Here is a 56,253-nt window from a genome sequence, read left to right as displayed (position 1 = left end):
ATTAGTCGGCACCATCATTTTAGTGGCCATTGGCGTGATTGTATTGCCCGATGTGCTGGATGGTAAGAAGCTCCACTATAAAGAAGAGTTTGCAAGCATTCCGATTAAGCCTGAGCTTGATAGTAATGTTGAAGTGTTTGAAGTGCTCGATCCTGTTGAAGATCAGATTGCACTGCCGGACTCTCCGGTTGAGCAAGTGGTTGACAGTGGTCGTACTGATAAGTCAAATACGCAAACTGCGTCGGCTTCCAGTAACAAAGAAGCGGATAAAGTGGCGGTGGTGGTTAAGCCGGTATCTGAAAAAAATGAATACCAAGACAGTGCTTGGATTATTCAATTGATGGCTTTGAAGAATGCTGACAACGCAAAAAACGTTGTTAAGGATTTACAGAAGCGTGGTTATCAGGCTCATACCAAGCAAGAAAAAACATTTACGCGAGTAATTATTGGCCCGGATGTTTCTAAATCCAAACTTGAGCGACAAATTAAGGAATTAGAAAAAATTACGGGTTCAAAAGGCCAATTGCTCAAATTTAAACCGTTAAATCCATAAGAAAACGTTTGCGTCAGCATTTTTTCTGTTAAAATGCGCGCCAACTTAAGATGAAGAATTCATGAATTGGTTAGATTTTGTCATTTTAGGCGTGATCGGCTTCTCTGCCGTGATCAGTTTAGTTCGCGGTTTCGCTAAAGAAGCGTTGTCACTTGTTATTTGGTTTGGAGCATTTTTTATTGCTAGCCAGTACTACGCTAAATTAGCAATGTACTTCACCAATATTGAAGATGAGATGTTTCGAAACGGAACTGCGATAGCAGCATTGTTTGTTGCAACGTTAGTTGTTGGTGCCTTAGTTAACTATGTCATCGGGCAACTAGTTCAGAAAACAGGCCTGTCGGGTACAGACAGAATCCTCGGTGTCGTCTTTGGTGGCTTACGTGGTGTTTTGATTGTTTCTGCAGTGTTGTTTTTCATGGATGCGTTTACTGCATTCCCAAGTTCTGAGTGGTGGAAGAATTCGCAATTGGTTCCGGAGTTTAGCCGAATCATTGCGCCGTTCTTCGAGCATTTACAAGCAACATCTAGTTTCTTATCTGGCGCGCTCTAGCGCCAGTTAATGTCGAAAATCGAGGATTAGGACATGTGTGGTATTGTTGGAATCGTGGGTTCAACACCTGTAAACCAGTCTATTTATGACGCTTTAACGGTATTGCAGCATCGTGGCCAAGATGCCGCAGGTATTTGTACCATAGAAAGCAATCGTTTTCGTCTGCGTAAGGCGAACGGTTTAGTTAAAGATGTTTTTGAAGCAAAACACATGCAGCGCCTCCAAGGTAACGTGGGTATTGGTCATGTTCGTTATCCTACAGCGGGAAGTTCGAGTGCTTCTGAAGCTCAACCTTTCTACGTAAACTCTCCATTTGGCATCACGCTGGCGCACAACGGTAACCTAACGAATGCAAGCGAAGTTCGTGAGAAGTTGTTCGAAAAAGACCGCCGTCATGTCAACACAACCTCTGACTCTGAAGTTCTACTAAACGTATTGGCTCATGAGATCGATACCGTAAAAGGTAACGTGACTTCAGACGACGTTTTCCGCGCAGTTGCAAACGTGCACCGCACTATTCGTGGTGCTTACGCAGTGACAGCGATGATCATCGGACACGGCATGATCGCATTCCGTGACCCACATGGTATTCGTCCACTGTGTCTTGGTAAGCGTGAAATTAACGGTAAAACAGAGTACATGGTTGCGTCTGAGTCAGTAGCGTTAGACGCTGTTGGTTTTGATTTTATGCGCGATGTTGCTCCTGGTGAAGCTATCTATGCAACATTCGATGGTAAGCTTTTCACTAAACAATGCGCAGACAACCCACAACTAAACCCATGTATTTTCGAGTTTGTTTATTTTGCTCGTCCTGATTCATTCATCGATAAAATTTCGGTTTACAGCGCACGGGTTGAGATGGGTGAGATGTTAGGTAAGCGTATTAAAGAAGAGTACGCAGACCTAGACATTGACGTGGTTATTCCAATTCCTGAAACATCAAATGATATTGCTCTACGAATTGCTCAAGCGATTGATAAGCCATATCGTCAAGGTTTCGTGAAAAACCGTTACGTTGGCCGCACGTTTATCATGCCTGGTCAGCAACAACGTAAGAAGTCGGTTCGCCGTAAACTCAACGCGATTCGTTCTGAGTTTAAAGGTAAGAACGTTCTACTGGTTGATGACTCGATTGTTCGTGGTACAACATCAGAGCAGATCATTGAGATGGCTCGTGATTCTGGTGCAAACAAAGTCTTCATGGTTTCTGCCGCTCCGGAGGTTCGCTTCCCGAACGTTTACGGCATTGATATGCCGAGCGCGACTGAGTTAATTGCTCATGGTCGTGATAACGAAACGATTTGTAAGCAGATTGGTGCAGATGCTTTGATTTTCCAAACGTTACCAGACTTAATCTCTGCAGTTGGTATGGGTAATCAAGACATCTCTCGTTTTGATACATCCGTATTCAACGGTGAGTATGTAACGGGCGATATCGACCAAGCGTACCTAGATTTCCTAGACTCTTTACGTAATGACGATTCAAAGGTTGAGCGTGAAATCCAACAAGATCTCGCGAACCTAGAGCTACATAACGAAGGCGCTTAGCGTACTCATAAAAATGAGTAATAAAAAACCAGAGCATCGACTCTGGTTTTTTTGTTTGCTGGGAAGGGGATTGAATCTTAGTGAATGTGGTATGCGATCACAAAATCGATAAACAATCTAACCTTCTCTGGCAGGTGGTCTTTGTGGTTGTAAAGCATGTAAATATCACGAGGGTTAGCGCTCCAGTCCTCTAAGACTTGCACTAAGCTGCCATCTTCAATGTATTCGCGGATCATAACGTCGGGCATTAGGGTGATACCAAGGCCTTCTGAACATGCTTGTCTCACGACATTGAGCGCATTCGCGTTGAAACGGCCTTTCTCGCTATTCACCACAGTCTCTTCATTTGAATTACTCAGCTGCCACTTAATCAGCGGATAGCCTTTAAGTAGCGAATGATTCGCGAGCTCTTCTGCATGACTTGGTGCCGGGTTCTTCGCTAGGTAGTCAGGACTTGCGATAAGAATATCTTTTACTTCACTGATTTTTCGAGCGATTAGGCTTGAATCACGTTGTGGACCTACTCTGAAAATCACGTCCCACTCGGTTGGATCAAGCTGATCGGCTTGGTTGTTCATCATCAGCTCAATATTAATATCAGGATATTGAGTCATGAATTCACTGAACATCGGCATCATCATGCGCTTGGTCAGGTTTGAGGGTGCCGTAATGCGAATCTTACCGGAAGCTCCTTTACAAACGTCAGTCAGTTCTTCTGCAGTAGAAGATAGACGTTGCAGTAACGGAGAGCATTCGTTGAAGAAACGTTCGCCTGCCTCTGTTAAAGAGAGTTTACGCGCGTGTCTATTGAGAAGTCTTAGGTTTAGTGAATCTTCTAAGGCTTGGATGCGTCGTGTAATGGTCGCAACCGGAATCATAGTCTTGCGTGATGTTGCGGTGTAGCTCCCATTTTCAACGACAAGTCGAAAGAGGTTTAAATCATCTAATTTCATAAATCCAGACACATTTGTTTACAATCTCATCTAATTTATACGTAATAGTGAGATCAATGTTTGCGTTACGTCAATTCGTTGCACTATTTACCAGTATTCCAACCCTTGTCACGAATTTCCAGTAAAGAGTACGTATTTGTGTATTTAGCAATTTGTTACTAAGTTTTATATTAGTTCTTGGAACAGATAACAATAATAATTCGACTTAGTTTTGTGAGGTTAGAGATTATGTACAAAACTCACAGTCAGCCAGTTATGACCTCGGCTCAGGAAGCTCTCAATCAAAAATGCGTTATGTTGGTTGATGATGATCCTATTTTTCGCCGGATAACCAGCGCGTATTTAGACAAGATTGGTTATAAAGTGGTTGAGGCTGAAAATGGGCTGGACGCTCTGCAAAAGCTTAGAGACTCAGCGCCAGATTTAATTGTGTGTGACTTATCAATGCCAATTCTGGATGGCATTGAGCTTGTAGAAGAGCTCAGTTTAGAGTATCCGTCACTGCCTATGATCGTTGTGTCTGGCACCGATGATATGTCTGATGTGGCGAAAGCATTACGATTTGGTATCAAAGACTTTTTAGTCAAACCTCTGGAGGATCACGGTCATTTAGGCAGTGCGATTGCGAATACATTAACAGATTCGTTCGATAACATTTCAGACCAACGAGATTTTTCAAGCCAATGGTTTTGCGTTGATGACGGCGGAGAGATCCCTGAAGACCAAGAGCTGCATTGGCACCTAAATCACTTGCAAGATAACCCTAGTGCGGCAAGAGACTTATTGCACGCGCTGCTTCCTGACAAAGACACACGACAAGGCTCATGGCGTTGCAGTTACCGCCTACTACAATCAACAGAGATGATGCCACTTGTGTTCGACTATGCGTGGATGATGAACGGGCAGTTTGCTTTCTACCTTGTCGATTCGTCATCTTCTGATAACGGCGGCTCAGCGGCCACATTGTTGGTGAGAGCGTTATTCCACGATTACATCAGAAATAGAAAAGATTTTAACGTTGATCTCAAAGATATCGCGGAGATTTTGGAGAAGGGGATTCGTTGCTCTAAATGTTCAACCCCGGTGAATGCTTTGTTTGGTGTTGCTGACCTTGCTGTGGGAACTATCTCTATTTTACCTGCGGGTTTAGATGGACAATGGTCAAATGGCGAATTGAATCAACATATTGCGGCGGGCGAGCGCTTGGGTGAGAACTGTAAGAAGAACTTCATTACACGGGATCTTCCGATTGAACAGGGCTGCCAGCTATCATTGAGCCTACTTGGATCGGCCAGTTTTAGTTTAGACATACACCAAGGGTCTACCGATTAACCCTATATTTCCTCGGTTTTTGTGAATAATTGATTAAGGTATAGTTGCGCAAATGGTGTGGCTATGCCTTTTTTGTTAAATGTCGATTTAGCAAAGCGGGTTTGGTTCGCCAGATACTTACCTTTACTAACAAAAACAAGAAGCAATCATGGCAGATAACAAAGACTTTCAAGACCCGTTTAATGTATTCTACTTTTTAGGATTTTTAGCCGCATTTTTAGCGATTCCATTATTACCAGCAACACTTACGTTGATCCGTGTATTCAATGGTTACGCAACATTCTAGTTAAGTTATCGTCGCCGATTGGTGATAGCTAACTCAAGGAGGCCACAATTAGCGTTCGAGTTTTAAGCCTCAATATTGCTGGTGGCCTTTGCATCTTTCTCGCAGTTTTAGGGATAGCTTTACCCGTACTGCCAACCACGCCTTTCCTCCTTCTTGCCAGTGCATGTTTCATGCGAAGCAACCCCAAAGTTCACAAATGGATGCATGAGCATAAAACGCTGGGTCCCTTGTTGAACAATTGGTATCAACACGGTGCTGTTACCAAGCAAGTAAAAACGCGTGGCGTGTTCTTTATCTTGTTAAGTTTTGCGTTATCGATCTACTTTGCCCCGATCATTTGGGTCAAGGCTTTCCTAATTTGTGTACTTGTTATTCTTCTCACATGGTTTATGCGACTTCCAACCCATGAGTTGGTTGCTGACAGCAAAGAAAATCACTACCATTAAGCCAGTGTGCCTGCTTGTATAGCGGGCGTTTATTATTTCAGCAATTTGAGTTATGACTCTCGTTGCAATGAAGTCCAATCGTACCTTTCCTTAATTCCGAGCGTTGATGTTTGATTCGTTAACGAGAGTTTGGAAAGCGGCCTAATGAAGTGCATAAGATTATGAACACAGAAAAAATCTCTCTGATCAAAGCAAGCATCAAAAGCATTCCTGATTACCCTAAAGCGGGTATTTTGTTCCGTGACGTAACAAGCTTGATGGAAGATCCTGCCGCGTACAAAGCGACAATAGACCTGTTAGTGGACACATACAAGGGCATGGGCTTTACTAAGATCGTTGGTACTGAAGCTCGTGGTTTCCTATTTGGTGCGCCTCTTGCTCTTGAGTTAGGTGTCGGCTTTATCCCTGTTCGTAAGCCGGGCAAGTTGCCTCGTCAAACTGTGGCACAATCTTATGAGCTTGAGTACGGCACTGATACGCTAGAAATTCATACCGATGCTATCGTTGAAGGCGATAAAGTGCTGATGGTTGATGACTTGTTAGCAACAGGCGGTACGATTGAAGCGACAACGAAGCTTATTCGTCAGCTTGGTGGTGTGGTAGAACACGCTGCATTTGTTATTAACCTTCCAGAAATCGGTGGTGATAAGCGCTTACAAGGCTTAGGTCTAGAAGTGTTTAGCATCTGCGAATTCGACGGTCACTAATCCTTTTCGGAATTATTCATGAGCTATCTTGCGTTAGCGCGAAAATGGCGACCAACCAAATTCAAAGAAGTGGTTGGTCAAGCCCATGTTTTAACAGCATTAGAGAATGCCCTTAGCCAAAATAGGTTGCATCACGCTTACCTATTCAGCGGTACACGAGGTGTCGGTAAAACGACCATCGGCCGTTTGTTTGCGAAGGGACTCAACTGTGAAACAGGCATTACTTCAACCCCTTGTGGTGAGTGTGCAACCTGTAAAGAGATCGATGAAGGTCGTTTTGTTGACCTGCTCGAGATCGATGCTGCCTCACGTACTAAGGTAGAAGATACCCGCGAGCTTCTGGACAATGTTCAGTACAAGCCTGCACGTGGTCGCTTCAAGGTTTACCTAATCGATGAAGTACACATGCTGTCTAGGCACAGTTTTAACGCGCTTCTAAAGACCTTAGAAGAGCCGCCTGAGTATGTGAAGTTCTTGCTCGCAACGACCGATCCACAAAAGCTTCCGGTTACGATTCTTTCACGTTGTTTGCAGTTCCATCTTAAGCCGATCAGTGTCGATAATATCCACGAGCAGCTCGATCATATTCTTGAACAAGAAAATGTGACATCTGAACCTCGTGCGCTTGGGATGATTGCTCATGCTGCTGATGGCAGTATGCGTGATGCGCTAAGCCTGAGTGACCAAGCTATCGCATTGGGTAACGGTAATGTCGTAACAGACACTGTTGCTCATATGCTTGGAACGCTGGATACAGACCAAGCGATTCACCTACTTGAAGCGATTAGCAGTAAACAGCCTCAGCAGGCGATGGCTTGTATTCAAGCTCTTGCTGAAAATGGTGTTGAGTGGGATGGATTGCTGAGTCAACTTGCGACTCAATTACACCGTTTGGCGATGTATCAAGCTCTGCCGTCTACTTTAGACAAGGCCCAGCCTGATGCTGAAAGGCTGGAACTGCTGAGCAAAACGTTAAGCCCTCAAGACATCCAACTCTACTACCAGATAGTGTTAAAAGGTCGTCAAGACTTGCCATTATCGCCAACCGCTCGTGTTGGTATTGAGATGGTGGTTCTGCGTATGTTGGCATTTAGGCCTGCTGAGCAAACTGTTGCTACGGCAATCTCGACTCAGTCGACAAGCCCAGCGCCAGCTCCTGCAGCTCAGAATCCGGTTCAGAACCAGGTTCAGAGTGTTGCTCAGCCAATGAGTCAGCCGGTGCCAGAGCCGAGACAGCCAGTTCAGTCTCCAGCGGTTTCACAGCCTCAAGTGCAACAACAGGCGCTTCAGCAGCAAGCTATACCGCAACAGTCGGCACAACAGCAACCGCAGCAGAATCAGAGCCAATATTCAGATTCGCAAGGTTACGTTGATCACTCAGGCAACCAAGGTTATCCAGAACAGGATTATCCACACAGCCAGTATGATGTACCACCTGCTTATGATGAGCGTCCAAGTTACGGTGCAGATCAGCCTCAGCTGCAACAAACGAATTATCAGGGCCAAAGTCCGGTTCAACAGCCAAGCGCTGCGCCTTCTTCTCCTCCTGTTTCGCAAGAGCAACCCGCGCGTGCAACTTCACCGGTGAGTGGTTTACGCCACCAATTGCGTTCTCAACGTAGAGGTGGTGCAGCAACAGAAAACAAAGGTTCGGCGCCAAAAAAGGCTAAAGCGACACCAGCTAAAACTTCAGTTCTTGACCGAGTTGCTCAGCAACACGGTGGTTCTGAGCGGGTGTCGCCAGCTTCTTTAACCGCCTCTTCGACAGAAAATGTGACCAACGATAATGAACCTTATCGCTGGAAACCGTCTAAACCTGTAGTGAAAGAGGTGAGCAAAGAGCTTACACCTACTCAGATCAAGCGTGCGTTAGAGCATATTAAGACACCAGAAATGGTCGATAAATTGCTTCAAGAGTCGATTGCTCAAGATGAATGGTCCGCCACGATTCAAAAGCTAGAGACAGCCAAGCTTGTTGAACAGTTAGCATTGAACTCAGTGTTTGCTAAAAACGACACATCAATCACTTTAACGTTAAGAGCGAGCCAAGCTCACTTGAATACGGATCGCGCACAGAGCGAACTATTACAGTCGCTCAATACCGTGTTAGGAGAAGAGTGTCATTTGAGTGTTGAAATCGGCGAAGGTGGAGAAACGCCACTAGAACTACGAGAAAGATTGTATCAAGGTAAGTTGAAAGACGCGTTTACCGCTTTGGAAAACGATGCCAACGTACAGTTTATTGAAAGACGTTTTGCTGCAGAACTCGACAGAGACAGCGTTCGTCCTATTTAGAACTTTTTCACGTTTAGTGACCGGCGTATCATCCCAGATAAGCAAATCTGAGAACTGAACACCGAGGGGTTGAATCACACTGTTTTAACCCCCATTTAGGCACGTATAGCTTAATTAATTTTAATAAACCAATTAGACCAGAGAGTATTAACATGTTTGGTAAAGGCGGTATGGGCAACATGATGAAGCAAGCCCAGCAAATGCAAGAGCGCATGCAAAAGCTTCAAGAAGAAATCGCAAATATGGAAGTTACAGGTGAGTCAGGTGCTGGCCTTGTAAAAGTAACGATCACTGGTAGCCACAGCGTTCGCCGTGTTGATATCGATGAAAGCCTAATGGAAGACGATAAAGAGATGCTTGAAGATCTTATCGCTGCTGCTTTCAACGATGCCGCTCGTCGCGTTGAAGAAACTCAAAAAGAGAAAATGGCTGGCGTAACTGGCGGAATGCAACTTCCACCAGGTATGAAGATGCCTTTCTAAGTAACTCATTCTTAAAGGTTAATTCTCGTAGTGGTTTGTGTTGAACTGGCCATTACTTGAAAATCAGAACGGTTATATATGCGTACCAGTCATATGCTGGAGCATTTGATGGAGGCCTTACGTTGTCTACCTGGGGTTGGCCCCAAGTCGGCGCAGCGTATGGCCTTTCATTTGTTACAGCGCGATAGAAAAGGCGGCCTGCAGTTGGCTGAAGCTCTTAGCCAAGCAATGACAGAAATTGGTCATTGTAATGAGTGCCGTACTTTTACCGAAGAAGAGACCTGCCACATTTGTACCAATCCTAAACGTCAGGATAACGGTCAAATTTGTGTAGTAGAGAGCCCTGCAGACATCGCAGCCATTGAAGCAACGGGTCAATATTCCGGTCGTTACTTTGTGCTTATGGGGCATCTTTCACCACTTGATGGTATTGGTCCAAGTGACATCGGTCTCGATGTCTTGGATTACCGCTTACGTCGTGGTGATATCACTGAAGTTATTTTAGCGACTAACCCGACAGTAGAAGGGGAGGCGACAGCACATTACATTGCTGAGCTATGTAATGCCCATGAAGTGAACGCTAGCCGTATCGCCCATGGTGTTCCTGTTGGTGGTGAGCTCGAGCTAGTGGATGGCACCACGCTTTCACACTCGTTACTCGGTCGTCATAAAATCTAAAAAGCCGCTTGGTGAACCATCACCAAGCGGCTTTTTCTTTTATGGTTCTCAAAGGTTTCTATTCCAAAACACTTCTCTGAGCTTAATCTGAACCTCTCACCGCTTTGTATATCATTGCGCCAATCACGGCACCAATAATCGGTGCAATCCAGAATAGCCATAACTGAGAAACAGCCCAATCACCAACAAATACAGCCACGCCGGTACTTCGAGCGGGGTTAACAGAGGTGTTCGTTACAGGGATACTGATAAGGTGGATTAAGGTTAAACAGAGACCAATTGCGATAGGAGCAAATCCAGCAGGTGCTTTCGAATCTGTCGCGCCCATGATCACGAATAGGAACACCATGGTCATGACCACTTCACAAACGAGTGCAGCGGTAAGTGAGTAACCGCCCGGTGAGTGTTCACCATAACCATTGGAAGCAAAGCCAGAGGCAGCTGCATCAAAGCCAGCTTGGCCTGAAGCAATCACAAATAACACGCCACCTGCGATAATACCGCCAATCACTTGGGCAATAATATAAGGTGCGACATCTTTGGCATCAAAGCGACCACCGCTCCACAGTCCAATAGTAACAGCAGGGTTGAGATGACAGCCGGATATATGGCCAATAGCAAAAGCCATGGTGAGAACGGTTAAACCAAAAGCGAGGGAAACTCCGAGTAGACCAATTCCCACATCAGGGAAAGCCGCGGCTAAGACGGCACTACCACAACCGCCTAACACCAACCAAAACGTACCAAACATTTCTGCAATATACCTATTCATAACGATCCTTATTAATCTGTACCAGTATCAACAAGATAGTTTAGATTTAGCAAGTTTGTGAAATCTTGGGCATATAAGCGACAGAAAGGGAGTGTTTTGGGTAGCAAATAGCCGACAGAGATTGCAGTGATTTTTAAACGAAATGCCATAACTGTTTAACGACAAGCTCCAGAAACTGACTAAAGTGCGATCTATTGTGTTGTTCAATAAATAAAACTGGTTGAAGATATTATTAATTCTTATTGGAGCCTGCGATTCATGAAAAAGTTAGCGATTTTAGTAGTAACGACATTATTACTCACTGCATGCGGAGGTGGTGACAGCGGTGGCGGTAGCGCTGCCACTAGTGGTGGTTCTAGCGCTCAGAAACTGAATACGGACATAGGCGTAAGTGATGCCGATATTCAAACATTGAAAGGCTACAAATTCCTATCCGTTGATGGTAAAGGATTTGAGTCTCCAAGCAATTTTAAAGCGAAGTAGTAGGAGTCAAGTTTTGAAGAAATTATCTATAGGTATTATCCTTGCCACTCTTGGTACTTCTGTTTATGCGTCGCCAAATCTAGAAGGTTATTTTCAAGCTCGTGAATTGGTAAATTATGCGGCAGGAAGTTTACAAAAAGCAAAAGTAGACTTTATAGCTCTAGATTATGCTGTAGCTAAATTACCTGCAGCTTCACAAGCTCAACTGGTTCCTTTTAATACTGTATTGGGGGAATTCTCGACAAACAGTTCCGTAAGCAGTAGTGACGCGACTGCTTTGCTCAGCCGAGTTAACTCTAAAGCCTTATCTGGTCAATATGTTTGCCGCATCAATAGCAATGGTACTGTTCTGGCATATAGTGCGGAAAACGGAGAACAGTGTGCAGCGGACAAGTATGAAAAGGCTGCATTAGCACTAGCGAAGAAAGGCGATGAACTGCGATTCTTCCGTTCATACAGTCAAGGTTATTTTCAAACCTTAACTTATAAGGTTGATGCAAGCTCTAGTGATGAAACAGTTCGTTTAGGCTACTTTAATAAACATGGTGGAAAATGGATTGGTGAAGCGGTTAAGGTAGTAAAAGGTAAGGCGCAAATCAATAGTACGGATGTTGATACTTACGATGTCATCGCTTACCGAGATTACAATATCTCATCATCGAAAGGTGTTTCTCCGAACACATCAATTAGCTTTACTGAACAACCGTTTTTTATCACAGATGAAGTCACAGATCTCGACTCTACCGGTAAATCTGTCCATATAACGAAGACTAAATTTTCAAGTCTTCACCAGTTTGATGGCCCTTACCGTGGAAGGCATATTGATTCGAAAGGTTGGTTTAATTGGTTTAACCAAGATTACGTGGGTCAATACGAAATTGGAGGTAAAAAAGTTTACGCCGTTTCGGACACACAAAATTTAGTCGTCAAAAAAGACTTTAGTGGTGCGGTAGATAGCTGGACTCGCATTGATGTCGACAAAGCTGATCAAGGTAGTGGTGCAGGTGACTGGACTATGTACATGTTTAACAATACAAACAATTTGATAGGTGAAAGCCCAACTTATTGTCAAATCAAAGCGATAGCAGAAGGTAAGCCTGTAGTTCAACTTTTATCATCAACAGGCGTTATGACGCACCCACCAATTACAAACTGTGACCAAGTTGATCCTGGCCATACAAAGAAAGTGATTGCATCATTTAAAGACGGGAATAACAAAACAGTTTCTGTTACTTCTCCTAAGCTAAAAGCAAGCGCTCAACATATTATGGCGCTTGGGCCTATTGTTGATCAAGGACAGAAGGCTAAATTCACAGTGCAAGATGCTAGAGATTTATTGTCATCGACTCGCTATAAAGCGGCTTTAGCAGAAATGACACCGCAATTTTTGTCTTCAAAGCCACATGATATTTTAAAGTAGATTCTGTCTTTGATGAATTGGAAGCACCTTTTATAAGGTGCTTTTTTTGTACATATTAAATAACTTCACTTGGCTAATTTCATTTTTAGGATAGAATCGCCCACCTTCTTTCCTTTGATTCTATTTAAGGTCCAATTATGGAATGCCGTCTTCATTGTGGTGCTTGCTGTACAGCGCCTAGTATTACATCTTCATTCCCCCTTCATCCTCATGGAAAGAAGTCTGGTGAGCGTTGTAAGCAGCTTACTGTTGATAACCTATGTAAACTATTTGGTAAAAAAGAGAGGCCTCAGGTCTGTTTTGACTTTAAAGCTGAAAGCTGGGTATGTGGGGCTACGACAAGCGAAGCTATTCAAATACTCACGGATTTAGAAAGTTCTACCGCATAGCGAAAGAGCGTTAGCTGATTTTATTCTTGAACTTATATTCGGCTAGCGGTATAACACGCACCCCAGTAAAAGAGTAAGAAGTAATCCTATGACGATTCCATTTTGGCAAGAAAAGACACTAGAGCAAATGACCGAGAACGAGTGGGAATCACTGTGTGACGGTTGTGGTAAGTGTTGCCTACATAAACTAATGGATGAAGATAGCGATGAAGTTTACTACACTAATGTGGCGTGTAGCTGGTTAAACGACAAAACATGTTCGTGTAAAGATTACCCGAACCGATTCACTTCAGGTGAAGAGTGTTTGAAGTTGACTCGTGACAAAATCGATGAGTTTCACTGGCTACCAGATACTTGTGCTTACCGTCTTCTATCTGAATCTAAGCCGATTCCTGAGTGGCACCCATTGATTACAGGTTCTAAATCAGAGATGCATGCTGCAGGTGAAAGTGTTCGTAACAAAGTGGTATACGAAATCGATGTTGTCGATTGGGAAGACCACATTCTGAATCACCCCAATAGGGGCTAGGCTCTATAAGGCTTTTCAATAGGTTAAGTGTCTACGCTTAACCTATATACCTCTAAAAACCTCTATACCATGAATCTCTGTAGTCACTATGTGGACATTTATTTACAAGGCCTAACCCTTTCTCAAAGCTGTATTTGCATTTGGGTTTTTAAACGTTGAGCTGTAGTCAGCAAGTGCTTTGTCATGGCGTTGAGGGCGGTGTTGATACATCGTCACTATGCTATAGAAATGGGTGTTGGTTGCGCGATCTTGCTGGCGCTCTAAAACGATGAGGCAGTGAGGCGTTAGATTGACATAAAGGTTGTGCCGTTTTTTTTTGCCTTTGAAAAATTTACCGCCCTGTAGACTAAGTTTTTCCCAAACCAACTCGCTTGCCGAACGCTTGATTTTAGTTAACCAATCCGCGTGACCATGATAAATGTGTTTTTCGCCAAAATCTTGATCGCCTACACGTAAGCGAATAGGCATATCTACTTTTTGCCCCGGCAGTGTATGTGCTGGAATTATAGCCCAATCGATTTCACCATCTACTTCGATGTAATCATTTTTATGTGTACCTTGAGGGGTGAAAATGGGAGCTGGCATGTTATAGTTATAGTGTTGAATTTGAAGGTAGAATATTAACCTCAAACAGGTTACATGTCTAAGTAAACAACGCTTTGTGGTCGTTATTGAAGTACATTGACTTGACATAATGTCCAGAATCGGTAATATTTACATTGTCTGGTGAAGAAGATGAGGTGGGATTTGAGCACGTTGAGTCAAGGCTCCCCACGTGTGCGGTTGTGTTACCAACATCTGAAAAGATTCACAACGAGAACCGGGTGAATAAAAGGTAATTCTTTTGTTCTACTTGATTAGGTGTCATAGACATTTAATAAGTCATACGGGGTTCACACTAGACAATGCATTTTGAAAAGGCTACCTTCGGGTAGCTTTTTTTGTTTCTAGTATTAGTTTTTTGTACCTAGATTAGCCAAAGGGTTTTTCATTAGCACATCTTCTAGATGATCGGGCGCTAAATGCGCGTAGCGCATAGTCTGTTTTATATCACTGTGGCCTAAGATTCTTTGCAGCACAATAATGTTACCGCCGTTCATCATGTAATAAGACGCAAAAGTGTGACGAAGTACATGAGCCGCTTGTTGGGTAAGTCTTGGTACATGCTTCACGATGAAGCGGTAAACCGTTGAGTAACTAATGCTGAATAGTGGGCCCGAACCTTCCTTATAAATCACATCATAGAGTTCTGGGCTAATGGGAACTGAACGGTTCTTTTTACCTTTGGTCTGTGTGAATGTAACTTTGTATTTAGTCAGCTGTGCCCCAGTTAAAGTTGCTGATTCTCTAAATCGCCCACCAGTAGCCAAACATAGCTTAATTACTTTGTGTAAATCGTCATGGTGCGGATGAGCTTCTGCTGCTTCGATTAGATACTGCATCTCTTCAACAGTAAGAAACTCCATTTCAGCTTCATGCAGCTTGAATTGACGAACGGCATTAAGCGGATTGTCGCCTTTCCATTCGTCCATTCTTTGAAGTTCTACAATCATCGCATTCAAGAGATCTTGTTCATTGTTGCAAGTGCGAAACGTCACTTTGAGTTTCTTGCCGTTTAGGTCGGCGATTTCGCCAGCTAATCTCGCAGTGCGGTATTCAGCGAACATCTTGGCCGTGAAATTATGGTAAAGCGGGTCGCCCATACCAAGCGCCATCACTTTGAGTTTATTGTAGGTGTATTTAGAGTGAGTGAGTGACTGGCCGTGGCGTGCTTGCCATAGTTCAAGCATATCAATAAGACTGCGACGTTGAGGTTTTTCACCAAGCCAAGGCTTATTGTCTACTTCCTGTAGCGTGTACTTTTCAAATGCAAGCGCTTCACCCTTGGTGGCGAAGCGCTTACGAACACGTTTGCCATTACGGCCTTGCGGGTAGAGGTCGCAAAGCCATGGTTTTTTGTTGCCGTCTTTTAAATTACGGACCGTCATTATATTTGTATGGCAACTTATTTACAGCGAATAATTGGAAATGCCCTTGCTTGAGGTAATCCAGGGTACTCAGAGAAGCACACTCGCTCACTATGGGAAGCCTGAAGTCCAAAAACTTCTTCAGTATGATAAAATGTATCGTTAGGGCCTATGTTTTTAATGAAGCCCCAACCATGTGTGCCTCGTCGATACTTGATATGTCCATATTTTCTTTCTTGAATAGGGTAACAAAGGGAAGAAAACATTTGAACTAATTGCTCAGAATTTGGACGATTTGAATAGTCGTAATCCAAGCAACTTTTGATAATGCCTAGTAATTGATTGCCTAACGGGTTTAAATGGCGAGATGTATCCATATGAAGGATTGGATCGATAGATTTCTGAGTATGATAGTTAATGACGATTTGGGCAAATTGCGATGTGAAAGGTGTTTTTCCTGTTAGTAGGAAATACATAATTGCACCTATTGACCAAATATCAATATGTTTTCCAGCTTTTGTTTTGTTTAAAACAATTTCTGGGGCCATATAAGGTAGAGCACCAACGAGTGTTTTTGAGCCAGCAATGGAGCTTTCAACATTTTCGGTATCAGAAAAAACCTCGTTGATTTCATCATCAACAAGTTTTGCAATACCAAAGTCAGTGACTTTAATATCTCTAAACTTCTCGCCCCCTACAATCATAATGTTACTTGGTTTGAGATCCCTATGGACGACGTCTGCGCTATGAGATGCAGCTACTGCTTTTGATAGATGATGTCCTATGAAGGCAACGAGACATGGATCTAAATATGAGAAATTATTTCTGAATACAGTGTTTAAATCTTTTCCGTCAATAAGTTCTTCAATTAAGTATTCGCGTTTATCAAAGCCAAAGTAATCTAGAGTTTTCGCCACGTTAGGGTGAATAACACGAGCACTACAAATTGCGGTACTTTTAAATCTCAGGCTAGCCGAATCATTTTTTGGTGTCTTTAAAGCGACTTTTCGTCCAATGTTTTTGTCTATCGCTGAGTAGACTTGTTGCATACCACCTTCGTCGATATAATTTTCGATCACGTATCGATCTGCAATGATGTCGTTAGGTTTGTGAATATGACTCATAATACTATCTCCGGATGAGATGAAGAAAACGAAACAAAGAAACGGTTATTGGCATCTCGAACAAATGTCAGGACGCATGCTCCATAAAGCACCTTACCCACATCTACAATTTCATTATTTATATAAACATGTCCTTCAACTTTAGTAACATAAAAGTCGTATCCGTTGTAATTGATAATAATTGACAAGTCATCAGAAATTTTAATTCTTGTTTTTGGATGAGCTTGGTCAATATTATGGGAGCCTTTCGGTGCAACAAACAAACCAGTATGTTTATTTCGTAGGAGCTCTCTTTGTAATTCAGCAACTAAACTGTTTGCTGAGGGTCTCTCCGTTTTATTTTCTGAAACACATTTATTTAAGAGTGATGTTAGCTTTGAACAAAAGCCAAGCTCAGCAAATCGAGGGCTTTCTGGTTGCGGATTAAGCGTTTTATTGAATTTACATATACCCGAAAATGCAAGTTTGTGTAAGGTCACTCCAAGTGCATAGATATCGACCGCAAATGAAAGTACAACGGAGTCTTGCGTGTATAATCCAAAGGCTTCAGGAGCTAGGTATTCTAATGTACCATGACCATTTACGGTTTGGTGCGGATCACCGATACGAGATACACCAAAATCAAAAATTTTAAGTACACCTTGTTTGTCAAATTTCGCATTATCCAACTTTATATCTCGGTGACATATTCCTGATGAATGTATATCACGTAGTCCAGATGCTAGCTGATAGGCAAGGCTCAAAAATTCTGGGCCATGACACTGACCTACTTTGCTAGCTAGATCTTCCCCATCTAAGTATTCTTGATATATTTCAATGTTAGTTTGGGTTTGAATAACGTCATACAATCCAACAACATGCTTAGACGCAATTGATTTGAGTAGGTTTACTTCCTCAATCGTATTGTTCTTCTTACTAATGGGGATTGTTTTTATTGCGACTTCACGATCAAGGAATATATCTCTATAAAGAGAGACACTACCATAACCGCCATCGTCTATGTGTTTTAGGTATTCATATCTTGTACTAGCCATAATTGTCACCAACGTTTAATTCTATTTATCTAGATTATTTTTATTATCTTCGATTTTGGCTAGGTCAAGTCCTGCACCTTCATCAAATACACTGTTATTATCAGGCGAAATCTCTCCGACATCGTCAGATGAGAATAATGATTTTTGATTTATCTCTAGGTTATAATCGTTGCGAGAGTCTTCTTTATCACTTTTTATTATTTTTTTCGCAGCTGTTTTTTTTCGTACTTTTTTCGTTTTTTCTTTTGGGTGTCTACCTTTCGAAGGTAGTTGTGCTAAGGGAATAATGATGTAACCATGGCAATCCCAAACTTCAAGGCAGTTATGGGTGACTTCGGTAGTTTCTGGGTGATATGTTAGGTTTGCCAAAGAAGCATAGATTGCTGTTGCGTTATCATGACCGCCAAGCCAATTGGACAAATGTATACAACGTTGAACGAATTCACTATCGGTTGTCTTATTTTCATATAGGCCAACTAAGTTAGCTTCTCCAATTTGGCTTATACCATCAGAAATAACTAACAAATCGCAGAGTGCAGAGCATGACTCAACAGTGACCTCTAATTCTCCCTCCATGCCTATATACTTTGTTAGACCATTTCTCTTCGTTATTAGGCTGTTTAGTTCGATTCCGTTGAGTTTTTCGAGGAAGCTTTTTACATCGTCATCTTCAGTGATTTGAAAAATAGAATTGCTTGTTGTGCATTGATAAATTCGACTATCACCAACATTGACGGTAAAGAATTCACCTGGTTCATGGCTGACTATAGCTGATAAAGTTGCTCCACCTTTACCGTTTGTTGATTCGGAAACGATCTGATGAGCAGAAAACACAGACTGTTGTATCGCTTGATCTATTTCAATGCCTGACTCGATAAGAGGTATTATAGAGCTTAAAAACATTGAGACAGTGTGAGTTGCGGCAAGCCCCCCATTAACCATACCTCCCATACCATCACTAAGAATATAAAAGTATATGTAGCGCTCCATTTTTGAACTATAGAAACGAGCAGAAATTGCCCGATCTTCATTTTCAGTTCTGATAAGCCCGACAGTTGTCGCTAACGTCGCTCCGACTTCATGTACAACGGATGACCGGTTCCCATTTACAGGTCTATTTAGCCTTTTTGTTAATATATCTTGCATATTAATCAGCCCTGTTTGTGTGTAATGATTTTAATTCAAATCTAAAATTTTGATTGAGCTCTTGATTAGCGGACTAGCTTTTATGCTGGCACCTGCTTACATAAGACAGAATATAACATAACATTTATTAAGAGCGTCTTCTCATATCAGTTACTAGCATTGACTCAATAAATAATTGATTGCAAATTACTTCTTCTTCATTTCCATAGCCACTCGGCCTAGAACTTTAATGTCTTCTTCTGCAACTTCAATGGTCGATTCACCGAACGCAATAGCCAGCTTCTTACCCGGTAAACGTTGCAGGTAGTTGATCGACAAGCGCCCATCAATATCAATGAGGTAGTCGCCTGTTACAGGGTCGGTTGATTCTTGGTTGACGTAATAGATACCAGCATCATCTTCGACCACTTGGGTCAGTGATGCTTTTAGGCCGAATCGCTCTAAAGTAGAGTGGTCTATCGCCATATTGCCACTTTCTACCAACACTCCATCCAGCAATTTAGATATTTGCATGCTTTCAGTAGATGCAGAATCACTCTTCTTACCTTCGAAAGGTTCACCTTCACCTAGTGCCATGTACTTAACCGATGCACCAGTTGCCAAATGCGCACGAACAATTAACTCAAATGCGGTTCTTTCGTGACTATGCCACGTTTGAATGGTTGATCTTGGGATTCCGAACTTGTCAGCTAACTGGTAATTAGTTGTTGTCTCGGTCACGGTTCTTAGCTTTTCCGTGAAGTTTCTACCAGAAAGATAGTCGTAAACCGGGATTTCGGCTTGTATTGTCGTCATATGCGATCTACCATTGTTGTCATATTGGGTTTTGATGTCTCATGTCTCACCATTTCGCATCAAAATAAACTTATCTAAGTAGGATACCACTTATGGCAAGTCTTCAAATAGCGTTAGACGCCCCTTTTTGCACGAAAAAAGAGTTTCTTAGACGTACTGGCTGGTCTACATCGTCACTCGATAGAGCAATAGCTCGTGGCGAAATTCCCATTCTTCCTAAAAAGGGCGAGAAAGGCTCTGTGCTCATCAACTTAGTGAAAGTGTTCGAGCGTTCTGCGGAGCAAGAAGTATGAGCTTCGCAACGTCACCTAAAACCAAACTCACTCAGCAATACATTACTTTGCTACGCCTATCGAGTGAGTCATGGGAAGACAAGTATCCAAACGAATGTCTGCTATGGCCTAAGTGCGTATTACGTGAACGAAAACAACAAGCTTTTGATGCAGCTTACTGTGATTTTTTGTCAATCATGATGTTGAAGAGACTGCCCGTAAATTAGAACTGAGTGCTTGCTTTTACAGGCCTAGTCTCGGGCGACTACATCATCTTAATACCGTATTAGCCGATTTAGGCGTGGTGGCGGGCAAGGTACCCAGGGAAGAGGAGTCAAAAACGTTCGTTGAACGCATCCTAGAAAATTCGATTCTGTCCGGTGAGCTGTCTAGCGATGCATTGAAGGTGTGCAATGCAGACCGCTTATACAGAAGCGAAAAACGTAAGACGATCGCAAAAGCTCAAGCCGCTATCGGTAATTTGGTTTTGCTTATGTCTGATTTAGAAAACCGCACAAGTGGCACAACCCCTTTGATTAGTATGGGTTTCGAGTTCATTGCCAACGGTGCGCCAATGCCTGGCTTAAGTTAGAGGAATTCGTTATGTCTGTTGTAACAAGAGAACATTTAAAAGTAGATGTCCCACCACTAGAAAACCCATGCCCTGATTTAGTTTGTTGGTCTTTGAATCGCGAGCAAAAAGAACGCGGCCTAGCTCTTTTGCAGCGAACAAGAAAAGAGCTTGGCGAGCGTCAGTTGAGGTCACTCTATCAGACACGAGAAGCTCTACTGAATCAATTTAACTCAAGCGATGACCGCTTAGAGCAAGCTCGCATTGATCGCGAGTTAAAAGCTCTTGATTTCAGCGCAAAGGATATTCAGTCACGCTGGTCATAGTCCAGTGATGCTCAAACGAACATAGCCCTTAGGCATCTTGCCTACACCCTTTATCCCTCTTTGATTTAAAGAGGGAGGGTTTTTTATATCTCAAACCTGAGGAATTGATGATGAATACTATTGAAGAACATCTTTTTAATCAGTCTGTTAACCAAATTACTGTTCGCTTTAATTCAAGTAATCAAGAGCAGCAACACCAAGTCCTGGTCCAGTTAGAGGCTATTGCGAAGAAGCAAGAGCCAATCACAACACATCGACCACAAGAAGAAGTACTGGCCGATCTCAAGCAAGCCATGCAGGGCGATCGCGCTCGTGTGTTTTTTGGTTATTCATTCCCAAGTTGGTATCGCAATGGCTCAATAGCACAGGTTTCACAGCTTCATCATTGGGCGAACTTAGATATGAGTAATCGTCATCTGTTTCTTGAAATGTTAGGGCTACGTGATTCAGGTCATTTTGATGATGAAGCGTTATATGAGTTCGAACAGTTTTGTTTGTCGGCGGTAGGGGGGAGTGAGCATGACATTGCATGAAGTAAACACCAAATCAGAATTTTTTAATGAGGTTCGATTAGGTCGTAAAACGGCTGAGGTTCGAGTCAATGATCGTAAATATCAAGCTAACGACGTGTTGATACAGCATGAAATTGACAAAGATGGGCATAAAACGGGTGCGTCCTTGGTACATGAAATCACTCATGTAGTTCATGGCGGGAAGTTTGGTTTAAGTAAAGAGGTATGTGTTCTTTCTCTTTCTAATTCATCTCATTTAAATAGTGTGATTTTGATGGGGCATTTACGAGATCGTTTAGTTGAAGCTGCAGATTGTATGGAGGCGGGTATTGACGTTGTTCGAGAGGCTGGACTCACTACTACTGATCTAGAAAGGCAGATTCAAGATTCACGCTATTTTGCTACAGAGGCGACGACTCTACTAAAAAAATTAGGGGAGGTGGCAGAGAATGGATGAAATATCACACAATGATCTCTTATACATAGCGGGGAAAGTAATGCCCCTCGACCGAATCAAACGAAATGATGCTAGATACCACGCTGGTTTTTTAGTGCCTAAAATTTACACCAACCAAGAGCAAGCCCTTTTAGACGCTGGTTTTGTTAAAAAAATCCCAATCTACGATCGTGTTTTCAACCAACAATCTAAGCGAGAATTTGAGCTCAAGAGATCGATAGATCTTTTTAAAGCTCTTAATTATCGCACTGAACACGACCGCGAAGCGGCGGCGAGAATCGCCGAAGAGTATAGGCTAGTCAAAGGGCGCAAAAGTCCGACAGAGAAACACCGTCATAGAATTGAGCGAAATCGCCAAACTCTGCAGCTGCTAGATAGGGTTATTAATCCATCGGAAGTCCTACAAAGCCCTGAGGCGTATTTCAATCACGACTTGTTGTATACCTCTACAGAGCGTAATACACCTGCCGTTTTACAAGAGAAAGGTAAAATTAACCGCTGTGAGCCTAAAATCAATCCTACTTCAGTACAATTACAGCAGCGAGAGTGTTTCGACCAGTACAGAATCCAGCACATTACTCAAACACCGACGAGTAAAGCACCAACTGTCAACAGCGGTGAACGGTACACCGACAAGCTGACTAAGCGAGCGGTAACTCAGATTTTTGAAAGTGCGGCTTATGCGGCAGTTCGTAACGATGGTTTCACTACGTTTTTGACCTTAACGTTCACCAGAGAGCAGCGATTGGCCATATTTGGCGGTATGGCTGATGAATCGGAATTGGGTGAACTAGGCGCTAGGCATCCAATTCGTTATCGTCGAAACATGGTGACCTATAGGAGCAACTCGAAAGAGAAGCGAGTGGCTTCGCCTGTTACCGATATTGCTGGACCTTATTCAACAGTCCCATTTAAAAATAGATTGCGAACCAAGTTGATGAATCATAATGGTGAGATAGCAGGTGATTTCTGTCGCTTGGAAGATAAGCCCGCCAAAGAGTTTACGGTAGAAAAAACCATTGAAACCACTATAGGTAAAGAAGTTTCACGCTTACTTGATGCAATGAAAAAAATGTATCAACGCGGTTGGGTGGCTGATCATACTATTCAAACCGATGAAGACAGTGGGCAACCTTACTGCGATTTGAAAGTTGAAAAAGTGCCACCTCATCTAGGTAAGCCAAGTGACGTTGGCCCAACAAATAAACCTCTCGACTTTCACTATATTTGGGTTGCAGAGTGTCCGGCCAATGATGATGGTGAACCTAACCCTCATGTACATATGCTTTTAAAGTGGAATGTTGAACCTAGGTTCTTCCGCGCTTGGGCAAAACGACTGGAGAAAATCTGGGGACATGGTTTTGCAAATCTTGAGCGAATCAGGAAGCCTAAAGCCGCCGGCTCGTACATCATTAAAGCGGTTGGGTATGCCGCCAAAGGTGGAGATTCGGAACAAGGGTTGATAAAAGGGAATCGCTATAACATATCGGCAAGCACTCGAGCACCAAAATGGGAATGTTTGGCTTCGTTTGAGGCTGGAAATATGACGGCGATAATTAAGGAGTTAGGACATAAGCTAGACCAGTGGAAAAAACCGCTGAAAAGAAAGGCATCTAAGTTAGCTGCTGCTAAGGCTCAAACAATCAAGGCGAAGTCGATAGCAGTGCAACAAGGCAAACCGAAAGAGCTCACTGACAAAATGCAGAGTCGTATTATTCGTTTGGAAAAACAGGTGGAGAAGGTGAACAAAGAGATCCGTGAACGTGGCGTATTTGCTTCAAGTGATAATAGGTTCTCGGTAACGTTTGAAGGCGATGATTCAAAGACTAAAGTGGATGAATTCTTATTCTGGGCGGCTGGTGCCCGTGGTTGGTCGATGGAATGTAGAGATCTAGACTTAAATGATATCAAGCAAGAGGCTGACAATTTGTACTCAAATGATTTTATTCGGCATCAAGAGCGGTTAGCTTATTGGAAGTCGGTATTTGAAGATAGCCCACCAATTAGGGAGGTGGAGGAAGGAGAGAAAAGTTATTGGATGGAAGCTCAATTAGAATACGCCACAGAACTGTATATGCCTTGTCGTTCTAAGCGGATTTCTACACCTAACAAATATTGCTATTAAGACATTGTTGGTCAATATTAGAGCGGATAATAGTTGAATGGAGTCAGGTGATGCCAAAAAGTAAGCTAGAACAGTTAATGAACAAACTTCTGAGGCAGTATGGGGGTATGAAAGGTTAGTGGGCCGATTACTTAGAAATCATTGAGTCTGATGATTGGCCGTTGCCGTGAGTCATTTGTCAGAAGTTTGCTGGGGTGTTATTTCATCACATTTTTTCTTGAATCTCTTGGCGGTATTGACGGAATCAGATGCGTTGTCTTTAGTGATGTTTTGCGTTAAATAATAGTCAGCAATAACTCGCTGAGCTTTATACTGCTGAAGCATATAGGATAAAGCCTTCAAAGTGCTAGGCGAATGCACTTCACTTGTTTTTACATCATTAGACTGTAAATAGCTGATTAGTGATGAGTGTACACCTTGACCTCCATATGATGGTGGTTCATGTGCTAAAATCGTTAAAGCTGAATGGTACATAGAATAATAGCTTCTACTTACAATGTTGCGGTATTCAGACTCTGTTGTTGCTTGGCTTAGCTGGTTTTCAGTACATGTCAAAATATCTGATGGTGATACAGCCATTAGAATCCTCCACTTCGCGTTAGTTCGTGGTTATTGTCGGCTACATCAAAGCGTGCAATTACTGGACTCGACATGAGATTAGTCTCTGTAATGAGCAGGCTTAGTTCCCAGTTGAGGTCAAAAATAGCTTCAGGCTCGCAGTTTACCTCAAAAGATAGGCAGATCTTATCGGACTCTGGTAGGGCGTAGATATATGAACTTACAGCATTAATATTAGGTGAGCGCTCAACTAGCTCTAAGGCAAGTAGAGAGAGTTCTAAGAAGTCGTTCTCACTAAAGTTAATTCTCTGTTTAGCCCAGGCTATATTATTCATTTTAGCCTGGAAGTGAGCTAGTTCACTCTTGTATCTAGATGCATCAGGCTGCTCAGATTCAAGCTGTTTAAGTAATCCTTCAGTTAATTCTAGATCATTGAAAAAGTGACTAGCAACCAAGATGTTTTCTAATACTTTACCTGTACAAATTTCAGTAGGTATCTTTTTTATTAGTTCATAAACAGTTTTAGCCGCACCAACAAACGAAAGAGCCCATATGATATTACCAATAATAACTTGGTCATCAGGCGCTAGGCGTATGGCTTCGTGAGCGTGTAATAAAGCTTGTTTTTGTTGATTTAAAGATGTGTAGAGAATAGTCAACGTTAAGTGAGTATGACTTGCTTCAGGGAGCTTTTCCGCCTCTCTTTTATAGTAAGCGATTTCAAACTCACTCAAAACTGTAGAAGAACTAACAGCTTCCATTAGTGAGCTAAGAATTTCATTTACTTTAGATTGGGGTGCTATTTGCAAAGGTTCACCTTATTTATTGATCAGCCATTCTAGTTTAGGTGGAAATTTCTACCTTTCTTCATTGTGTCCAGTTGAAGACTTAGTTCAGCTTTCTAAGTTTTATATACTGTTCCAATATAAAAACAATACCGCTCATAGTACCAAAATCACATTAAATAACCACACTTACCCTTAAATACTGTTAAGCATGGTTAACATTGATTAACTATGGATGCCTAATTAGGAGTATAGATCACATCCATACCTCACATCTGTCCTGGCAAATCTTATTTTATTTAATTTATATCTAATTTATATGTGAGGGTGACGTGAGGTTTTTTTATGGGGAATTTGAATATTTTTAAATCTGTAATTTATTTTAAGTCAATGAATTAAATAGAGTTTAATCATTTTTTGTTAGTTGTTAGGGTGAGCAATAAACTTATGCTCTCAAAGAAGAAATATGACATATGAGTGAAGCTAACTTAAGAATCTAGCTAGAAAGCTGTACAAATATCCAGTAAGTTTCACTATTACCAAGCTGTATAAATACACAGTAAATTCAGTCTTACTGATAAGGGTAATGATATGTCTAAAGAAAAACAGCTATTTCAATCCGGTCTTGAGGTCATTATTGATGGGGTTTCAATGAGTGAAGCTAGTGAAGGGAGCAGACAGGCAGGTGTGTACTTAATGGGTTTGCTGATTGCGGACAATAAGGGTGAACTAGACGCAGATAAAGTAAAGGCTATCCAATCAATCGTTGCAATGGCTGCAGAAGCCAAGTCACCAAAGTTTTCGTTATAGCATTGAAAGTTGCTCTTGGAGTTCTTGTCGTTGTTTTGGCGGTAAGGCCTGCGCTAGGTTGAAGACTAATTGTGATGTAGTTTTAGCGCTAGGGCTTAGAGTATGGCTATAAGATAAATTCATCACGAAGGTATGCCCACACTCAGGATCACTACATGAGCAATACAAATCTGCATGTTTTGTGCTCATTCTATTCGATTTCAGGATCCGGCTTCTTGCACCGCACTCAGGGCAAAACACTCTCATAACGTTGGCCTAACTTAATGGACTGACAGTATGATATTACGCCAGTTGCTGTATTTTTGTACAGTTTTATAAAGCGTCGCCCGTAGTAACATCAAATTTCAGGTGGAGGGTTTTTATGTTTCTAATTTCTGGGTCATTGTTCACTTCATCCATAATCAGTTCACATACGGGTATGATCTCATCTTTGGCGTATTCACTACCAATCTTAATCGGGTCACCTAAGCTGGTCGTTCCTTGTGGGATGATACCTGCCTTACCTACAGGAAAGCGATGACCTACTAAGATGTCTTGAGCTGTAATATTTTTAATGCGTTCGAATTCATCTTTCGTTGCTATGTCTCCCACAGGTATTAGCTGAATACCTTTCTCTGCACCACCAGGAATATTGACAAACATACTGCGGAAATTACCCACACCCTTTGAACTCGCGATCTTATCTTTTAGCATCTTTTCATCATCGTCACTTAAATTTGGGTCATTGGCGTAGAAGATAAAGCCCATGTGAGCACCGTTCTTGTAGTAGCGGCGACGAAAGAGTGTGGCATCTTTGTTTAGTAAGCTGCTTTGCAAACTACCCAAATAATCAGGTAATCCATAAATCTGCTGTTGCAAGTCTTCTTGAGGCAAGAAAATGATGTCATTTGCTTTGTAGACTCGTTGCTTGTTGTCACGCTCAAGTAACACAAAGTCACCATTTTTACGTCTACGTAGGTACATAGTCGGTAGAGGGAACAGGCGCACTGGCCGCTTAAAATGGTCGCGGATTTTTAAGAAGGCGGCATCACCAAAAGTGAAATAGTTATTACAAAACGATTGAAGTTGTCGACGTCTTACCCCTCCGCCCGCGATGAAACGAGCAGCAACATAGTTCGCACGTGCTTTTAATAAAGAGCCATGATAGGCATTAGCTCGTGATGTCTCGGCCAATCCTTGTCGTGAAATGGGCGGTTCCCAATAGTTGTCTGTGTCGTTGTAGAACAGCTCAGAATAAGACGTCATCCAACTGGTCGAGTCGATGGCTTCTGGTGATGAGTCAATGTGATAAACAGACTCGGCTAGTGCTTCTTGCTTAACTAGTTTTGTTTTAGTGTCGGTCATGCTGCAGTGGCCCAAGTTGATTTCGTTGGTGTTTCGTGATCTAACGGTTCGTTGATAATGGCGTGTGAAATTGCCCAAAACGCATCGGCGTGGCCTGTTGTCTCACTTCGAGCGGCTTTAAAGGTCATGGCGTTACCGCTATTGGTCGGAACCCGTTTAATTGCCATGAAGGCCATAGCAATGTCTTTGTGCTCGGCATCAAACTGAAGTCGCTTAGCTTCTATGACGTCGATCATCTTCATTACAAGGCGGTTTTTGTTTTCATTGCTGTAATGTATGGCGTGCGCTTCACGTGGATGCTTTTTCTTTATTAGGTCCCAAACACCACCCCCAATGCCGGTTGTATCTACGCCTATGTAAGTGACCTTATAGCGCTTAAATACCTTTTCGATCTCAGCTACGTGATATTGGAAGTTCAGTCCTTTCCAATAGTGTTTTTCTAACACACGGAATGTTTCACCGGCGACTGCTGGCGGTGCGATGACCACTAAACAAGCATTATCGCGCGTTCGGCTAGGGTCATAACCTAACCAGACTTCACGACCTGCAAAGGGTAATTTGGTTTTCGGCTTGAAATCCTGCCAGTGAGCAGAGTCAACCATGCCTTTCTCAAGATCAGAGAATTTGAAGACAGACAAAGCGCTGTCAACAAAGACACACATAAATAGGTTGTCGAAATCGTCTTTGCTGTATTCGTCTTTCAGATCTTCAATGTCGAATAAGTTACAGCCGCCCGCTGCAGCATCTTCAATGGTAACGACATAACGCCACTGCTTATCAGGGCAAAGTACACCGCCATTTCTATATTCCTCGAACGTAGGAAATTCAATTTTAGTGCGGGAGTCTCGACCTTTTCGCCATTGGTCGCCAGTCCAAAATGGGTATGCCTGGTGCATTTTCGATGATGGAGTCGAAAAGTAGGTCTTACGCCATTTTTTATGGGTAGCCATGGCCGAAGCGAGTTTATTGAGTTCGTTAAACTTAGGTATCCAGAAATACTCATCGATATAAACGTGGCCGTGATAACTCTGGGCGGTTTTACTATTGGTCGACAAAAAACGAAGTTCAGCACCATTAGAGAGAATGATTGGGTTCCCGGTCAGCTCGATGTTTAAGAACTCTTTTGCAATCGCAATGATGTAGCTGCGAAAAACTTCCGCTTGAGCACGTGACGCTGACAAAAAGATTTGGTTGTCACCAGTTAGAATCGCGTCTTCTAACGCTTCACCACTGAAATAATAGGTCGCACCAATCTGGCGGGATTTAAGAATATTTCGAATCCGCTGTTTTATGTTGTTGCGCATTACGTGTTGATAGGCGAACAGGGAATCGTGCCACGTGGCGAAATCTTCTTTGTTCAGTTCGCTGATGTCATTCTTTTTGCCTTTGCGCTTCTTTGGTTTAGAGCGACGGTCAGAACGCTGATCACTAGAGTTGTTTTTGTTGCCAGCGTTTAAAGATTGTTCACTTTGCTGCTTTTCTTGTGCTCTTTGTTTCTTCAAAGATGCGTGATGTTTTATAAGCCTATCCAGCATGTCTAGCTGGTTTTTGCTTGGTTCTTCCAATTCGAGCAGCGTTTGAATACGGTTCGCTATCGCTTCATCAATTGTTTGTTCACGCAACATATCCCGCCAACTGAATTTGTCTGCCCAGTAATAAATGATGCGTTCATTATTCAGGTTCAGTTCGGTAGCGATTTCACTTGGCGTCCAAGCTTTTAAATAGAGTGCTCGGGCGGTTTGTCGTACTTCGGGGGAATAGGCCATAAGCGCATCATACGCCCCGAAATATTGAAAATGATGAATGGAAATTCGGATGAATTCGGATAGAGGCCAAACCCGAATCCCTAGGAATTGAAGTAGCTGATCCCCTCCATTCAAAGGCGTATTGTTTTCTCAAACGGTGTGTGATTGACAAGTTTGAGTACAAAAATGCCAAAGATTAGTGAGTGGAAAATCATAGCGACAGAGGGCCCAACCGTTGACGGGAGAAAAATCACCCGTGATTGGATTGAACAGATGGCCGCGAGTTACTCAATGGATGAATACACCGCACTTATCTGGCCTGAGCATCGCCGCTTCTATGGTTACGGTGAAAACTGGGGACGAGTGGTCGAAGTGAAAGCGGAGCAGTTGAACGGTAAATTACGCCTATTTGCGAAGCTCGAACCTAACGATTATATGCTCGAAGCCAATCGTAGAAAGCAAAAACTGTTCACCTCTATCGAGCCAAACCCCGATTACAAGGGGGAAGGTCGTTGCTATTTAATGGGCTTAGCGGCGACTGACTCACCAGCGTCAACAGGGACATCACGCCTTCAATTTTCTCGCATTAAAGGTGAAACCACCGAAATTCAAGCTAGCCACCTAGAAGAAGTCGATTTTTCAGATTGCTTTACTCATAAAGACCGATTTTTTGCGGCATTCAATGAATTTTTCTCTTCTGGTGATGAAGAGCCAGAAACGCCATCAAAAGTAGAGGACACCGACGTGACCGAAGAGCAACTCAAAGCCGCACTGGAAGAACATTTTTCTGTCTTTAAGGGCGAGTTTAAGAAAGAACTGAAAGAAGCGTTCAATTTGCAAGAAAGTCCAGAGCAGCCAGAAGAGGCCAGCCAAGCCACCGTTGAGCAGTTTTCTGCAACGTTGGAAGAAAAGTTGGCCTCGTTTATTGAGAAAGTGAACGATATCGAAACTAAGTTCGCTGAACTATCACAAGAAGTACCTAATCAAGAGCCGGATCCATCGGGTGCGAGTGAGAAGTTCTCATCTGAGGAGATTATTTAATGCTTAACGCAATATCGACTAAATACCTACAAGAGTTTTGTGCGGCAACATTAGAAGCCGCGAATGCTCCACAAGGGACGCAGTCTTTTAACTTAACGCCTCCAATGGAAACTAAGTTACGCCAAGCGATCATGCAGTCGAATGCGTTTCTAGGCATGGTTTCATTGTTACCTGTTCAGCAAATCAAAGGTCAAGTGATCGATGTTGGTGATGATGGCTTGTCGACGGGTCGCTCCGACACTGGACGTTTTAGCGTTGAAGTGGGACAAAGTGGCAATACTTACGAACTAACCAAAACAGATTCTGGCGCACATATCCTTTGGGAAACCATGACCCAATGGGCTAATTCCGGTTCGAAAGGCCAATGGTTGGTCATGATGAAAAACGCGATTTCTCGTCGTTTTGCGTTAGACATGCTGCGAATTGGTTTTAACGGTACCTCTATTGCGGTCAAAACTAACCCAGTAGCTAATCCTCTTGGCCAAGATGTGAACAAAGGTTGGTTAACAATAGTTAAAGAGAAAAAATCAAGTCAAGTTCTTCCGTCGGCCCTGTTAGATCCTACCGGAGCTGCTGAGGACTCCTACAAGAATTTGGATTCCTTAGCTCAAGACCTAATCAATACCACCATTGCTCCAGAGCATCGCCAAGATCCAGATCTTGTCGTGTTGGTGGGTTCTGACTTGGTGGCGGCTGAGCAGCATCGTTTGCTTGAATCTGCAGATAAACCAACGGAGCACAAGGCGGCACAGAGCCTGGCTAAGACTATCGCGGGTAAAAAGGCCTATACACCACCATTCTTTCCTGCTGATCAGCTATGGGTGACCAATACCAAGAACTTGCAAATTTTAACGCAAGAGGGGACGCAATGGCGTAAACAGAAAAACGATGAAGATGAGCTTCGTTTTAAGCAAAACCATATCCGTATGGAAGGTTACGCTGTGGGTAATTTGAAAAAGTTTGCGGCTATCGAATCAGTCACTGTCGTTGACTCTGATTCAACAGTTTAAGGGGTGAGATATGGTGAGCCCGTTAGCAAGACAGCGCCGACAACTTCTTGAAAAGCATGCTAACCAGTCTGCATCGGAATTGATTTCCGGTGCAGATACCGAAAGCCTGCACATCAAGCTGCTCGGTTTTGAAGACGATCGCAAGTGCCTAAAACAGCTCAATGCCATCGAAGACAGAGTGAAGCATAAACGAGAGGTTTTAGTACCGAAGTACAAACCTTACGTGGAAGCGTATTTGGAAAAAGGTGAAGTCTTCGAAAACCCAATCTTTACCAATATGGTGATTTGGTTATTCGATGTTAACGAGATGGATACCGCTATTGATTGGTGCATGAAAGCCATAGAGATGGACTTGCCGACACCAGAAAACTTTCGTCGTGACTGGCCGACAGTTTGCGCTGATGCCGTTCTTGAGTGGGCAGAGAAAGAATCGGCCCGTGGTCATTCGATTGAACCCTATTTCGGACAGGTGTTTGAAAAGGTCGCTAAAGAATGGCGATTGCATGAAAAAGTTCAATCCAAGTGGTACCGATTTGCAGGCTTGCACTTAATTCTAAATGAACAGGGACAACCGCAGCCCACGGCTATCGGGGACTTAGAAACATTAGAAAAAGCGTTGGTATTACTGCAACACGCTCACGATAAGTACGAGAAAGTGGGGGTGAAAACCAAAATCGGTCAAATCGAGCAACGTATTCGTGCCATTAAAGAAGGTTCGAATCTTTAAAGACTCCTATGCCGCCGAGCCTCGACTGGCGAGGGTGCGATAGCTTTTAGTTCATCGTGACCTATCGACCCAGTGGCTAGAGGCTCACTTATATCAAGGGGATGCAATGTTTAATGGTTCATCAGGAGCAGACTATCAAGATACCAAAATCATCAATGATGGTTTTTGGCCGGATATTAATGCCGGTGATTTTGAGAAACGTCGTGGGGTACCAGCTCATATGGACAAAGAAGCGATTGCATACGCTGTCGCTGCTGCAATTGCACAACTAAACATTGAATTAAACACGACCAAAGAACAATACCAAAAAAGCGGGTTTGCTAAAGCTTCCAGTGTGACAGGGCAACCAAGCATTGGAGAGAAAAACTTATTAGTCATTCTGTATGAAAAGGCGGTTTATGCGAGAGCCAAAGCCGACTTGTTACCTGAGTTCGCCACCCAGCAAACCAAAGAAGCCGGTGATCGAGTCGCTGAAAAAGAGTCTGACACCAAAGAGAGTTTGCTAGCAGAAAGCCAGCAGCATGTTCGAGCGATGAAAGGCAAAGGTCGAGTGGGTGTGGAGCTTATATGAGTTTTGAGCCAAAAGGTCAAAGTGAAATGGGGTATTTACTCCAAACGTTAACAGCTCACTTATTGACAGTCATCCCTAAAAATTGTCATTCGCTGCTTGAGTCGTGGATGGATGGAGCTGAACTGCAACTCACTCCAAAGCACCAAGGGTTGGGCGTCGATTTGGGGATGATGGAATACGAAGCGGTTATCTCGATAGAACGTTTTCCTTTTAGGGAGTTTGAGCCAGCTATTGTCATGGCCTCAGTTATGGCTTGGTTACAAAGTCATGACCCATATCGTGAAACCTATGAATTGGAAGATCCTAGATTCAAAGTTGAGCCCGAAAGTGACAAGACAGCCAACGTAGAGATAGATATTCAGTTTATAGAGCCTGTCACGATAGTCGAAGAGGAAGAAGGGGTGATTCATTGGCATGGTAAACAATACAACTTAGCAGAGTATGAAGTTTGGATTGCTGAACGATTCACTTTGGATCTGAAACGATGATTAAAGTTCAGTGGGATGAAAAAGGTGTGCTCAGAACAGATGAAATTCTAAAAGCTCTGGCTATGCCGGCAACCAAGCGAGAGCGGTTATTACGAAGAGTCGCCAAAGAAGTTCAGAAAATATCGAAACGCAACATTACCAAACAGCAAAGCCCAGATGGGAAAGCGTGGAAAGCTCGGAGAAATAAGCGTAAAGGCAAGAGCAAAAAAATGCTTACAGGGTTTAAGAAGCTGATTTATGTCTCGGGCAACAAAGATGCAGCGAAAGTTTCAGTGGGGAAAGGGAGCTATCGCATCCACGGTGCTTATGTTGCCAATTTTCATCAGCAAGGGCACAGACGTAAAGCAAACAAAGATAACACGCCAACTGGGCGTGAAACGCAGCTCAGTGACACTGAAATGTGTACAAAGGGACAGGCGAAAGCGTTACGAAATATTGGTTATGAAGTGTATGCAAGGCGAATTAACCCGAAAGCGAAAAGAGGTTCCAAGCGAGTCCCAACCATTAAATGGATGACTCAAAACCTAACTCAGTACGAAGTTAAAGGAGCATTTAAGAAACTAAGGGAGCTAGGACTGGTTCGGATAAAAAGCAGTTGGGAGATTGTTGTCCCTCCTCGTAAGTTCCTAGGAGCGACAAGGCAAAGCTTAAGAAAGGCATGGACAAGAGCTTTTCAAGGCATTGACTACGGTTGGAAGGTTCAACCTAAACACCTAAGAAGAGGATAAATACTCATGGCATGGCCTACCGTCATTATTAATATTCTAAACATGATGCGCGGACCAATCCCGGGCGTTGAATTTCATTTTCTGTTTGTTGTGTTTGGCACTGTTTCGGGCATTGAGCGCAACTTGATCATGGTGGACAACACCACGGATTTTGCAGACAGCACGTTTGATAACATCGATCCTGCACACATGATCACATTGAAAGCAGCCCAATTGAATGGGAAGCAGAATTGGACGGCAGGTGTGATGGTTTTAGACCTTGCTGACAGTTGGCAAGCCGCCGTACTTAAAGCCAATGAAACGTCAAGTTTTGAAGCGGTTGTGTTGGATAAAACGGAGACCGGTACATCGATTCTTGAAGAGGTAGTCGCTTTCCGTACTGACCTAAAAGCCAAGTTAGGTCGTGAAGTCTTCATGATTTGCACGTTACCGAGTATCAATAATGATCCGATAACAGGGGAAAGTTGGGCGCAATGGCTTGCGGCAACAGTGGCCATACCAACAAGCATCGCCAGTGAGTACGTCACTGTTGTTCCTCAAGTTCATAAAGATAACTCAACAGTCGGTATCTATGCAGGGCGGCTGGCAAACCAAGAAGTATCTATCGCGGATTCCCCCGCGCGAGTCAAAACAGGCAGTGTTCTAGGGAGCCTAGAACTGGCAAAAGATAAAGACGGCAAGCCTTTGGAGTTAGCAACCCTTAAGGCTTTGGAAGCGTCTCGAATTGCTGTGCCGATGTGGTACCCAGATTATCCGGGGCAGTATTGGACAACGGGCCGCACATTGGATGTGCCGGGGGGCGACTTCCAAGATATTCGCCACATTCGTGTTGCGATGAAAGCGGCGCGTAAAGTTCGTGCTCGTGCCATTGCTCGAATTGCGGACCGTGAATTGAATTCAACACCAGGCAGTGAAGCAAGTGCAAAACTCTATTTTACCCAAGATCTGCGTGAAATGGCGGTTGTGAAGAAAATTGGTGATTACGAGTTCCCTGGCGAAATCAAACCGCCACAAGATGAAGACATCACCATTACTTGGATGAACAGTGAAGAAGTAGAAATTCTGCTGGCGGTGACACCTTATGAATGTCCGGTAAAAATCACAATCGGCATCATGCTTAATCAACGACTAGGAGAGTAATCAATGAATTCTCGTTATACCGGTCGAAGCTTCGACGTAAATATTCTGGGTGTTTTGGTTCATGTGGAATCGGCAACGGCAACCATCAATGATGAATCAGCCGTTGATAAAGAGCGAGGTATTCCAACCGGTTTTACTCACGGTGCGGTGAGTTGTGACGTGGAATATGAGTTGGACTTGAACAATTTCCGAAAGCTGCAGCAGAAAGCGCGTGAAGCGGGAAGCTGGCGTGGCGTTCAACCTCACGATTGCATGTTTTATGCGAATACGGGAGAGGATGAAGACAAAGTGGAGTTGTTCGGTGTGAAGCTTCAACTCTCTGATCTGCTGAGTGTTGATCCTAATAGTAGTGATAAAACCAAGCGCAAACTGAAAGGGTTTGTGACGAGCCCGCACTTTGTCCGCATCAATGGTATTTCGTACCTAAGTTCAGACGATACACGTGGTCTGCTTTAAGTCTAGTGAGAGAGCGAATGCCGGATTTTGTTGATCATGCAAGTAGTAACGAAACCAAATTCACCGAAATGGCGGTGGTCAGTCAACTTAAACGGTCAGTGCAGACGAGCCAACAAGAAAGGGTTCAAAAGTGCGTTGATTGGCGAGAGCAGGGTGTCGGTATTACAAACCTTGCCAAGTAGAGCGGGAGTAACGAAATGAAAGACTGGTACGACAAAATAACCAGTGGAATTGCTTACTTAATGTCATTAATCGGCATGACATTAAGTAATCTGACATTTGAAGAGTGGTACTTCATCTTATCGTTGGTCATTGGTCTGGCAGCTCTCGGGTTGAATTACTGGCATAAACGAGCGATGCAACGTATCGCGAGCGAAAAAAGGTGTGACACCAAGTGAAAATGACGAAACGCATTATTTGCTCTGTCGCGGCAGTGATCGGGCTAGTGACTGGGGGAATGGCATTGCATCGCTCAGAGTTGCCGATTGGCAATGTGACGATCGCAGGTGAACAAATGGGGGCATTAAGAACGAGCGCCATTGGACTGGAGATCATCGGCAATGCGGAAGGGTGCCGCCAAGGCCTTTACACCTGTCCGGCAGGGTTAGCAACGAATGGTATTGGTAATACTCATGATGTGAAAGACCAAGTGGTGTCGTTAGAGCAAATCGCCACAGATTGGGTGAAGAACCTACAACAAGCTGAACAGTGTATCAGTCGGGCAGAAGTCGCTTCTGGCAAACAGATGTCACCAGGTCAGTTCGATGCCTTCACCTCTTTTAGCTTTAATACCGGGTGCACTCGATTTATGCGAAACCGGGATGGCAGTGAAACACAGATTTACCGTTTTATTAAACGGGGTGACTTTATCAAAGCGTGCCATGAGTTACCTAGATGGGTATATGGCGGAGGCGTGAAGTTGAAAGGTTTAATTGACCGCAGGGAAAAAGAACGTGATCGCTGCCTTGCCATTTAAAAGCATTAAATGGGGGAAGTGGCTACTGATTGTCGTTGTGGGGATTGCCATGGGGGCCATGTGGTTGATGTTGAAAGTGAGTCAGTCTGAGTTAGCGGCTTTAAAGACGCGTTTAGAAAGCGCTTTATCAACCAATCAGATCAGCCAAGCAACCATTGAAACCCTAACCCAAGAAAACAGCGAGGCGAATCATTTACTGGTAGAGAGAGCAAGGTTACACAGCACGAGAGAAGGAAAGCTCAATGAAGACATTGAAACGCTGCGACGCCAACTTGTTGATGAAGAGTGTTATCAAAGGTCTTGGCCTAGTGATGTTGTTGACCGGTTGCGCGAACCGTACTGAGTGGGTTGCGACTCAAGTGGTGGTGAAGTTACCGCCTGCGGGGCTGATCGTGTCTTGTCATAAACCGGAAATTCGAGGCACTAGCCCATTAATCACCGCCAGTGAAGATGTACCCAAATTAAAAGCGGCGTTGAGTCAATGTGCTCAGCAAGCTGAAGATTATTTGCAATGGCGTGCTAAGCACGAAAAAACCAAGAGAGATGACAATGACTAAACCTGTTTTTTCCTCAAAACCTGTAGAAGTCACTATCGGTGACACGGACTTCGAATTTACCCCAACGGTGCAAGACGCGAACAACTACACCAATGACATGATGCCAAACAATAAGGTGGCGCCTGCATATACGTATTTAACTCGTACGGTTAAACCGGAACAGAAAGCGGCATTGACCGAGTTGCTGGATAGTGTTCCCGGCCTAACCATTGAGCTGTATGCCACCGTGAGTAATGCCTCTAAAGGTGGCATTGAAATCACACTAAAAAAATAACCGACAGGGCAAAGAGGATTGAAGAGAGCCCACTTGAACAAGCCTTTGCCCTGCGTCGTCACTTTTTACCCAGTGAGCCTGATGACGAACAAAGTTTAAGTCGCGCTATCTGGTTGGATCAACACCAGTTCGAACGTGAAGAAAGAGCAGTAATGAGCGCAATTAGCCGATTGTTTAGTAGGTAGAGGCAACATTACGCATGAGTATGGAAAAGCTTTTAATGCACGTGGCTTTGGTTGACCAAGTAACCAAACCACTGCAAGGCATTACCAAAGAAATGCAATCTTCCATGGAAGTAGGCAAGCAAGGCATGCAAAACATGGCGACAGGTGGTGCGGGTTTGGTCGCGGCTGGCTTTGCTATCCAGAATGCATTGATGCCTGCCATTGAAATGGACAGAAAACTAGGTGAGGTGAAATCACTTGGGGTTGCTGAGGATGCATTAAAGCAATTGCAAGCGACCGCTCTCGACTTTTCTGCCAAGTACGGTAAGTCAGCGACGGAGTTTGTTGGTGCGTCTTATGATATTCAGTCCGCTATTGCGGGGTTAAACGGTGAGGAGCTTTCTCAGTTTACCAAAGCGTCGGGTGTGCTTGCTGCCGCGACTAAAGCTGACACCGCTACTATTACTAATTACATGGGCACCATGTATGGAATATTTAAAAATCAAGCCATAGGAATGGGTAAAAGTGAATGGGTGGACCAGATAGCAGGCATGACCGCCAGTGCGGTGCAAAGGTTCAAAACCACGGGTAGTGAAATGAGTAGCGCTTTCACTAGTGTGGGGGCTAATGCTACATCGGCAGGAATTGCGATGTCGGAACAAATGGCAATATTAGGTACGTTGCAAGCCACAATGAGCGGCAGTGAAGCGGGGACTAAATATAAAGCGTTCCTAGCTGGGGTCGCCAATGCTCAAGACAAACTCAATGTATCTTTTACTGACAGCCAAGGTCAGATGCTGCCTATGCTGGATATTCTCGATAAATTGAAAGGCCAATATGGTGACACCTTGAGTGTGGTAGAAGCGGCCGACTTGAAAAAAGCATTTGGTTCAGAAGAAGCCGTAAGCATGATCAAGCTGCTCATGGCTGATACTGATGGGTTAGCCGTCAGTATTGAACACCTAGGTAAAGTTCAAGGCATGTCAAAAGCCGAAGAAATGGCGAGCACTATGACTGACCAATGGAAGCGATTGGAGTCTGTATGGTTTGCCGTCCGTGCTGCTGTATTTGGTGCTGTGCTTCCGTCTATCAATACTGTTGTTGGTTTGATGGCTGACGGCATGATGGTGCTTGTGGGCTGGACAGACGAATTCCCATGGCTTGCTGAAATTTTGGGCTATGTCTCGATTGCGGGTTTATCCCTTGGTGGTGTGGTAGCAACATTATCGCTTGCGATGGGTATTGGACAAATGATGTCGGCAGGTTGGGCCGTCACCATGACAGGTTTAAATAGCATCATGAAGTTGTTCCGCATTAGTACGATAGCTAGCGCTGCAGCAGCCTGGTTATTTAATGCCGCTTTATGGGCTAACCCAGTCACATGGGTCGTGGCTGGTATGGCACTGCTAATTGGTGGTGTGGCTGCTGCAATCTATTGGTGGGATGACTTAACCGCAGCATTCAAAGACACGGCTTGGTTTGATGTTATTGCAGGAGCGATTGAGGGTATTGTTGATTTGCTTAATATGCTCCCTGGTGTGGACATTGAGTTGGGTAGTAAGGTGGAGACGCCAGAAATCAGTGCCGCGGTTCAAGCTGAGCGAAATGCCCCTAAATCAATTGAACCCATGACGTTTGAAGCGCCAACCATGCCAACAGTAGCTAACGGTGAAAGCATTGCCGAATACAAACAACCGGGTGCTCTGCCAACGCTACCGCCAAGTATGGTTCAAAATGTGACGACTAACCACAAACCACAAGGGAGCAATGTGAACTCTTACGGTGACGTTTACATCACCGCGCCAAACGGGGTCACTCCAGATCAGTTAGCAGAGTGGGATGAACTCAATGCCGGATGATAAGAAGTATAGAGACATAAAAGTGATTGACGGAGGGTGGGAGATGGACGCAGGCCAACAGCCAACCGAATGCAGTAATTTGTACAGTATTGCTCAAGACATTAAGCACACCATTATGGAAGCCGGTTTGGCTCGTCAATTGGTTGCTGAACGAAACCCGGCTTTGCGAGCTGATGTGATGGTACAGATTGAGCAGCTAGCTGAGGGTGATGTACGAGTCGTTCCAGGTACCGCAACCGCAACAGAACGGGAAACGGGTGAAATGATCTTAACCGCGACGGCTTATGAATATGGTGAGTTTGAGGTGACAATATGAGTAAACGACCAAGCGCAGACTTTATCGATATCTTAAGTGAGTCGGGTGTGCCGGTGACCGAAGAGGAATTCGAGGCCAAGTTAAAACAAGAAGTGGCTGGGGCTGGCTGTAAGGTATCTAATGACTCTGAAATGTCACCGTTCTGGCGATGGGTTCGTGCTGCAATAATAACACCGTGTGTCTGGTTAATTAGAACGCTACTTGCTAAACACGTGATGCCGAATATCTTTGTGGCGACGGCAGAGCGTTGGGCCTTAGAGTTGAAAGCTTGGGAATACGACATTGTTCCGAAAGGGGCAGAGAAAACACAAGGCAATATCACCTTAACCAAGGTGAACGCTGCTGATGCTGTGACGGTCGAAGCTGGCGCAGTAGTTCAAACTTTGCCGATTAGTGGAGTGGTGTATAAAGTTCGTGTGCTGGCTGAAACCGTGATTGATTCAGGTCAGCTGACGGGGAAAGTGCTCGTTGAAGCATTGGAAGCTGGCTCTGATTTTAATTTGCCAGCAGGTTACTTCAATATTATTCCAGAACAGATCCCAGGGATTGTTGATGCGGTTAATGAGCCTGATTGGATCACCCAACTGGGTGCAAACACTGAAAGTAATGAAGAGTTGGCACTGCGTATTCAGAATGCTTTCACTAGTTCAGGCGAGTGGCACATTGATGACGTTTACCGCTCGATTATTTCAAGTGTCGCTGGGGTTCGTAGCGATAATATCTATTTCAAAAATACAGGTGAAGTCACGCCAGGAACGGCAGAAGCTTTGATTTTAATGGAAGTCGGTGAAACCCCTCAATCAGTCATTGATGAGTTAAATGACCACATTATGACTAAAGGGCATCACGGTCACGGTGATGTACTGACTTGTAAGGCCATTCCAGATGCTGAGCATGATGTGCTCGCCGAGGTTATTTTAGTGGAGAGCCTAGACGAGCAAGCGCAAGTGAACGAGTTATTAGAAGTCGAAGGTCGTATTAGGGCGGCATTTCGCGAAACGGCCGCTTATCCAGAGATGACTCGCTCTAAACCAGAAAGCCGTTTCAGTCTTTCTCTACTTGGTACCGAAATCCACACCAATATGACGGAGGTCGAATCGGTTAAGTTCACCGTAGGCGGAAAGGTGCAAGAAGACATCATCAGTGGCTTGGAACAACCTCGTTTGAAAACGCTAACGGTAAGGGGATAACTCATGTCTGAACATCAATATTACGATCAAAAACAATCCCCCCCAAAGTTACCAGGAGTGGTCATCCCTTGGTGGCAAGATGGAAGTACCACCTCGGAGGAAATCAAAGAGCCACACTTTTTATCGAAAGGGGTGTTCGTATTTTTTCAAATGGTTTGGAGTTGGTTGTTGTTTCCGCTTCGCCAAATGGATGCCCTGACATGCAGTGAAAAGACTTTGGAGTTAATGGCTTGGGATCGAGACATTAAACGCTTTGAGGGTGAACCGCTTTCATTGTTTCGTAAGCGAGTGAAATACGCAGCAGTGAATGCTAAAGACGCGGGGAGTGTTGCAGGTTTTAAGCGAATTTTTGAAAGGCTGGGTATTGGTATAGTCACGTTTAAAGAGCGTGAGCAGGAAGCACAGTGGGACGTGTGCACCATCGAGTTAACAGATGATGATATTGCCAATAACAACAAGTTAGCTCAAACACTAATAGAACAATACGGGCGGACATGTCGACGTTACCGTTTTGAAGTGACGTACCCAGCAATTTTAACCATTGCTAGTGGTGAACTGGCGCATAACTTCAGTCTGTTTCTAGCCGGGACTCAGCAAGCCGTTGACATGAACGTGAAGCCACAGCCAGTTGAACATCGACAACAAGTATTTATTGCCAATTTTTAGGTTGCGACCTTTTTGGTATCGAGGAGGTACCCAATGAGCCAAACGGCAATCCCACTCGAATTCGAGCGTTATTTGCAAAATCAAATGAGTGCTGGTGAGGCACCAGACATGAATGAAATGATTTTTGCGTACATTCCGAGGTTAGATCCAAGCCAACCAATTGACCGTGAAAATGGTTTGCCGGATGCTTCGCTCTGGGTTTACCAACAAGACATCGAGCAAGTGGGCAAACTGGGTAACAATGCACTGGCGTATTCAGTTGTGATCCCTGGTACGGTTTCAAGGTTTACTTTCAACTCGATTTATTTACGTGATAAGAATGCCCCGAACTCTTGTGGAATGGTGGTGCATAAAGCGAATGAGACCAAGGAACATGGCATGGTGAGCACTAAGTCATTGGTACAAGCCTATGACGGAGCCGCTCAAATTGCCGGAATTACAATTGATGCTTCAACGTGGCAGATTGACTATCACGCACGATTGAAAGGGATGGAAGAAGAGCATCGTTTGGTTTGTTTCGATAATTATGGACACACTGCTTTTATTGTGGGGGTTGACGTTACCCAACAAGCTGATCCGAATAAATACAAAGTGAATTCTGGTGTTGTTTATGTTGGTGGTTTACGAGGGGTGTTGAATGGGGAAGTGCTGCAAACCATCACGACTAAACCAAATGGCTTATATGTCGATGTAGTTCGTCAAGGGACAGCGCTGTCAGTCTGGGAAAACAAAGTTACTATTTTAGTTTCTAGAACCGAGCTAACCGATTATGTCGATGAGAATGGTGAGCAGCACTACGTCGCAAAATTGGCCGGAATAAATGCTGATGGTTCAGTGGTTGATTGGCGGGTTAAAGGTGGTTTGGCACTGGCTGAGCCAAAGAGTAATGCCGCTACAGATGAAGACATTGACAGCGAATCAATGGTTAATAAACACATAAAAATACCGCAATTTTGGCGAGGAATAAAAAAGTTCTTCACCGATAGCCCCAATGGAACAAGCTCTGAGCTCGTCATTACTCAAAAGGCTCTAAGCAATTTCAAGTCTGGTTTTAGTTCAGGACAAACATGGTGTCATCGCCGAACGCTCACCACGCGCGTTTTCAATGTTCGATACACCAACACCAATAACTTTCCGATTCAAGTGCATATTAGTTTTAGGTCTTTGACTCAAACAGGTGAAGCAGCAAAATTTTATGTTGATGATGAGAATTTTTCCATTGGTATTTATTATCCAGGCAATAGAGGTTACATCATCGACGTGATTATCCCACCAGGCTCTGAGTATTGGTTAATGGCCAATAGTTCTTTATATCGTTTGTATACTTGGTCAGAACTCCGTTGAGGAAACTGTTATGAATTACTTTGTTGATAAAAAGGGGATTATTCGAGCGTATGACTCCCCCGAATTAGCTAAGAAAGGGTTAACACCTATATCTGAATCAGACGCGCTTGAAATGGCCGAGCAAAGAGATGAGTTAGCAGAGGCACAACAATGGGCTATCGATGAGTTAAATTGGTGTGACATTCAGAGAGCCTACCACCAAACGGGAGACCTCAAGCGAGCGGTAGCCACTTTGGATGAAATAAATCAGTACGCTATTTTATGTCGAGACTTTGTTTCTCACTCTGATTCCGGTGACTTACACATGGCAGATAAAAAGCCAATACGCCCAGAGTAAGCGCTTTTCGAAGGGAGAAGCACTATGTGGAAACAATCCCCGCTCAGCTGGCCTAGCTGCTCGCAATCAATTCAAACCGAGTCTGAGCAGGTGATAAACCAAATCGGTGCCACGATGAATGATGCGGTTAGCCGATTGACCAGCCTTGAGAGTGACATTCGTTATGGGCGTCACTCTTTAAGCGAAGAAGCGAGTGCTTTGCTTAGGCTACGCGATGAACTTGATTCTCTGTTGAAAACTGGAACCGTATTAACTGCGACGCCTTACCAGTTTCAAGTGGGGACTAAGTTGGACTCAGGTAGTTACTTAAATCCACAGTCTGCAGTTAAAGTGTTATCTGGCAAACTTCGTGACCATGCAGATAAGCACCGACCAACTGGCAATCTTCATTGTGTGGCGTTTATGGTGACAGCTTCGCAGTTAGCCCAGTTTGCTAGCCAGTTAAGTGATCTTGTTTCTGTGTTCCCTCTGTCTGATTGGGCTCAGGTGGCTAGGCAAGCTCAGGCACAGGTGACCAATGAAACCGACAAACTTTATCAACCTGCTGCAATCACCCAGCTTCGTTTTAAACCTTTGGCAAGACTCAACCCCAAACCATTGTATGACGCTTTGCATTGGCAAGGGGCACAAATTGCGACAATAGAATCTTTAGCAGATGATGAAAGTCATGTAATTGGGAAATTACAGTCACTTGCGGCTAAGCGAGCCAATAAGTTGGGTGATATTAAAACCCAGATAAATGCGCTGAAAAACTTAAAAGGAAATGTTTATGTTTTCTCCGCTACTGGGAGTGCAGAAAGTATTGCAACACAGCTTAACAAAGCGGATACGCCAAACCATCATCAATTCACAGTGGTGAGCTTATTGCTTAGTCATGAACCCATGACCTTTTTTGAGGAGTTGCTATGTTAGCTCTTGATGGTGTGCCGGTTAACTTGGATTCAATGAAAGTTGAAATGTCGATGGAGCTAAAAGACCAAGACATGAGCGGTCAATCATCGGGAACCGATACGGCAGAGCAAGGCGATAAAGGCAAAAAATTGACCTTTAGTGGTCGTGTTCCTTTTACGCGTGCAGAAACGCTGACTCAGTTGTATTCGTTTGCTTCGAGTAAAGATGAAACCAACACGCGAAGAGTTTATCGAATCGGTAACGACATTGCGTTGGCGCTTAAAATTCGCAATGTGAAATTTACTGGTCGTATCAACGCAAGAGAGCATGAAACACTGCAGGCCTGGAATGTTTCCTTTGAGCTGCGGGAACACAACAGTGTGGGAGAGCAAAAAGAGCAACGCGCTAAAGAACAAAGTAAACCTGAACAGCGAGAAAATACAAGACTTAAACAGGCTCTGAATAACGCAGAGGAAGCAACTCAATGAAGTTAGAGAAACGTTTGTTTATCAGTGGTGAAGAAGTAAAACTGGTGAGTAACATGGTGAGTTTAAAGTTATCACTAGGCAGTGTTGCGATCTTCGAAATTGAAGCCAAAGAGAAGCCAGAGCTGTTTGAATTAGTGCGTTTTGATATCGGATACGAAAGCAAAACCGCCCCTTGGTTTGAGGGGTATATCGACAAAGTGCAACCCGCAGCAAATGGCTACCATAAAATTACGGCAAAAGAATTGGTTGGTATTTTGTCTAAGCGCTGGGCCGTTAGCCTAGAGCATCCAACGGCAGAGGATGTGATCGGTGTTCTTGCTGAGTTAACCGGGCTTGAGTTCAACCTGCCAGAGGTTGATTACATCAAAACGACTATCCCGAACTTTGTTTGCCAAGGAACGGGCTATCAATGTTTAGAACAAGTAGCCAAAGCGTTTTCTATTCTCGACTGTGTTTGGTTTCAAGATGCTGATCAGAGGATTTATTTCGGGTCGTATCAAGATAGTCATTTTTATAACAAACCGATGCCAATGCCGGAAGAGTTTACCAGTCGCCAAAGTGGTAACAGTGTCACTTTTGTACCGTTTCCAATGCTTAGGCCGGGTAGGGTCATGAACGATAAGCGAGTTAATCGAGTGGATTTGATTGAAGATGAAATGACCGCTTATTGGAAAAATGAACAATCCGAAGTTCCACCAAAGAAACGCGAAGCACTGCAAAACTTTCCAGAGTTGGCCGCCGGTTTTCATTTGCCAAAATTTGGTCGAGTTGAAGCGGTGAGAGACAAGGTAACAGTAGGGCAAGTCGCTGACCCATTCCGGCCAAGGTTTGCGGTTGATGTTCAGGTGCTTGATGAAGACTTAAACCCAGACAGTAATGTACCTGTCTATCGTTCGATCCCTTTGCCTGTTCACATGAGTGGACATGAATCAGGTTTGTTAGCCTATCCACTTGAGGGAACGTTAGTCGAAATTGCTTTCGCGTATGGTCGAAACGATAGACCTATCGTTCGTGGTGTTTATGGTCGTGATTATGCGTTGCCGTCGATAGAGCCAGGTGAGCAATTGCAGCAGCAACGTGAAGAAGTTAGCAATAGAATCGATGCTGCGGGCAACATAAGTCAGCAAACTGACCAGACACAAAAACAAAGAGCGTTCGAAAAGATAGACCAGGTTGAACGTTATCGTGGTGAGTTTGGACAGCATCATCTAGTTGTCGATGAACACAGCGTTGAAGAGGTGATTGGTAAAAAACTCATAGAAGCATTGGGTGCGATTAATCTACTTGCTGGTGATGATATTGTGTTGGGGAGTTTGGGTAATATACAAACGGCTACTGCTGGCGAATTGGTAGAGGCTATAGGAAAAGTGCGTAGGAGCTTTGCCGCTGAACATCAATGGTTGCAGTCGCCCAAAACATGGGTAGGCTCTAAGCAAGAGAATGTCTTGATTCTTTTGTCTGAACTCATGCAGGTAGTGAAAGAGTTGGCCGAGACATTAGCTACGCATACGCACAAGGGAGTCGCGGCTGGCCCTGCGACAACGAGAGCTCCAGTTCAAGCGAGCGCAATTCGAGGGCATGGTACGGAGAGTTCCGAGTTGAAAGGGCGACTCGATCCAATCACACAAACCAGTTAACCCAGATAATCATTCACAAACAACGCAGCCAAACGGCTGCGTTTTTTTATGCCTGTATCAATGCAAAATGAGAACAACGCCATTACAGGGAAAACAGCAACCACAGAGCGACGAAACACCTAGACCGGATGACAAAATCCGCACTCTCCTCACCCGCCTGCGCGTTTTTCGATCAGTTTTTTTTACAGTTTTTGAGTTATGAAAAACTAGGGCTTAGAGCGCCTTACTGACGGGGTGCGAAGCCTTTTGCTATATGGGGTTCGGGATAGATTAAAGTTGTTAGAAATGGCATAAATTGCCCAATATAAAATTTCAATTATTTCAGTTTTTTTCAGTAAATTGAAAAAAAACGATCATTAAAGATTAGGCGTCTTTGTGTTAACTTATTGAAAGGTATAGGCTATTCTATTTTTTGTCATTGTTTTAATGATCTAGGGGTGATTTTGAAGGATCAAATTCATGCCTCGTTAAGCTAGGTAGCATAAGGCTTGCAGGCGTTTTTAAGGCAAAAACATTTTTTCAATTTGTTTCAATGGAAGAACTGAAAGGCTTTATTATAAAGTTGGAGACAGTGGGGCTACAAAAACGCGGATTTTGTCTGCTCATTAAGAGGTGTAAACTACAGAATTTGTTGGTTTTAGTTAAATGGGGTAGTTAGATGGTACTTATCTGTGCGTTGTGTCTAGTTCTGGTTGGACTAATTTTTGGCTTTCATATACAAGTATCTGAATCAGCAGTAAGCGCCCTTGCTTCAATGGGCTCCATCTTAGGAGGGATGGGAGCGGCTGGAGCAGCATACATCTCGTATAGGTCTACAAAGGAATGGAAGAATGAGTTTTACCATGGAAAATAATATGAGCATGTTTTGCAACTGGAGAGTGTATTACTTGATATAAATGCAGCTTTAGAGCAAGCCATACATGATGAGTCTGTTACGGGAATCGGGCTAATCGGTGTATTGCATAAAGCGACAATTCCATTTCAGAAGGACTATAAACAATCCTTAAACTCACTTCGTTTGATATCAAGAAAGAGCAAGGATGAGTCTGCGATTAATGTACTAGAGCAGTTAGATATAAATGAGATACTGATGTCTATGCACGAACCTTTTTTAAATTACCGAGATAGCCAGTCACGGATCAATGACTACTTTAAGAATAATCCTAATGAGGAAAGGCAACTCTTTGAGATTACAGAAATTAAAGATGATATGAAGCTGAACATCAGTATGTTGTTTGAATTAAACTATATACTTAATAAGTCGGTACAAGATTTAGAAAAATTTAAACAATTGGCCGTTTGAGTGCAATTACTCGTTAGTCTTACATATTGAACACTGTCGCCACTTTATCGCCATGTTAACTTTTTATTTAATGTATCTTTCTGTTTTTAATGTACTTTATTTGAATTGCTCTATAAGACCACATCTTGAATCACCCAAATCGCTAGTTATTCTAAAAACAGCTGCTCTTGAGCGGCTGTTTTGCTATTTGGCGTCGCCTAAATTTACTTAATTACTTAATTACTTAACTTAAAGGCTTAAAACAAAAAACGCCCCGTAGGGCGCTAAGTAAAACGAGTAAAAAAGATTCAGGCTAGTTTACTTGTTGTTTAATGTACTCACCCAGTTCTGAGTGGTGCATGATTTTTGAAACGGGCAGTATTTTCTCTGCTGGGCCCCAAGCAAACACGTTCACTGGTGTGTGAGTATGTGTACCTGTACCCCAAACGATGTTTTGACTTGTTGCCTGTTCACGAGCAAGCAAGTTTCCGCGGTCGTTATAAGGGAAGAATGCATCGAAATCGTTGATAGCAGGCACTTCTTCTGCCGATAAGTATTTGTGTTGAGCCAATCGGTATGGGTTCGGCTTACTCGCTAATACGTTTTTCGCTTGTTCAGCTGTAATAGGGAACTCACTATTCTTGTTGACGATCTCAGCCAGTTTTTCAGGTGTTTGCTGCGCTTTATCCAACTTCTGAAATTCGCTGATCATGCCGTAGTAGCTTTGCTTTTGATTATATAAACCATCAAGAATATCGAATGCGCCAAAGTTGAAGTTAGGTGCATAGTCGCGGTCGGCGAAGGCTTCACCAGAACGTTTTTGTGGTTTTGGTAGGTCGTTAGAAGAGTAGCTGAATCCAAAAGATCCTGTTTCGTGGTCTGCGGTCACAATCACGATCGTGTCTTCACGATTTTTTGCCCATTCATACACAGTTTGGATCGCTTCATCAAACTTGAGCAGTTCATGCAGCATAGTGCCGGCATCGTTACTGTGTCCCGCCCAGTCGATTTGGCCACCCTCGACCATTAGGAAAAAGCCGTCTTCATCTTTGGATAAGATGTTGAGGGCTTTTTGTGTCATCTCTTTCAAACTTGGTTGAGTACGTTCGCCACTCTCTTTCTTGTTGCTGTAAGCGATGCCGTCATCCATGCCTGAGTAGGCGAACAGGCCAAGTAGCTTATCGCTTTTAGCATCTTCTAGCATGCTGCGGTTAAATGCCAGTTGGTAGCCGTCTTTCTCTGCCTCTGCAAGAAGGTTACGGTCGTCTTTACGTTTTGATTTTAGGTAAACATCACCTTGAGTCAGTTTTTCAAGTTGCTTATAGGTTTCACCTTTGTCGTTGGTCGATTTAGGGATCCAATGACGTAGCCCTCCCGAAAGCATTACATCAACACCAGTTTCTAGCATGTCGTTAGCAATTTGGTTTTCTAGCGAACGGTGAGGTTGGTGAGCAGCAAATGCAGCAGGCGTGGCGTGAGTTAAGCGCGTATCGGACACGAGTCCTGTTGCTTTACCTGCCTTTTTAGCTTTCTCAAGAACCGTCTCAACATGATTGCCCTGAGAATCAATGCCAATCACTTCTGAGCCACTGTAGATACCGGTTGCAAGCATGGTGGCTGAACAAGCAGAATCGACCACAATTGCATCTTCTGGGTGAGTCAGGGATGAACCAATAACCCCTTCTTGAGCAAGTTGATAAAGGGCGGTTTTGTTCCCTTTATAGATCGAGTTTGGTGCTTGGTTTGCGTAGGTTTCTAACAGGCCAACTTGTTGAGGTCCCATTCCATCGCCAATCATCAGAATGACGTTTTTGATTTCTGCTGAAAGTACGTTGAATGAAAGTGTTGAGGTTGCCACTGCGGCAATGATTGGTTTTATAATGTGCTTCATTGGTTATCCCTTTTTATATAAGCGGGATGATTAGAACATCGATTTGTGTCAAAGTCGTTTCATATTTATTTCATCAATGTGAAATTGAGCAATAACTCCAATTTTTTGAAAAGCATAAAAAAAGGCTCACATTTCTGTGAGCCTTTGTCGTATTTAGGAGGGTCCAAATCAATGGACTGTGTCATGGCTAATGTCAAGCAAGCGGTAAGTCTGCAACCACCTGGTTGAACGTGATACGAGCATTCTGAGCTTGCTCAGATAACTCGATTTTTTTCGCTTGTGCGGCACTAAGATTACTCTCGGCCTGCTCAAGTGCTTGTTGTAGGTTCTCTGGTAACTCGTGAGTTTCCATTTGTGAATCTTGTTCTAGCACATAAGCGCGAATTTCTTTCTTCACTGCGGCAAGTTCTGTGTAAGCAATACGCTCAAGTTCTGCAGCTTCTTGTGCTGCATCTCTTTCTTTCTCAAATTGAGCCAGTGCCATACCTTCTGCAGACCAAGGGTCCATATCTGGTAGTTCTTCGATATTGATCGTTGGCTCGATGTACGCGTCTTGATGGCGTAGGTCGAGGCTAGTTGCACGAACCGCTGAAATCATCAGCATCACAGAGATCACCAGTAGCGGTAAGCCACCAACTATTGCTGCCGTTTGTAGCGTACTTAGACCACCCAAGAACATCAGAATCGTTGGCAAGAACGACAGTGTGAATGCCCAGAACATACGGTTCCAACGCATTGGCTCTTCGGTCACGTTGTTTTGCACAACAGACGCTAGGATGTATGAGATTGAGTCAAATGTCGTTGCAGTGAAAATAATACACAGCAGCGTAAATACCGCGATAACTAGTGTACTCATTGGCAGTTGCGCAAGCATCGAGAAGATAGCTTTGGTAGCGCCTTCTGCATTCAAAATCGCTACTACATCCAGTTCACCAGAAAGTTGTAGTGATAGGCCATAGTTACCTAGGATCATGAAGAACAAGAAACAACCTAGAGAGCCAAAGAAAATTGAACCTGACACCATTTGTTTGATGGTTCTTCCGCGAGAGATTCGCGCAACAAACAGGCCCATACTTGGTGCAAATACTAGCCACCACGCCCAGTAGAAAATGGTCCAGTCTTGTGGGAAGTGCGTGTTCTCAAAGGTACCGTAACCACCAAATGGTTCAGCCCACGTTGCCATCACGAAGAAGTTAGACAGTAGACGACCAATAGAGTCTAAACCTGTTTCTAGCATGAAGATTGTTGGACCGGCGATCAGAACGAAAGTCAGTAAACCCATTGCACCCCAGAAATTGATGTTACTCAGGATCTTGATGCCTTTTTCCAAGCCAGCATAAGAAGAGTAAGCAAAAATTGCCGTACAAACTAAAAGCACCATTGCTTGCGTAAGGTTGTTTTTAGGTAGACCGAATAGGTGATTTAAGCCTTCAGTGATGAGAGGTGCTGCTAAACCTAGTGTTGTCGCGGCGCCACCCAGTAGACCGAAAATGAATAGGATATCGACGATTTTTCCAGGTACGCCTTTACTGCGGTGTTCACCAAGAACAGGCATTAACGCACTAGAGATCTTTAGAACAGGCTGTTTACGCACATAAAAGAAGTAAGCGATAGGAATCGCTGGGATCAAGTAGATAGACCAAGCGATTGGTCCCCAGTGAAACAAACCATAAGTTGCCGCCCAACGAACCGCTTCTTCACTTCCGGGTTCTAGTTGGAAAGGCGGTGATTGGTAGTAGTAAGCCCACTCAATACAGCCCCAGTACAAGATACTTGCGCCGATACCACCACAGAAAAGCATTGCTGCCCATGATGCAGTTTTGAACTCAGGTTCTTCATCAGCTTCACCCAGTTTAATTTGTCCCATATCACTGAACACAACGTAAACCATGAAGGCACAAGCAGCTAGGCCTAGAGCAAGATATAGAAATCCAAGTTGATCCGTCATGAATGTTTTCGCAACCGCAATCCAGTCTGCGCCCTGTGCTGGGAACAAAATGAGCGGGAAAACTATCGTGAGTAGGAGTGCAATAGCACCAAAGAAGGTAGGCTTATCAATAAGCTCAAAAGTGTTTTTCACGAGTATTATTCCATTAAAATGAGAGCGGAATTATGGAATGAACTCGTTTTTTAGACCAAATCAGGTCTGTTGTCGTGACGACAAATTGCTTCTATTCAATAAAAGGTAGGTAATGAAAGAATAGAGAAGCAGAGCTGTAAAGTTAGGCTAAAGCGAAATTAGGTTAAAGCAAAAAGTTAGACTAAAGCGATAAGGATGCCACCTACGGTAAGTGCCGCGGACAAGAATTGCCCCGCTGAATATGAGCCATCATCCTCTTCTTCAACCTTGTCTGGGTGGTCCATGCCTAATGCGCCGTGAGCGAACGATTCAACTTTATCTGTAACGGTTGCATTTTCCGCTTCGAATTTTTTGGATTCTTTATCGATTTGTTTAAGAGCAGATAATAGCGCTTTTCCTTCATCGGAAAGCTTAACGGTATTTTGTTCCACCTTGAGTGGAGCAGGCTTTTCAGCCTCGGTGCTTTTATTCTGTGCGTTCATTTTCGCAGGTGAATACAGCTGAGTATTACTCGTTCCTACTGGTGTCATATCGCTCTCCTTACCTATCCTTAAATATAGTATCGGCAGAGGTGTGAAAAACTTGTGCATTTAATCACCGTGGTGATGTTTTTTTATTCGCACATTGTTTTTTCGTCTGCTTGGTCAAACCGTCTAGTTATTAAGCAAATCTTGTGCCGATAAGGAATTTGAATGTTATATAGAGTTAGAGTGGATGATAGGAGCCAATGAAGCTCTGTCGATGGGCTAGTTATCTAGAATTAGCCCATCGTTTCGTTCTCTTATAAGAATGGATAAGAATGGATAAGAATGGTTTAGTCGCACTCTAGGCTAGCGCCGCGCTTAGATAGGTGTTTGTATGCCTTCATTCTGTTCTCTTTTTTAACAAAGCGAGCGGGTGGAGAAAGCACTTTGAGCTGGTAGTCACTGCTATCTGAAGCGATTTCCTTAACTGGGCTGATAATCGCAATTTTTAGATCGGGATTGCGACGCAGAATCGATGCAGCTGTGCCTAAACCATCTTCTGTATGGAACTTGCCAGCAACATGAATCACTTGCTGATCTGGGTTTGATGCGAGGTAATCAACAATCGACTCTGCCATGGTTTCGTCCCATGTGACTTGAGCCGCAAACTGTTTTTCTGTTTGCTCTGGTGTTCCGTGATGCATCGAAGCCATGAACTTTTCTTTATAAGGGCTATCGCCAGTATCCACTTCTGAAGCAATCCATTGACGTTGTTCCGTCGTTAGCTGATCTAGATAGGATAATCCTTTACGGCCGATACACTGTACAAAGGGTTTTGGTGCGTTTGCCGCAATGATATCGACGTTGTTGGTTTTAGCGAACTCAACCAGTGCACGATAATCACTTTCGTAGTTTGGCCAAGCAGCCGCTTGAGGCATAAGAATTTGTTCGCCAATTTCATCATTGAGATATTGGTTTAATGTGTCTTGATGTTCTCGAGTGAATTGTTCCATTGAAAGCGCGATGTTTGATGTGGCGTTGCGACGTGCTTTTAAGAAATCGGTTTGGAAGCGATGGATTGCCGAGTGAGTGTGCCATTCGCCAATAAGAACCACATCAGCGTCAATCAGCTGTTTAGGTAATGCATCGAGAGAAAGCGTTTCGCCTTGTGGAGAAGCAAACTGGTAGTCATAGAATGTGGAAACGTTTTCCGTTTGCGTGTTAGCCACTTGTTGAGAAGTGCTATTTGAAGGTTGATTAGCACAAGCTGTGAGCAGGGTAGCTAATCCGATAAGAATAATACGTTGCATGAAATGCCTCCTTGAAGAACACGCATACTAAAGGAGGCAAGATGATATTTCAATGCAAACGATAATCAATATCAATTAAATTTGTTTGCGGTACACTCGCAGCATAAAGTCCGCTTCACAGTTGAATTGCTCAGCATCAATGAGTTGTTGTTTAAACTCTTCACTCGCTTTCCAAGCAAACGGCGTCATCTGTAGCAGGTCGAATGCGTCTGACCCCGATAGTTCCATCATATAGTTTAGTTGCTCTTGGTGCTCAAGAGTAAAACCTTCAATCATTTCTGGATCTTCGTCGTGCAAGCGAACACCATCATAAATTGCATCACGCAGCTGATACAGGTGTCGGCTAGCAGGGGTCACGGTGATCACCACGCCATTGTCTTTGATGGTGCGCTGCAGTTCTTCAGCCTTGCAAGGCGCATAAATGCGTAGAATGCCGTCTAAGCTGTTTTCCGCAAAGGGCAGGCGATGGCTCGAAGCGACTGAGAAGTCGACAGCAGGGTAGCGTTTAGCTGCGTATTTGATAGCAATCTTAGAAATGTCTAGGCCAAAAGTCGCACCATTCTTTTCTTGAAGGTTTACCGCAATTTCATTGGTGTAATAACCTTCACCACAACCGATATCTAATAGGCTAGGGGCGGTTGCTGGCAGATAGCTAGCGCATAAACCAACAACGGCTTGACGCATTGGATCGTAGTGGTTGCCTTCAAGGAAGCGGCGACGAGCCTGCATCATTTCTTTGTTGTCACCTGGATCTTTTGAGCGTTTGTGGTGTGCTGGCATCAAATTGACATAGCCTTCTTTCGCTAGGTCGAACTGATGGTTCTTTTCACACTTAAACGTACGATCGTTTTGAGATAAAGGTTGGTGACACAAAGGGCATTGGTAAGTCATTGCGAACTCGAGGTAGAAATTTCAAGTCCAAAATTTTAACAGGAAGCATTGTGGGGCGCTAGAATAAACGCAGCTGTCTTGGTTTACGGCAATTAGTGAAGATACAGAGGCTGTCAGTGAAGAGATAGAGCCAACGTATGGTTGGCTCTATTGGTTATGAGCAAGTCACTGATAGAAACAGTGAACTCGGCTTTTAGCTAAAGAAGTTAACTTGGTTCTTTAACGACTCAGCTTGTTTTTGAAGTTCATCAGCACTGTGAGAGGTCTTAGCGCTGGTTTCACGGCTTTGCTGGTTCAAATCGCTGATCGCATGCGCGTTCGCTGCTATTTCTTGAGAAACCTGAGCTTGCTCTTCTGATGTCGCAGCAATGGTTTCAGCTTGAGAAGCAATAGATTCAACTTGAGAGGCAATCGACTCTAGGGCTGTGCCTGCTTCTTGCGCTTTATCAAGTACTTGGTTGGCATTTGATTGGCTTTGTGTCATCAGGTTCACGGCATTGTTAGTTGAAGATTTTAACTTCTCGATGATGCTCACTACGTCTTGTACTGACGTTTGTGTACGATGAGCCAATGTTCTTACTTCGTCAGCGACCACGGCAAAACCACGCCCCTGATCACCCGCTCGCGCTGCTTCTATTGCAGCGTTCAACGCAAGTAAGTTGGTTTGTTCTGCGATGTCATCAATCATTTTGGTGACGGTTTGAATGCTTTCGCTATCAGAACTCACTTGCTCGATGGCCGATGCTGATTTGTCTAATTGATCATTTAGCTGGGCAACATCAATACACACACCTTCAACGACTTCTAAACCTTTCTGGCTGTCTTCATTGGCTAGGCGAACATTTTCAGCAATGCTATTCACTTGCTGCGCTACAGATTCTGCCGAGGTAGCCATCTCTTCAATAGCGGTAACGACTTGCTCAACCTGTGCTTGCTGGCGGTCAGATTGGCTCAGATTGTGGCTAGCATCCTGTGACACACTGCTAGAGCTGTTTTGTACTTGATCACTGGTCGTACGAATTTCTCCAACGAGTGTATTCAATTGAGCAGCCATATTCGCAACGCCGGTATTTAGGTTGCTGATTTCATTCTTAGTCTGTTTGCCGTTGTTTGGAATATGTAAGCTGACTTCGCCTTTTCCTAAGCGCATCATGTATTCGTTTAAAGTCGTTAACGGCGTCAACGTACGGTTCAATACGAGCGTTAACACGACGATGGTAGCGGCGGCAATCAAGGTCGCGATTATCGCGATAAGTTTCAGCAGTTCGTCACTGCCTTTAGTGACTTCATTAATAAATGTGCCGCCAAGTAGTTTCCAATTCCACCCCGGGACTTCGGTATAGACGAGGTATTTTTCGCCCACTGTTCCTTGATACTCAAAAGGGTAGAGAATCAAGCCGGATGGCTGCTCAAAGAGCTGATAGAAAGGTTTGTTACCGTCGTAGTCGGCAACATCCACAATAGATTTATCACCTCCAGCATTAGTAGGGTGCAGTAAGTACTGGCCTTGATGCTCTTCTTCATTGTCAACGATGATGGTATAGCCAGTATCGCCCCATGAGACAGAACGCAATGACTCGAACAGGTTTTGTGTCGCCTCTTCTACGGGTAGACCAATGAAAGAGACACCGTTAACTTTGCCTTGTGCATTCGTTAAAGGCGCGTAGTAGGTAATGTAGCGTTGGCCGAAGAGCTTCACTTGCGCGTAATAAGCTTCGCCATTTTTGAGTTTGTTATAGCCAGGATGATCCTTGCCTAACGTTGTGGCAACAACACGTTCCCCTGACGGTTTTTTAAGAGAAGTAGACACGCGAATAAAGTCATCGCCAAATGGGGCAAATAGGGTTGCTACAGCGCCGGTGTCGCGAGTAAAGCTATCAACGAGTTTAGTGTCGTTGATTAGGCTCTCACCATATTGAGTCAGGTTAGGAATGGAATGACCGTTGAACTCAACGTCGTAATTCTCAACATAAACACCTGCTAGGTAACCGTTACGAAAGGTGGATTCTAAAACTTTGGCGGTATGCAGGTAGGCATCGAATTGGCCAGATATGGTTTTGGCCATCGCTTCTACTTTGGATTGGTGTTCCCTTAACGTGTTGTCTAATAATACTTGTGAGGCATTGCGATACACGAGCGTTGCGATAGAGCCAAAGGCGATAAGTAAGCACAGCAAAATGACCAACTTAAGTTGGAAGCCAACACTTTGATTTTTGTATTTCTCGAACATGAATTCATTATCCTGTCTTCATTGAGGTGTTGTTAAGTGGTTTTAGATAAGTTTGTTATTGAGCCTCCTATCATAAGAACTTATTCATAGGCAGTAATTGATAAGAATTAATGAATTGATAGTTATATTTATAAATTGTGGCGTATGAGATATGAAATGTAATTTGGAATGTATTTGAATCAGAGTAGATAAATTTTGTCTGCGTTAACTTACAAACTGGTCATGGGAATAGAGATAGAGATAGAGAT

63 protein-coding genes and 1 pseudogene (1 of these 64 cut by a window edge) are annotated in these 56,253 nt (G+C 43.7%); 45 read left to right on the top strand and 19 right to left on the bottom strand.

Going from position 1 to position 56,253, the window contains the following annotated elements:
* From AB4513_RS14150 to purF, 3 genes are all read left to right on the top strand, one after another.
* Positions 1-553 carry the 3' portion of an SPOR domain-containing protein gene (locus tag AB4513_RS14150; protein ID WP_009848679.1) on the top strand. Its footprint begins 23 nt before the window's first position, so the window shows 553 of its 576 coding nt (coding positions 24-576); its start codon lies beyond the left edge, outside the window; the stop codon is at positions 551-553.
* 61 nt (positions 554-614) lie between these two features.
* Complete coding sequence (locus AB4513_RS14145; RefSeq protein ID WP_009848678.1) at positions 615-1,106, top strand: CvpA family protein; 492 nt, start codon at positions 615-617, stop codon at positions 1,104-1,106.
* 33 nt (positions 1,107-1,139) lie between these two features.
* On the top strand, positions 1,140-2,654 hold the full coding sequence (purF, locus tag AB4513_RS14140; protein WP_009848677.1) for an amidophosphoribosyltransferase: 1,515 nt from the start codon (positions 1,140-1,142) through the stop codon (positions 2,652-2,654).
* 77 nt (positions 2,655-2,731) lie between these two features.
* On the opposite strand, the gene AB4513_RS14135 is transcribed toward purF, so the two are convergent.
* The gene (locus AB4513_RS14135) at positions 2,732-3,607 is read right to left on the bottom strand and encodes a LysR family transcriptional regulator (RefSeq protein WP_004734167.1); all 876 of its coding nucleotides are present in this window, start codon (positions 3,605-3,607) and stop codon (positions 2,732-2,734) included.
* 228 nt (positions 3,608-3,835) lie between these two features.
* Between AB4513_RS14135 and AB4513_RS14130 the strand changes: the two genes are divergently transcribed.
* The 7 genes from AB4513_RS14130 (at position 3,836) to recR (ending at position 9,833) form a co-directional block, all read left to right on the top strand.
* Entirely contained in the window at positions 3,836-4,939 is a 1,104-nt protein-coding gene (locus AB4513_RS14130) for a response regulator (RefSeq protein ID WP_009848676.1), read from the top strand.
* A 148-nt stretch (positions 4,940-5,087) separates the two neighbouring features.
* Positions 5,088-5,225: a hypothetical protein gene (locus tag AB4513_RS14125; protein ID WP_004734169.1), complete on the top strand. Its 138-nt coding sequence runs from the start codon at positions 5,088-5,090 to the stop codon at positions 5,223-5,225.
* A gap of 74 nt (positions 5,226-5,299) precedes the next feature.
* Entirely contained in the window at positions 5,300-5,671 is a 372-nt protein-coding gene (locus AB4513_RS14120; protein ID WP_029223120.1) for a YbaN family protein, read from the top strand.
* Between the two features lie 161 nt (positions 5,672-5,832).
* A complete protein-coding gene (gene apt / locus AB4513_RS14115) occupies positions 5,833-6,378 on the top strand; it encodes an adenine phosphoribosyltransferase (RefSeq protein ID WP_004734171.1) in 546 nt (181 codons plus the stop codon).
* An 18-nt stretch (positions 6,379-6,396) separates the two neighbouring features.
* A complete protein-coding gene (gene dnaX, locus AB4513_RS14110; protein ID WP_009848673.1) occupies positions 6,397-8,673 on the top strand; it encodes a DNA polymerase III subunit gamma/tau in 2,277 nt (758 codons plus the stop codon).
* 152 nt (positions 8,674-8,825) lie between these two features.
* A complete protein-coding gene (locus tag AB4513_RS14105; RefSeq protein WP_009848672.1) occupies positions 8,826-9,155 on the top strand; it encodes a YbaB/EbfC family nucleoid-associated protein in 330 nt (109 codons plus the stop codon).
* A gap of 78 nt (positions 9,156-9,233) precedes the next feature.
* Positions 9,234-9,833, top strand: a complete 600-nt coding sequence (gene recR / locus AB4513_RS14100; protein ID WP_004734155.1) for a recombination mediator RecR — start codon at positions 9,234-9,236, stop codon at positions 9,831-9,833.
* Positions 9,834-9,915: 82 nt separating this feature from the next.
* On the opposite strand, the gene aqpZ is transcribed toward recR, so the two are convergent.
* On the bottom strand, positions 9,916-10,605 hold the full coding sequence (gene aqpZ, locus AB4513_RS14095; RefSeq protein WP_017099207.1) for an aquaporin Z: 690 nt from the start codon (positions 10,603-10,605) through the stop codon (positions 9,916-9,918).
* A 258-nt stretch (positions 10,606-10,863) separates the two neighbouring features.
* On the opposite strand from aqpZ, the gene AB4513_RS14090 reads away from it, so the two are divergent.
* The 4 genes from AB4513_RS14090 to AB4513_RS14075 all read left to right on the top strand — a co-directional run bounded on the left by AB4513_RS14090 (position 10,864) and on the right by AB4513_RS14075 (position 13,426).
* The gene (locus tag AB4513_RS14090; protein WP_009848670.1) at positions 10,864-11,088 is read left to right on the top strand and encodes a hypothetical protein; all 225 of its coding nucleotides are present in this window, start codon (positions 10,864-10,866) and stop codon (positions 11,086-11,088) included.
* 13 nt (positions 11,089-11,101) lie between these two features.
* The gene (locus AB4513_RS14085) at positions 11,102-12,508 is read left to right on the top strand and encodes a hypothetical protein (protein ID WP_009848669.1); all 1,407 of its coding nucleotides are present in this window, start codon (positions 11,102-11,104) and stop codon (positions 12,506-12,508) included.
* Between the two features lie 137 nt (positions 12,509-12,645).
* Positions 12,646-12,897, top strand: coding sequence for a hypothetical protein (locus AB4513_RS14080; protein WP_009848668.1), 252 nt, complete (start codon positions 12,646-12,648; stop codon positions 12,895-12,897).
* A gap of 88 nt (positions 12,898-12,985) precedes the next feature.
* Entirely contained in the window at positions 12,986-13,426 is a 441-nt protein-coding gene (locus AB4513_RS14075; protein WP_102257947.1) for a YcgN family cysteine cluster protein, read from the top strand.
* Positions 13,427-13,537: 111 nt separating this feature from the next.
* Here the strand turns inward: AB4513_RS14075 and AB4513_RS14070 are convergent, their stop codons facing one another.
* From AB4513_RS14070 to AB4513_RS14045, 6 genes are all read right to left on the bottom strand, one after another.
* Positions 13,538-14,011 (bottom strand): hypothetical protein, encoded by a 474-nt coding sequence (locus tag AB4513_RS14070; protein WP_133151969.1) that lies wholly within the window; start codon positions 14,009-14,011, stop codon positions 13,538-13,540.
* A 368-nt stretch (positions 14,012-14,379) separates the two neighbouring features.
* Positions 14,380-15,414 (bottom strand): tyrosine-type recombinase/integrase, encoded by a 1,035-nt coding sequence (locus AB4513_RS14065; protein ID WP_102257945.1) that lies wholly within the window; start codon positions 15,412-15,414, stop codon positions 14,380-14,382.
* A gap of 17 nt (positions 15,415-15,431) precedes the next feature.
* Positions 15,432-16,517 carry a serine/threonine-protein kinase gene (locus AB4513_RS14060; protein WP_102257944.1) on the bottom strand — a complete coding sequence of 362 codons (1,086 nt, stop codon included), beginning with the start codon at positions 16,515-16,517 and terminating at the stop codon, positions 15,432-15,434.
* Positions 16,514-17,551, bottom strand: coding sequence for a serine/threonine-protein kinase (locus AB4513_RS14055; RefSeq protein ID WP_102257943.1), 1,038 nt, complete (start codon positions 17,549-17,551; stop codon positions 16,514-16,516). The genes AB4513_RS14060 and AB4513_RS14055 overlap by 4 nt, the downstream gene beginning before the upstream one ends.
* Positions 17,552-17,572: 21 nt before the next feature.
* The gene (locus AB4513_RS14050; protein ID WP_133151968.1) at positions 17,573-18,697 is read right to left on the bottom strand and encodes a PP2C family serine/threonine-protein phosphatase; all 1,125 of its coding nucleotides are present in this window, start codon (positions 18,695-18,697) and stop codon (positions 17,573-17,575) included.
* 186 nt (positions 18,698-18,883) lie between these two features.
* Positions 18,884-19,492, bottom strand: coding sequence for a helix-turn-helix domain-containing protein (locus tag AB4513_RS14045; protein WP_102257941.1), 609 nt, complete (start codon positions 19,490-19,492; stop codon positions 18,884-18,886).
* Positions 19,493-19,584: 92 nt separating this feature from the next.
* Between AB4513_RS14045 and AB4513_RS14040 the strand changes: the two genes are divergently transcribed.
* The 7 genes from AB4513_RS14040 (at position 19,585) to AB4513_RS14010 (ending at position 23,755) form a co-directional block, all read left to right on the top strand.
* On the top strand, positions 19,585-19,785 hold the full coding sequence (locus AB4513_RS14040) for a Rha family transcriptional regulator (RefSeq protein WP_102257940.1): 201 nt from the start codon (positions 19,585-19,587) through the stop codon (positions 19,783-19,785).
* Positions 19,782-19,991: a hypothetical protein gene (locus tag AB4513_RS14035; RefSeq protein WP_240798333.1), complete on the top strand. Its 210-nt coding sequence runs from the start codon at positions 19,782-19,784 to the stop codon at positions 19,989-19,991. The genes AB4513_RS14040 and AB4513_RS14035 overlap by 4 nt, the downstream gene beginning before the upstream one ends.
* A gap of 77 nt (positions 19,992-20,068) precedes the next feature.
* On the top strand, positions 20,069-20,356 hold the full coding sequence (locus tag AB4513_RS14030; protein ID WP_240798332.1) for a phage regulatory CII family protein: 288 nt from the start codon (positions 20,069-20,071) through the stop codon (positions 20,354-20,356).
* Positions 20,357-20,367: 11 nt separating this feature from the next.
* Positions 20,368-20,661, top strand: a complete 294-nt coding sequence (locus AB4513_RS14025) for a hypothetical protein (protein WP_102257939.1) — start codon at positions 20,368-20,370, stop codon at positions 20,659-20,661.
* Positions 20,662-20,771: 110 nt separating this feature from the next.
* Positions 20,772-21,194 carry a hypothetical protein gene (locus AB4513_RS14020; RefSeq protein ID WP_102257938.1) on the top strand — a complete coding sequence of 141 codons (423 nt, stop codon included), beginning with the start codon at positions 20,772-20,774 and terminating at the stop codon, positions 21,192-21,194.
* The gene (locus AB4513_RS14015) at positions 21,181-21,630 is read left to right on the top strand and encodes a DUF3850 domain-containing protein (RefSeq protein WP_102257937.1); all 450 of its coding nucleotides are present in this window, start codon (positions 21,181-21,183) and stop codon (positions 21,628-21,630) included. Before AB4513_RS14020 ends, AB4513_RS14015 begins: the two co-directional genes overlap by 14 nt.
* Entirely contained in the window at positions 21,623-23,755 is a 2,133-nt protein-coding gene (locus AB4513_RS14010) for a hypothetical protein (RefSeq protein ID WP_240798331.1), read from the top strand. Before AB4513_RS14015 ends, AB4513_RS14010 begins: the two co-directional genes overlap by 8 nt.
* 171 nt (positions 23,756-23,926) lie before the next feature.
* On the opposite strand, the gene AB4513_RS14005 is transcribed toward AB4513_RS14010, so the two are convergent.
* The gene (locus AB4513_RS14005; RefSeq protein WP_102257936.1) at positions 23,927-24,334 is read right to left on the bottom strand and encodes a HEPN domain-containing protein; all 408 of its coding nucleotides are present in this window, start codon (positions 24,332-24,334) and stop codon (positions 23,927-23,929) included.
* Positions 24,334-25,122, bottom strand: a complete 789-nt coding sequence (locus AB4513_RS14000; protein WP_133151967.1) for a tetratricopeptide repeat protein — start codon at positions 25,120-25,122, stop codon at positions 24,334-24,336. Before AB4513_RS14000 ends, AB4513_RS14005 begins: the two co-directional genes overlap by 1 nt.
* Before the next feature lie 567 nt (positions 25,123-25,689).
* Here AB4513_RS14000 and AB4513_RS13995 point away from each other — a divergent pair.
* A complete protein-coding gene (locus tag AB4513_RS13995; RefSeq protein WP_102257934.1) occupies positions 25,690-25,908 on the top strand; it encodes a hypothetical protein in 219 nt (72 codons plus the stop codon).
* Here the strand turns inward: AB4513_RS13995 and AB4513_RS13990 are convergent.
* From AB4513_RS13990 to AB4513_RS13980, 3 genes are all read right to left on the bottom strand, one after another.
* A complete protein-coding gene (locus tag AB4513_RS13990; protein WP_102257933.1) occupies positions 25,903-26,154 on the bottom strand; it encodes an ogr/Delta-like zinc finger family protein in 252 nt (83 codons plus the stop codon). The two genes, AB4513_RS13995 and AB4513_RS13990, sit on opposite strands and share 6 nt — an antisense overlap.
* A 66-nt stretch (positions 26,155-26,220) precedes the next feature.
* Complete coding sequence (locus AB4513_RS13985; protein ID WP_102257932.1) at positions 26,221-27,252, bottom strand: phage portal protein; 1,032 nt, start codon at positions 27,250-27,252, stop codon at positions 26,221-26,223.
* A complete protein-coding gene (locus tag AB4513_RS13980; RefSeq protein WP_102257931.1) occupies positions 27,249-29,018 on the bottom strand; it encodes a terminase large subunit domain-containing protein in 1,770 nt (589 codons plus the stop codon). The genes AB4513_RS13985 and AB4513_RS13980 overlap by 4 nt, the downstream gene beginning before the upstream one ends.
* Before the next feature lie 165 nt (positions 29,019-29,183).
* Here AB4513_RS13980 and AB4513_RS13975 point away from each other — a divergent pair, with 165 nt between their 5' ends.
* The 23 genes and pseudogenes from AB4513_RS13975 (at position 29,184) to AB4513_RS13865 (ending at position 47,160) form a co-directional block, all read left to right on the top strand.
* A complete protein-coding gene (locus AB4513_RS13975) occupies positions 29,184-30,038 on the top strand; it encodes a GPO family capsid scaffolding protein (RefSeq protein WP_102257930.1) in 855 nt (284 codons plus the stop codon).
* Entirely contained in the window at positions 30,038-31,048 is a 1,011-nt protein-coding gene (locus AB4513_RS13970; protein ID WP_102257929.1) for a phage major capsid protein, P2 family, read from the top strand. The genes AB4513_RS13975 and AB4513_RS13970 overlap by 1 nt, the downstream gene beginning before the upstream one ends.
* A gap of 10 nt (positions 31,049-31,058) precedes the next feature.
* Positions 31,059-31,775 carry a phage terminase small subunit gene (gene gpM / locus AB4513_RS13965; RefSeq protein ID WP_102257928.1) on the top strand — a complete coding sequence of 239 codons (717 nt, stop codon included), beginning with the start codon at positions 31,059-31,061 and terminating at the stop codon, positions 31,773-31,775.
* Positions 31,776-31,881: 106 nt separating this feature from the next.
* On the top strand, positions 31,882-32,346 hold the full coding sequence (locus AB4513_RS13960; RefSeq protein ID WP_102257927.1) for a head completion/stabilization protein: 465 nt from the start codon (positions 31,882-31,884) through the stop codon (positions 32,344-32,346).
* A complete protein-coding gene (locus tag AB4513_RS13955) occupies positions 32,343-32,834 on the top strand; it encodes a phage tail protein (RefSeq protein ID WP_102257926.1) in 492 nt (163 codons plus the stop codon). Before AB4513_RS13960 ends, AB4513_RS13955 begins: the two co-directional genes overlap by 4 nt.
* Positions 32,831-33,562 (top strand): phage virion morphogenesis protein, encoded by a 732-nt coding sequence (locus tag AB4513_RS13950; protein WP_102257925.1) that lies wholly within the window; start codon positions 32,831-32,833, stop codon positions 33,560-33,562. The genes AB4513_RS13955 and AB4513_RS13950 overlap by 4 nt, the downstream gene beginning before the upstream one ends.
* Positions 33,563-33,568: 6 nt before the next feature.
* Positions 33,569-34,702 carry a DUF2586 domain-containing protein gene (locus AB4513_RS13945; protein ID WP_102257924.1) on the top strand — a complete coding sequence of 378 codons (1,134 nt, stop codon included), beginning with the start codon at positions 33,569-33,571 and terminating at the stop codon, positions 34,700-34,702.
* A 3-nt stretch (positions 34,703-34,705) separates the two neighbouring features.
* Complete coding sequence (locus AB4513_RS13940; protein WP_102257923.1) at positions 34,706-35,158, top strand: phage protein; 453 nt, start codon at positions 34,706-34,708, stop codon at positions 35,156-35,158.
* Between the two features lie 197 nt (positions 35,159-35,355).
* Entirely contained in the window at positions 35,356-35,556 is a 201-nt protein-coding gene (locus tag AB4513_RS13935) for a phage holin family protein (RefSeq protein WP_240798334.1), read from the top strand.
* The gene (locus AB4513_RS13930; protein WP_102257922.1) at positions 35,553-36,134 is read left to right on the top strand and encodes a lysozyme; all 582 of its coding nucleotides are present in this window, start codon (positions 35,553-35,555) and stop codon (positions 36,132-36,134) included. The genes AB4513_RS13935 and AB4513_RS13930 overlap by 4 nt, the downstream gene beginning before the upstream one ends.
* Positions 36,135-36,376: 242 nt before the next feature.
* Positions 36,377-36,691, top strand: coding sequence for a hypothetical protein (locus AB4513_RS13925; RefSeq protein WP_237300131.1), 315 nt, complete (start codon positions 36,377-36,379; stop codon positions 36,689-36,691).
* Positions 36,684-36,965, top strand: a complete 282-nt coding sequence (locus AB4513_RS13920) for a putative phage tail assembly chaperone (protein ID WP_102257921.1) — start codon at positions 36,684-36,686, stop codon at positions 36,963-36,965. Before AB4513_RS13925 ends, AB4513_RS13920 begins: the two co-directional genes overlap by 8 nt.
* A complete protein-coding gene (locus AB4513_RS13915; RefSeq protein ID WP_372074299.1) occupies positions 36,962-37,150 on the top strand; it encodes a DUF6890 family protein in 189 nt (62 codons plus the stop codon). Before AB4513_RS13920 ends, AB4513_RS13915 begins: the two co-directional genes overlap by 4 nt.
* Before the next feature lie 14 nt (positions 37,151-37,164).
* On the top strand, positions 37,165-38,988 hold the full coding sequence (locus AB4513_RS13910) for a phage tail tape measure protein (protein WP_102257920.1): 1,824 nt from the start codon (positions 37,165-37,167) through the stop codon (positions 38,986-38,988).
* Positions 38,969-39,304: a DUF2590 family protein gene (locus AB4513_RS13905; RefSeq protein ID WP_372070511.1), complete on the top strand. Its 336-nt coding sequence runs from the start codon at positions 38,969-38,971 to the stop codon at positions 39,302-39,304. Before AB4513_RS13910 ends, AB4513_RS13905 begins: the two co-directional genes overlap by 20 nt.
* Positions 39,301-40,494: a baseplate J/gp47 family protein gene (locus tag AB4513_RS13900; RefSeq protein ID WP_102257918.1), complete on the top strand. Its 1,194-nt coding sequence runs from the start codon at positions 39,301-39,303 to the stop codon at positions 40,492-40,494. The genes AB4513_RS13905 and AB4513_RS13900 overlap by 4 nt, the downstream gene beginning before the upstream one ends.
* Before the next feature lie 3 nt (positions 40,495-40,497).
* The gene (locus tag AB4513_RS13895) at positions 40,498-41,160 is read left to right on the top strand and encodes a phage tail protein (RefSeq protein WP_102257917.1); all 663 of its coding nucleotides are present in this window, start codon (positions 40,498-40,500) and stop codon (positions 41,158-41,160) included.
* 33 nt (positions 41,161-41,193) lie between these two features.
* A pseudogene (locus AB4513_RS13890) lies at positions 41,194-42,036 on the top strand (phage tail protein); the annotation flags it as partial.
* 478 nt (positions 42,037-42,514) lie between these two features.
* Positions 42,515-42,841, top strand: a complete 327-nt coding sequence (locus AB4513_RS13885) for a hypothetical protein (RefSeq protein ID WP_102257916.1) — start codon at positions 42,515-42,517, stop codon at positions 42,839-42,841.
* A gap of 24 nt (positions 42,842-42,865) precedes the next feature.
* Positions 42,866-43,753 (top strand): hypothetical protein, encoded by an 888-nt coding sequence (locus tag AB4513_RS13880; RefSeq protein ID WP_102257915.1) that lies wholly within the window; start codon positions 42,866-42,868, stop codon positions 43,751-43,753.
* Positions 43,747-44,220 (top strand): DNA-binding protein, encoded by a 474-nt coding sequence (locus AB4513_RS13875; protein WP_102257914.1) that lies wholly within the window; start codon positions 43,747-43,749, stop codon positions 44,218-44,220. The genes AB4513_RS13880 and AB4513_RS13875 overlap by 7 nt, the downstream gene beginning before the upstream one ends.
* Complete coding sequence (locus tag AB4513_RS13870; protein ID WP_102257913.1) at positions 44,217-45,857, top strand: hypothetical protein; 1,641 nt, start codon at positions 44,217-44,219, stop codon at positions 45,855-45,857. Before AB4513_RS13875 ends, AB4513_RS13870 begins: the two co-directional genes overlap by 4 nt.
* Positions 45,858-46,722: 865 nt before the next feature.
* Positions 46,723-47,160 (top strand): hypothetical protein, encoded by a 438-nt coding sequence (locus AB4513_RS13865; protein WP_102257911.1) that lies wholly within the window; start codon positions 46,723-46,725, stop codon positions 47,158-47,160.
* 292 nt (positions 47,161-47,452) lie between these two features.
* Here the strand turns inward: AB4513_RS13865 and AB4513_RS13860 are convergent, their stop codons facing one another.
* The 6 genes from AB4513_RS13860 to AB4513_RS13835 form a co-directional block, all read right to left on the bottom strand.
* The gene (locus AB4513_RS13860; RefSeq protein ID WP_009848666.1) at positions 47,453-49,030 is read right to left on the bottom strand and encodes an alkaline phosphatase; all 1,578 of its coding nucleotides are present in this window, start codon (positions 49,028-49,030) and stop codon (positions 47,453-47,455) included.
* Between the two features lie 193 nt (positions 49,031-49,223).
* Positions 49,224-51,110: a BCCT family transporter gene (locus tag AB4513_RS13855; RefSeq protein WP_009848665.1), complete on the bottom strand. Its 1,887-nt coding sequence runs from the start codon at positions 51,108-51,110 to the stop codon at positions 49,224-49,226.
* Between the two features lie 176 nt (positions 51,111-51,286).
* Positions 51,287-51,640 (bottom strand): hypothetical protein, encoded by a 354-nt coding sequence (locus AB4513_RS13850; RefSeq protein WP_009848664.1) that lies wholly within the window; start codon positions 51,638-51,640, stop codon positions 51,287-51,289.
* Between the two features lie 284 nt (positions 51,641-51,924).
* On the bottom strand, positions 51,925-52,884 hold the full coding sequence (locus tag AB4513_RS13845) for a ChaN family lipoprotein (RefSeq protein ID WP_009848663.1): 960 nt from the start codon (positions 52,882-52,884) through the stop codon (positions 51,925-51,927).
* Between the two features lie 75 nt (positions 52,885-52,959).
* Positions 52,960-53,775 carry a 23S rRNA (guanine(745)-N(1))-methyltransferase gene (gene rlmA, locus AB4513_RS13840; protein WP_009848662.1) on the bottom strand — a complete coding sequence of 272 codons (816 nt, stop codon included), beginning with the start codon at positions 53,773-53,775 and terminating at the stop codon, positions 52,960-52,962.
* Positions 53,776-53,968: 193 nt separating this feature from the next.
* Positions 53,969-56,005 (bottom strand): methyl-accepting chemotaxis protein, encoded by a 2,037-nt coding sequence (locus AB4513_RS13835; protein WP_009848661.1) that lies wholly within the window; start codon positions 56,003-56,005, stop codon positions 53,969-53,971.
* Positions 56,006-56,253 lie beyond the last annotated feature (248 nt).

It is taken from the genome of Vibrio sp. 10N.222.54.E6 (genome assembly GCF_041473955.1).
Classification (GTDB): Bacteria; Pseudomonadota; Gammaproteobacteria; order Enterobacterales; family Vibrionaceae; genus Vibrio; species Vibrio tasmaniensis_A.
The sequence above is the reverse complement of the archived record's forward strand: the minus strand, read 5'-3'. Positions and strand labels throughout refer to the sequence as shown.

What these genes read in the sequence shown, in the direction of transcription:
- AB4513_RS14070 (WP_133151969.1), bottom strand. Translation starts at nt 14,011, where the DNA reads ATGCCAGCTCCCATTTTCACCCCTCAAGGTACACATAAAAATGATTAC.
- dnaX (WP_009848673.1), top strand. Translation starts at nt 6,397, where the DNA reads ATGAGCTATCTTGCGTTAGCGCGAAAATGGCGACCAACCAAATTCAAA.
- AB4513_RS14040 (WP_102257940.1), top strand. Translation starts at nt 19,585, where the DNA reads ATGGCAAGTCTTCAAATAGCGTTAGACGCCCCTTTTTGCACGAAAAAA.
- AB4513_RS13910 (WP_102257920.1), top strand. Translation starts at nt 37,165, where the DNA reads ATGAGTATGGAAAAGCTTTTAATGCACGTGGCTTTGGTTGACCAAGTA.
- AB4513_RS14145 (WP_009848678.1), top strand. Translation starts at nt 615, where the DNA reads ATGAATTGGTTAGATTTTGTCATTTTAGGCGTGATCGGCTTCTCTGCC.
- rlmA (WP_009848662.1), bottom strand. Translation starts at nt 53,775, where the DNA reads ATGACTTACCAATGCCCTTTGTGTCACCAACCTTTATCTCAAAACGAT.
- AB4513_RS13875 (WP_102257914.1), top strand. Translation starts at nt 43,747, where the DNA reads ATGTTAGCTCTTGATGGTGTGCCGGTTAACTTGGATTCAATGAAAGTT.
- AB4513_RS13845 (WP_009848663.1), bottom strand. Translation starts at nt 52,884, where the DNA reads ATGCAACGTATTATTCTTATCGGATTAGCTACCCTGCTCACAGCTTGT.
- AB4513_RS14005 (WP_102257936.1), bottom strand. Translation starts at nt 24,334, where the DNA reads ATGGCTGTATCACCATCAGATATTTTGACATGTACTGAAAACCAGCTA.
- AB4513_RS14080 (WP_009848668.1), top strand. Translation starts at nt 12,646, where the DNA reads ATGGAATGCCGTCTTCATTGTGGTGCTTGCTGTACAGCGCCTAGTATT.
- AB4513_RS14105 (WP_009848672.1), top strand. Translation starts at nt 8,826, where the DNA reads ATGTTTGGTAAAGGCGGTATGGGCAACATGATGAAGCAAGCCCAGCAA.
- recR (WP_004734155.1), top strand. Translation starts at nt 9,234, where the DNA reads ATGCGTACCAGTCATATGCTGGAGCATTTGATGGAGGCCTTACGTTGT.
- AB4513_RS13990 (WP_102257933.1), bottom strand. Translation starts at nt 26,154, where the DNA reads ATGAGAGTGTTTTGCCCTGAGTGCGGTGCAAGAAGCCGGATCCTGAAA.
- AB4513_RS13960 (WP_102257927.1), top strand. Translation starts at nt 31,882, where the DNA reads ATGTTTAATGGTTCATCAGGAGCAGACTATCAAGATACCAAAATCATC.
- AB4513_RS13920 (WP_102257921.1), top strand. Translation starts at nt 36,684, where the DNA reads ATGACTAAACCTGTTTTTTCCTCAAAACCTGTAGAAGTCACTATCGGT.
- AB4513_RS14125 (WP_004734169.1), top strand. Translation starts at nt 5,088, where the DNA reads ATGGCAGATAACAAAGACTTTCAAGACCCGTTTAATGTATTCTACTTT.
- AB4513_RS13935 (WP_240798334.1), top strand. Translation starts at nt 35,356, where the DNA reads ATGAAAGACTGGTACGACAAAATAACCAGTGGAATTGCTTACTTAATG.
- AB4513_RS14090 (WP_009848670.1), top strand. Translation starts at nt 10,864, where the DNA reads ATGAAAAAGTTAGCGATTTTAGTAGTAACGACATTATTACTCACTGCA.
- aqpZ (WP_017099207.1), bottom strand. Translation starts at nt 10,605, where the DNA reads ATGAATAGGTATATTGCAGAAATGTTTGGTACGTTTTGGTTGGTGTTA.
- AB4513_RS14055 (WP_102257943.1), bottom strand. Translation starts at nt 17,551, where the DNA reads ATGGCTAGTACAAGATATGAATACCTAAAACACATAGACGATGGCGGT.
- AB4513_RS13955 (WP_102257926.1), top strand. Translation starts at nt 32,343, where the DNA reads ATGAGTTTTGAGCCAAAAGGTCAAAGTGAAATGGGGTATTTACTCCAA.
- AB4513_RS13925 (WP_237300131.1), top strand. Translation starts at nt 36,377, where the DNA reads ATGAAGACATTGAAACGCTGCGACGCCAACTTGTTGATGAAGAGTGTT.
- AB4513_RS13940 (WP_102257923.1), top strand. Translation starts at nt 34,706, where the DNA reads ATGAATTCTCGTTATACCGGTCGAAGCTTCGACGTAAATATTCTGGGT.
- AB4513_RS13850 (WP_009848664.1), bottom strand. Translation starts at nt 51,640, where the DNA reads ATGACACCAGTAGGAACGAGTAATACTCAGCTGTATTCACCTGCGAAA.
- AB4513_RS14020 (WP_102257938.1), top strand. Translation starts at nt 20,772, where the DNA reads ATGAATACTATTGAAGAACATCTTTTTAATCAGTCTGTTAACCAAATT.
- AB4513_RS13950 (WP_102257925.1), top strand. Translation starts at nt 32,831, where the DNA reads ATGATTAAAGTTCAGTGGGATGAAAAAGGTGTGCTCAGAACAGATGAA.
- AB4513_RS13905 (WP_372070511.1), top strand. Translation starts at nt 38,969, where the DNA reads ATGAACTCAATGCCGGATGATAAGAAGTATAGAGACATAAAAGTGATT.
- AB4513_RS14015 (WP_102257937.1), top strand. Translation starts at nt 21,181, where the DNA reads ATGACATTGCATGAAGTAAACACCAAATCAGAATTTTTTAATGAGGTT.
- AB4513_RS13835 (WP_009848661.1), bottom strand. Translation starts at nt 56,005, where the DNA reads ATGTTCGAGAAATACAAAAATCAAAGTGTTGGCTTCCAACTTAAGTTG.
- AB4513_RS13975 (WP_102257930.1), top strand. Translation starts at nt 29,184, where the DNA reads ATGCCAAAGATTAGTGAGTGGAAAATCATAGCGACAGAGGGCCCAACC.
- AB4513_RS13985 (WP_102257932.1), bottom strand. Translation starts at nt 27,252, where the DNA reads ATGACCGACACTAAAACAAAACTAGTTAAGCAAGAAGCACTAGCCGAG.
- AB4513_RS13885 (WP_102257916.1), top strand. Translation starts at nt 42,515, where the DNA reads ATGAATTACTTTGTTGATAAAAAGGGGATTATTCGAGCGTATGACTCC.
- AB4513_RS14060 (WP_102257944.1), bottom strand. Translation starts at nt 16,517, where the DNA reads ATGAGTCATATTCACAAACCTAACGACATCATTGCAGATCGATACGTG.
- AB4513_RS13995 (WP_102257934.1), top strand. Translation starts at nt 25,690, where the DNA reads ATGTCTAAAGAAAAACAGCTATTTCAATCCGGTCTTGAGGTCATTATT.
- purF (WP_009848677.1), top strand. Translation starts at nt 1,140, where the DNA reads ATGTGTGGTATTGTTGGAATCGTGGGTTCAACACCTGTAAACCAGTCT.
- AB4513_RS14050 (WP_133151968.1), bottom strand. Translation starts at nt 18,697, where the DNA reads ATGCAAGATATATTAACAAAAAGGCTAAATAGACCTGTAAATGGGAAC.
- AB4513_RS14130 (WP_009848676.1), top strand. Translation starts at nt 3,836, where the DNA reads ATGTACAAAACTCACAGTCAGCCAGTTATGACCTCGGCTCAGGAAGCT.
- AB4513_RS14065 (WP_102257945.1), bottom strand. Translation starts at nt 15,414, where the DNA reads ATGACGGTCCGTAATTTAAAAGACGGCAACAAAAAACCATGGCTTTGC.
- AB4513_RS13900 (WP_102257918.1), top strand. Translation starts at nt 39,301, where the DNA reads ATGAGTAAACGACCAAGCGCAGACTTTATCGATATCTTAAGTGAGTCG.
- AB4513_RS14135 (WP_004734167.1), bottom strand. Translation starts at nt 3,607, where the DNA reads ATGAAATTAGATGATTTAAACCTCTTTCGACTTGTCGTTGAAAATGGG.
- gpM (WP_102257928.1), top strand. Translation starts at nt 31,059, where the DNA reads ATGGTGAGCCCGTTAGCAAGACAGCGCCGACAACTTCTTGAAAAGCAT.
- AB4513_RS13970 (WP_102257929.1), top strand. Translation starts at nt 30,038, where the DNA reads ATGCTTAACGCAATATCGACTAAATACCTACAAGAGTTTTGTGCGGCA.
- AB4513_RS14075 (WP_102257947.1), top strand. Translation starts at nt 12,986, where the DNA reads ATGACGATTCCATTTTGGCAAGAAAAGACACTAGAGCAAATGACCGAG.
- AB4513_RS13895 (WP_102257917.1), top strand. Translation starts at nt 40,498, where the DNA reads ATGTCTGAACATCAATATTACGATCAAAAACAATCCCCCCCAAAGTTA.
- apt (WP_004734171.1), top strand. Translation starts at nt 5,833, where the DNA reads ATGAACACAGAAAAAATCTCTCTGATCAAAGCAAGCATCAAAAGCATT.
- AB4513_RS14025 (WP_102257939.1), top strand. Translation starts at nt 20,368, where the DNA reads ATGTCTGTTGTAACAAGAGAACATTTAAAAGTAGATGTCCCACCACTA.
- AB4513_RS14010 (WP_240798331.1), top strand. Translation starts at nt 21,623, where the DNA reads ATGGATGAAATATCACACAATGATCTCTTATACATAGCGGGGAAAGTA.
- AB4513_RS13980 (WP_102257931.1), bottom strand. Translation starts at nt 29,018, where the DNA reads ATGGCCTATTCCCCCGAAGTACGACAAACCGCCCGAGCACTCTATTTA.
- AB4513_RS13945 (WP_102257924.1), top strand. Translation starts at nt 33,569, where the DNA reads ATGGCATGGCCTACCGTCATTATTAATATTCTAAACATGATGCGCGGA.
- AB4513_RS13870 (WP_102257913.1), top strand. Translation starts at nt 44,217, where the DNA reads ATGAAGTTAGAGAAACGTTTGTTTATCAGTGGTGAAGAAGTAAAACTG.
- AB4513_RS14035 (WP_240798333.1), top strand. Translation starts at nt 19,782, where the DNA reads ATGAGCTTCGCAACGTCACCTAAAACCAAACTCACTCAGCAATACATT.
- AB4513_RS13860 (WP_009848666.1), bottom strand. Translation starts at nt 49,030, where the DNA reads ATGAAGCACATTATAAAACCAATCATTGCCGCAGTGGCAACCTCAACA.
- AB4513_RS14045 (WP_102257941.1), bottom strand. Translation starts at nt 19,492, where the DNA reads ATGACGACAATACAAGCCGAAATCCCGGTTTACGACTATCTTTCTGGT.
- AB4513_RS13880 (WP_102257915.1), top strand. Translation starts at nt 42,866, where the DNA reads ATGTGGAAACAATCCCCGCTCAGCTGGCCTAGCTGCTCGCAATCAATT.